Origin of the sequence: Microbispora sp. H13382 (assembly GCF_014161445.1) — a bacterium.
Lineage (GTDB): Bacteria > Actinomycetota > Actinomycetes > Streptosporangiales > Streptosporangiaceae > Microbispora.
Genome location: NZ_JABBXA010000020.1, coordinates 1 through 55,620, shown reverse-complemented (window position 1 = coordinate 55,620; position 55,620 = coordinate 1). Strand labels below are relative to the sequence as shown.

Genomic DNA, 55,620 nt, shown 5'->3' with positions numbered 1-55,620 from the left:
TGGTAGATCCTCCGCCCCCGAGGGTCGCGAGGGTCACGTCGTAGCGCGGACCACCAGGCGCGTGGGGAGGACGACGGGGCTGGTGTGACGACCGTCGAGGCGGGACAGGAGCAGCCGCGCCAGGGCCAGGGCCTGGTCCGCGGCGGGCACCCGGACGGTGGTGAGCGGCGGGGTCGTGCAGGAGGCGGCGTGGATGTCGCCGAAGCCGACGACCGCCAGATCCTCCGGCACCCGCAGTCCCCTCTCGCGCGCCGCCTCCATGGCGCCGATCGCCAGCTCGTCCGAGGTGGCGAACACCGCGTCGAGGTCCTGGTCACCGGACAGGAGCTCGCGGGCCGCGGCGGCGCCCGACGCGCCGTCCAGGCCGGCGAGCGCGATCGCCGGCCGCAGTCCGTCTTCGTGGAGCGTGGCCAGGTGCCCGTTGAGGCGGTCCTGTACGGCGACGAGGTCCATGGGGCCGCAGATCACGCCGATGCGGCGGCGGCCCCGGTCGAGGAGGTGCCGGGTGGCCGCCTTCGCGCCGCCGGCGTTGTCCACGTCCACGTGCGGCACGAGGGAGGCGATCACGGGCTTGCCGAGCAGCACGACCGGCACCCCGGTGCGGGCGAGCCGCTCGGTGAGCGTGTCCGGGCCGTCCGGAGGGACGAGCACGACCCCGTCGACCTGCCGCGCCTCGACGTGCCGGATGATGCGCCGATGGCTTTCGGCCGTGTCGGCGAGCATGAGGGTGATCTGCTTGCCGGCTCCTTCGAGGACGCTGGTGACGTACTGGACGACGGCGGAGGTGAGCGCCTCGCCGCCGTGCCGGGGGACCGACAGGACGAGCGCGACGGAGTCGGTCCGCCGGGTGACGAGGCTCCTGGCGGCGGCGTTGGGCACGTAGCCCAGCTCCTGCACGGCGCGCAGCACCGCGGCGCGCACCTCGGGGCTGACCCGCGCGTCCCCGTTCACGACCCGCGAGACCGTGGCCCTGGAGACGCCCGCGCGAGCGGCGACGGTCTCGAGCGTGGGCCGCTTCGGCCGCTCCGCGCCGAGCCCGTTGCGCTTGATGACGTCGCGATACCACAGCGCGCTGTCCTTGAGCAGCCGCCGCTGCGTGGTGAAGTCGACGTGGACGATGCCGAACTTGCGCCGGTAGCCGTCCGCCCATTCGACGCAGTCGAGCAGCGACCACAGCAGATAGCCGCGGACCCGGGCGCCCTCGTCGATCGAGGTCCGCAGGGCCCGCAGGTGCTCCTCGACGAAGCTGATCCGGTCGACGTCGTGGATGCCGTCGCCGGTCACGACGTCCTCGAAGTCGGCGCCGTTCTCCGTGATCATCAGCTCGGTCTCGGGGTAGTCCTCGGACAGGCGCCGCAGGACCAGGGACAGGCCGTTCGGCATGATGGGCCAGCCCATCGCGGTGACGGCCGTGGGCACACTGCTGAACAGAACGCCCTCGCTGCCCGGGAAGGCCGGGTCGGCCGCGGCGCTGGGCTGGGCCTGCACCGTGATGGGCGTGTAGTAGTTGACCCCCAGCAGGTCGACGGGCCGTCCGATGAGGTCGAGGTCCCCGTCGCGGATGTGGCCGAGCCCGGCGGTCCTCTCGACCAAAGGGAGCAGCTCGGCGGGGTAGCGGCCTCGCAGCACCGGCTCCAGGAACTGCCGGTTGTGCAGGGTGTCGATCCTCGCCGCCGCCTCGGCGTCCTCCGCGGGGACGTCGGTGGACATGTCCCCGAGCTGAGCGGGAGTGAGGACGGGGGAGAGGTTCAGCACGATGCCGGCTCTGGCGGCGCCCCCCGCGCGCAGCGCCTCCAGGCTCAGCCCGTGCGCGAGAAGCATGTGGTGGGCGCCCACGAAGGCGTCGGCCGCCGACCGCAGGCCCGGGGCGTGCACCCCTGAGGCGTGGCCGAGGAAGGCGGCCACCCACGGCTCGTTGAAGGTGAACCAGGTGTCCACCCGGTCGCCGATCCTGTCGTACACGACACGGGCGTAGTCGGCGAAGTGGCCGGCGGTGTCGCGTGAGGTCCACCCCCCGGCGTCCTGCAGCGCCCGCGGCAGGTCCCAGTGGTACAACGTGGCGTACGGCGCGATGCCCGCCTCCAGCAGCTCGTCCACGAGCCTGTCGTAGAAGTCGAGCCCCGGGCCGTTGACGCGGCCGTGCCCCTCGGGCAGCACGCGTGGCCAGCTGACGGAGAACCGGTAGGCGGCGATGCCCAGGTCCTGCATCAGCCGGACGTCCTCGGCGTGGCGCAGGTAGTGGTCGCAGGCCGGGTCGCCGTATCCCCCGCCCGCGAAGGCGTCCCAGATCGAGGGGCCCCGGCCGTCGCGGTCGGTGGCGCCCTCGATCTGGAACGCGGACGTGGACACTCCCCAGACGAAACCCTCTGGGAACAACGCGGTGCGCATCTACGCGAAACCCCCGGTGACTCGGTGAGCGCTCAGTCTGCCGCCTCGCGTGCCGGAATCGCCACTCAGAGGGCCGCCGCGGGCCCCGGCCGCGTGAGGCGCGAGTCTGGACCGCCGACGAGGCGGCCGCCCGGTCGCGGGAGCCGTACGCGGAGGACGCCGGCGTGACGCGGACCGGATGCGATGTGACGCGCCCGGCGCGGCGCAGGCGGGGTTCGCGCGGGTCGTCGGCACATAATGAAGCGCGATGGATACGGGGAGTGGCCAACGCGCCGATCGGGGGATCGACGTCAGCGTCGTCGTCCCGGCGTACAACCGCCGGGCGTCACTCGACCGTTGCCTCACCTCGCTGCTCGTGCAGCGGGTCGCCAAAGAGATCATCGTGGTCGACGGCGGCTCACGGGACGGGACCCCGGCACTCCTCGACCTCTACGCCGCGCACCATCCCCGCCTGATCACCGTGATGCGGGACGCCCAGCCCGGCACGCCCGGAGGCGCCCGCAACCGCGGACTCGAACGGGCGGCCGGGCGGTACGTCTTCTTCTGCGACGCCGGGGACCACCTCGCCTCCGACGCGCTGGCCCGCCTGGTCGCCACGGCCGACCGGACCGGCGCCGACGTCGTCGTGGGGAGGATCGCCGGTGCGCGTCAGGGGCTGCGGGACAGCGCCGACAAGGCCTCCTTAATCGCCGTCTACGATGATTTGTCCTGCTTCAAGCTCTTCCGCCGGGACTTTCTCGATCGGCACGCCATCCGCTTCGACGAGACGCACCGGCGTGGCGAGGACATGACCTTCGCCGTCCACGCGTACTGCCATGCCCGGGTGATCTCCGTGGTCGCGGACCGGGACTGCTACCACGCCGAGGGCGGGAACGAGGCGTCCGCGCGCGATCCGCTCGGCTGGCTGCGCGTGGTCCGCACGCCCATCGAGGTCATGGCGCGGCACGTGCCGCCCGGCGCGCTGCGCGACCGCCTGCTCCTGCGGCACCTGCGCCGTGACGTGCTCGCCCAGCTCGGGGCGCCGTTCCTGGCCGCGTGCGAGGCCCATCGCGAGAAGATCGCCGTCGAGGTCGCCGACATCTGCGGGCAGTGGCTGACGCCGGGGGTACGCGCCCATCTCGACGGCGTGGACGCCGCCCGCGTCGCCGCGCTCGACGATCCCGACCGGCTCGTACGGCTCGCGCGCGTCGAGGCCGCGCCGCTGCGGCACCGGCTGACCGGCGTCGAGTGGCGGGGCGACCACCTGGTGATCGAAGGGTGGGCCGCCCTCGCCGGTCTGGATATATCCCCGCCGGACACCACCGTGGGCCTGGTGCTGCGCGAACGCCTGACGCGTGCGGAGCGCGTGCCCCGCGTGACCCGCGGCGGAGCCGGATCCTTCACGGCCGTGGTCGACGCGGCCGCACTGCCGACGGGAGTGTGGGACGTCCACGTCGCCGTCGAGTGCGAGGGCGCGCGCAGGCTGGCCCGGCTCGGCTCACGCCGGGACGACAAAGCCGGCGTTCCCGCCGCCCACCTGGTCGGCGGGGTCGTCGCGGTGCCCTTCCTGACCCGGTCCCAAGGCCACCTCGGTCTCGACGTCGGGGGGCACGTCGTACGGGTCCCCGCGGCCGTACGGCTGACGCGGGCGTGGTGGCGGGGCAGGCGGCTGCGGGTCGAGGGCCGGGCGAGGGTGGGCGACGAGGCCGCCGCCGGGGCCGTACGTCACCTGATCTGGCGCGAGCGGACGACGGGGCGGGAGCACCGCGAGAGGGCCGTGGCGTCCGGGCCGGGGGAGTTCACGGCCGAGACGGCCGGCCTGCCGCCCGGCACGTGGGACGCCTACCTCGAACTCGACCTCGGCGGCCCTTCGGTGCGTTTTCCGGTCAAGGTCGCCGACGCGGACACGCTCGACCGGCCGCTGCGGTGGTGGCGCGGCCCGCTGCCATGGGACACGGCGTCCCGGGACCCGCGGGGTCCGTTGCGGTGGGTCCCCGCGCAATGGACGGTCCGGCCGTACGCCACGGCGGTCAACCGGCGGCTCAGCGTGTCGGTGCGCGTGGCCACCCCGCTTACGGTGGCCAGACGGATGGTCAGGGCCCTGCGGCATGGCTAATTGCGAATCATTTGCAACTACAACTCGGTGCCCTAAAGTGGGAGGGGATTCGCCCGTTTCGAAGGGGTTATAGCCGTGCACGTGCCCGATGGGTTCTTTGACGTCCCCGTGTCCGTCGGCGCCGGGGTCTTCGCGGCCGCCGGGGTGGCCGTGTGCCTGCGGGGCGCCAAACGGGAGCTCGACGACCGCACCGCCCCCATGGCGGGTCTGGTGGCCGCGTTCGTCTTCGCGGCGCAGATGCTCAACTTCCCCGTCGCGGCGGGCACCAGCGGCCACCTGCTCGGCGGGGCGCTGGCGGCGATACTCGTCGGGCCGTACACCGCCGTGTTGTGCGTCGCGGTCGTGCTGCTCGTGCAGGCGTTCTTCTTCGCCGACGGCGGGCTGACCGCGCTGGGCGTCAACATCACGCTGATGGCGATCGTGACCGCGGTCGTCGGCTGGGTGGTGTTCCGGCTGATCACCCGGGGCGCGCCGCGCGGGCGGGCGACGCTGGTGGCCGCGTCGTTCGTGGCGGCGCTGGTCTCCGTCCCGGCGGCGGCGCTCGTGTTCACGGTCCTGTTCTGGCTCGGCGGCACCGCGCCGATCGAGCTGGGCTCGGTGGCCGCCGCGATGGGCGGCGTGCACCTGCTCATCGGGCTCGGCGAGGGCTTCATCACCGCGCTCACCGTGAGCAGCGTGCTGGCCGTCCGCCCCGACCTCGTGTACGGCGCGCGCGGAATGGCCAGGGCGCTGACGCTGCGGACCGCCGAGGGGGAGGTCCAGGTGGGCCAGGCGGCCCCGGAGGCTCCCCCGGCCGGGATCGGCCTGCGTCCTGTGCTGGTGGGCGGTGCGCTCGTGGCCGTGCTGCTGGCCGGTGTCTTCTCGTTCTACGCCTCCGGCGACCCTGACGGGCTGGAGAAGGTGGCGGCCGACAAGGGCCTGAGCGCGCAGGAGAAGCCGCACGCTGTGGAGAACGGTCCGCTGGCCGACTACGCCGTCAAGGGCGTGGAGGACCAGCGGCTGTCCGGCGGCCTGGCCGGGGTGGCGGGCGTCGCACTGACGGTCGCGGCCGGGGGCGGCGTGTTCTACGTCATCCGCCGGCGTCGGCGTCTGACCGACGGGATGACTCCCGCGAACGCGCAGTGAGCGCCCGGCGCCCGGGTGAGGACGCCGCGTGAGCGCCGAGCTCGGCACCCCCGGCGAGCCCGATGAGCCGCCCGTGAGCGCCCGTGCCCGCCCTGGGCGGGCACGGGCGGCGTGGGTCGGCGATGATGGCTCTGTGAGTGCGAAGTGAGCGCCGGGCACCATCACCCGATCTACCGGCCCGCCGACACGCCCGTCCACCGGCTGCCGCCCCAGTGCAAGCTGGCGGCGGTCGTCGCGTTCGCGGTATTCGTGGTCGCCACCCCCCGTGAGCGCTTCTGGGCGTTCGCCGTCGACGCGCTGCTGCTGGCCGCCGTCGCGGCAGCCGCCCGGGTGCCGGCCGGCGTGATCGCCCGGCGCATGGTCATCGAGGTGCCGTTCGTGCTGTTCGCGCTGGCGATTCCGGTGATCGGCACGGGCGAGCGGGTCCAGGTGCTCGGTCTGTCGCTGAGCGCCCCGGGACTGTGGGCCGCCTGGAACATCCTGGCCAAGGCAACGCTGGGCGTGGTCGCCTCGATCCTGCTTGCGGCCACGACCGAGCCCCGGATGATGCTGCTCGGCGCCGAACGGCTGCGGCTGCCCCGGCTGCTCGTGCAGATCGCGACGTTCATGCTGCGCTACCTCGACGTGATCCTCGACCAGATGCGGCGCATGCGGATCGCCAGGGAGTCGCGGGGGTTCGTCGCGCGGGACCTCAGGCAGGCCCCCGTGCTGGCGAAGTCGGCGGGCGCCCTGTTCATCCGCTCGTACGAGCGAGGGGAGCGGGTCCATCTCGCCATGCTGAGCCGGGGATACACGGGCGAGATGCCGACGATTAGGGATATATCGGCAACTGGGCGAGACTGGGCGATGGCGGGCATGCTTCCGTGTCTCGCCGCGGCGACGGCCCTACTGGCGTGGAGCACGACGTGACCTCCGGCAGCCCTTCTCTCACGGTGAGCAGGCTCGCGTACGCCTATCCCGACGGGACACAGGCGTTGTACGGCGTGGACCTGACGATCGAGCGGGGAGAGCGGGTCGCCCTGCTCGGCCCGAACGGCGCGGGCAAGACGACGCTCGTCATGCACCTCAACGGCATCCTCACGCCGGGGCACGGGACAGTGGAGGTGGCCGGGCTTCCGGTGCGTGCGGACACCCTGCGGGAGATCCGCCGCCGGGTCGGGCTGGTGTTCCAGGATCCGGACGACCAGCTCTTCATGCCGACCGTGCGGGAGGACGTCGCGTTCGGCCCTGCCAACCTCGGGCTGCGCGGCGCGGCACTCGACCGCCGCGTGCGGGACGCGCTGGAGCGGGTCGGCATGCTGGACGCGATCGACAGGCCGCCCCACCACCTGTCCTTCGGCCAGCGCCGCCGGGTGGCCGTGGCCACCGTGCTGGCGATGGAACCGGAGATCCTCGTTCTCGACGAGCCGTCGTCCAACCTCGACCCCGCGTCCCGCCGCGAGCTGGCCGAGATCCTCAAGAGCCTGGACGTGACCGTGCTGATGGTCACCCACGACCTGCCGTACGCGCTGGAACTATGTGAGCGTTCGCTCGTCATGTCCGAGGGGGTGATCGCCGCCGATGGAGCGACGAATGTCCTGCTCTCCGACGAGCGGTTGCTCACGGCGCACCGGCTCGAACTCCCTTACGGGTTCGCCGTCCCTGCTCAGCCGGGGTGATGGATAAGTAAAGTGGGCCGGAGCTGAGGAGGTCCCGACGATGAAGCTGCGGCTCGCGCGCCAATCGCTCTCCAATGCCGTCGTGGTGGCTGTGGAGGGGGAGCTCGACCTGTTCACGGCTCCGTTCCTGCGTGACGAGATCCGCGACGCCATACGCGACGACGGCCCGACACTCGTGCTCGATCTCGGCGAGCTGTCGTTCATGGATTCCAGCGGGCTGAGCGTGCTCATCGAGGCATGGCGGCTGGCCACCAGCGAGGGCGGCACGGTGTCTCTCGCCTCGCCGCAGCCGCCGGTGGCCCGCATCCTGCGCACGACCGGCCTGGACCGGCGGATCAAGGTCTACCCCGACGTCGATACCGCGATTTTGCAGCACCCCGAGTAGAACTTCATTCGGTTCGCGCGTTAAGGTCCGGCTATGGATCTGAACGGAGCAGCAGCAATCATCTCGGGCGGTGCGAGCGGCCTCGGCGAGGCCTCGGCCCGCGAGTTGGCCCGCGTCGGCGCGACCGTGGTCGTGGCCGACCTCAACGCGGAGCGCGGCAAGGCGCTGGCCGACGAGCTCGGCGGTGTGTTCGCCCACACCGACGTGTCCGACGAGGCGTCGGTGCAGGCCGCGGTCGAGGCGGCGGTCGCCACCGGCAAGCCGTTGCGCGCCGTGATCAGCAGCGCCGGCATCGGCTGGGCGCAGCGCACCGTCGGCCGGGACGGCTCCCCGCACGACCTGGCGTCCTACCGCAAGGTGATCGACGTCAACCTGATCGGCACCTTCAACCTCATGCGCATCGGCGCCGCGGCCATGGCCCAGACCGAGCCGGTTGACGAGGACGGCGCCCGCGGCGTCGTCATCAACACCGCGTCGGTCGCCGGCATCGAGGGCCAGACGGGCCAGGTGGCGTACTCGGCGTCGAAGGGCGGCATCATCGGCATGACCCTGCCCGCGGCCCGCGACCTCGCGGCCGTCGGCGTCCGCGTGCTGACCATCGCGCCGGGCATCATCGACACCCCGATCTACGGGAAGATCGGGGACAAGAACGCCGAGGAGTTCAAGGCCAAGCTCATCGGGCCGGTGGCGTTCCCGAAGCGGCTCGGCAAGGCCTCCGAGTTCGGCCACCTGGTCCGCGCGCTGATCGAGAACGACTACATGAACGGCGAGGTCATCCGTTTCGACGGCGGCATCCGCTTCCAGCCCAAGTAAGCCGAGTGAGGTCAGGTGTCCGAGGTCAACTCCGGGCCGGCCGCTGAGCCGGACGAGGTACTCGTAGAGATCGTCGACGGCGGCGTGGCCGTCGTCACCATCAACCGGCCCAGGGCCAGGAACGCCGTGAACGGCGCTGTGGCGCGCGGAATCGCGGCCGCCCTGGACGAACTGGACGAAAGCCCCGACGTGTCCGCGATCGTCCTCACCGGGGCCGGCGGCACGTTCTCGGCCGGTATGGACCTGAAGGGCTTCCTCACCGGCGACATGCCGGTGGTCGAGGGCCGGGGCTTCGGCGGCATCACCGAGGCGCCGCCGAGGAAGCCGATCCTCGCCGCGGTCGAGGGGTACGCGCTGGCCGGCGGCTTCGAGCTGGCGCTGTCCTGCGACATCATCGTCGCGTCCGAGGAGGCGAAGTTCGGCCTGCCGGAGCCCAAGCGAGGGCTGGTGGCCGGGGCGGGCGGGATCATGCGGCTGCCGCGCCGCATCCCGTACCACATCGCCATGGAGATCGCCCTCACCGGCGACCACTACCCGGCGGCCCGGCTGTACGAGCTGGGGCTGGTCAACCGCATCACGTATCCGGGCGAGGCGCTCAACGGCGCGCTCGAACTGGCCCGCACGATCGCCGCGAACGCGCCGCTGGCGCTCGCCGCGACCAAGCGGGTCATCGTCGAGTCGGCCGACTGGTCGCTCGACGAGATGTTCCGCAAGCAGGGCGAGATCGTGAGCCCGGTCTTCGTCTCGAAGGACGCGATGGAGGGCGCCGCGGCCTTCGCCGAGAAGCGCGCTCCCGTCTGGAAGGGCGAGTAGCCCCCGGCCCGCCAAGTCACCACTCGGGGCGCTCCGCGCAGTGCCTACTTGGGGCGCTCCGCGCAGGGGCGCCCCAAGTCGTGTCCGGGCGTCGTAAGCGTCGCCGTGCCGACTCGGAACAATGTCTCTGTCCGGCTGGGACGCGTCCTAACCCGGATGGCGGACGGCTTATCCGCCGTGATGATGACGTGCCCTCCCGTCCCGCTCATCTATGTTCCCCCGGGAAGATCACAAACTTGAGGGAACGGTGATGAGGGTGCGAACTGGCCGTAGTGCCTGGCTGGCGGTGGGGGCGGCGGCGGGGCTGCTCGTGGGCGGCGGGGGAATCGCCGTGGCTACGACGGCGACGACATCGTCCATCGTGGCCTGCGTGGGCCCCGACGGCGTCATGCGGATGCCCCAGGCGCTGGAGGAGTCGGTCCAGGGCCGTACTGCGGACGCGCAGGTCGCCGCGCCGGTCTCCGCCGGCACGTGTCCCGTCGAGTACCGGACCGTCTCCTGGAACACCGCCGGACCTCAGGGCCCCGTCGGACCGGCCGGACCTCAGGGCCCCATCGGGCGGACCGGACCCCAGGGGGCCAAGGGAGAGACCGGTCCGCAAGGGCCCCAGGGCCAGACCGGACCCCAGGGCCCCAAGGGGGACAAGGGCGAGCCGGGCGCCGCGTACGGGCAGACCTACATCGCCTCCGGCAATCACCTCTACGGCGACGGGACGCTGCAAGAACTCGTACGAATCCCGCAGGTGCCCGCGGGAAACTACGCCATCCAGATCGGCGTCAGCGCATACGACCTCCAGACGACTCCCACGGGCTTCGTCGTCGAGTGTGACGTCAGTACGCCCACGGGCGTCACGTCCGCGAGGCCGCAGCAGGCCGGTAACGGTGGGCCGGGATCGACCCTCACGATCGCCTACTTCGTCACCGCGAAGCTGAACGCGCCCGGTCCGGTGGTTCTCACGTGCCACGCCCTCACTGACGGCGGCATCATCCGGGTCAGCGCCGAGGGCAGGCTGATGGCGACCAGCGTGCCCGAGGTCGTCGCCTGGCCGTCCACCAATCCGTCCACCAATCCGACCGCCACACCGAGCGTTACGCCGTCCACGAATCCGACCGCCACGCCGAGCGTTACGCCGTCCACGAATCCGACCGCCACGCCGAGCGTTACGCCGTCCGCCAATCCGACCGCCACGCCGAGCGTTACGCCGTCCGCCAATCCGACCGCCACGCCGAGGCTCTGACAAGGCCGGCGGACGGCTGCGCCCGTCACGAGGTGCTCGGCGGCCTCGCTCTCGCCTCCCGCGGGCGCGAGCGAGGCGTCAGAGCGGGTCGCCGAGGGGGCCGTACTCCTCCTCCAGGACGTTCGCCCAGTGCGCGGCGAAGTCCGGTTGGGTGCCGTCCGCGTCGGTGAAGCCGTACTCCTCGTACAGCCCCCAGGTGGCCAGGGCGCGTCCGGTCTTGGCCATCACGCCGGGGTCGGCGGCCAGGGCGGCCACCGCCCGGCCCAGGTAGGCCGGCGTCTCCGAGTGGGCGAAGTGCGGGTCCTTCGCCACCGCGTCCCGCCAGTTGTCCTCGGTCACGCCGAAGTGCTCCAGCATCGCCTCCGACCGCAGGAAACCCGGGGTGACGGCGACGGCCGCCACGCCGTACGGCTTCAGCTCCGCCGCCTGGGCGACGGCGAGACGGATCACGGTGGACTTGGCGACGTCGTAGAAGAACGAGCCGCGATACCTGGCGGTGTTGCCGTCGGTGACCTCCACGACCAGTCCGCTCCGGCGGGCGACCATCAGCGGAAGCGCGAACCGGCTGGTGACGATGTGCGTCTCCACCGCCCGGCGCAGCAGCCGCAGGCCGGAGTCGAGGTCCTGCTCCCACAGGGGATGCGCCCAGTCGGTCAGCGCGTCGCCGCCCCACACGGAGTTGACCAGGACGTCGAGCCGCCCGTCCTGCTCGGTGGCGATCCGCTCGACCAGGGCGCGGACCTCCCCGGGGTCGCTGTGGTCGGTGCGTACGGCGATGCCGGTGCCGCCGGCCGCGGTGACGCGGGCGGCGCTCTCCTCGATGGTCTCGGGACGGTCCAGGTCGGAACGGCCGGCCGCGCTGCTGCGGCCGGTGACGTAGACCGTCGCGCCTGCGGCCCCGAGTTCGACGGCGATGCCGCGCCCGCCGCCCCTCGTGCCTCCCGCGACGAGGGCGACCTTCCCGGCGAGCGGCCGGCTGTCGTTCATGACGTCTCCTTGGAAGGGATGTGGGGCGAAAGGAGCGCGGTCACCGCCCGCCGGAGCCGCTCCGGCAGCGTGCCCCGCCGGTCGAGGGCCCACGTCAGACCGGTGCCGGCGATCAGCGATTGGACGGACTCGGCCAACGCGGCGGTGTCGGCGCCGGCGCGGAGCTCTCCCTCGGCCACCGCCTCGTCCAGCAGGGCCAGGATCGCCCTTCGCTGCGCCTCGTGCATGGCCAGGGCATGCTCGTGCAGTTGCGGATCGGTGAGGTCCATGCAGAGGAACGCCAGGTGGTTGGCGAAACGCTCCGGCGTGTCCATGAGAGCCATCGACTCCTCGGCCAGCGCCAGCAGCGCCTCCAACGGGGAGGGACGCCCCTGCCGCAGCCGCTCGTGGTGCGCCTCGGCCTCATGCGCCGACTGCCTCGCCAGCGCCACCAGCAGACCGCGCTTGGACCCGAACCGCTGCACGAGAGTGCCGGGGACGAGCCCCACCTCGTCGGCGACGGCGGCGAGGGTCAGCCCCGCGGGACCCACCCGGCCGATCACCTCGGCGGCCGCGCGCAGAATCACCGAATCCTCCACTCCTCGCGGGCGTCCCGCCACCGGCCCCTCCTCTTTTATAAATGCCTGTTCATTTATTAATACAGTCCGTTCGCCCCTCTCGGCAACCCGTCGGCATGATCCCCGCGTATCCGGGCAGTCCGCTCGTTCGTGAGCGGGACTGCGTACGGTGAAGCCATGAGTGATTCCGGGCCCGGGCTGCCCCCGGTGGGCAGGTCGATGCGGGAGCGGACGTCCGCGCTGCTCACCGGCGCCCTCGGCAGCGCGATTCTGATGATCGTGCTCGTCTCGGTGATGTGGGCCATCGAGATCGTGGACTACGTGGAGAACGGACGGCTCGACAGGTACGGCATCGTCGCCCATGAGCCGGACGGCCTGCCCGGGATCCTGTTCGCACCGTTCCTGCACGCCGGGTTCGGGCACCTGATGGCGAACTCGCTGCCGCTGCTCATCCTGGGGTTCCTGGCCGCCATCCGGGGGATCGGCAGGTTCCTCGCGGCGAGCCTGGTCATCATCCTGGTCAGCGGGCTGGGCGTGTGGTTCACCAGCCCGCCGGACACGCTGACGATCGGCGCGAGCGGCCTCGTCTTCGGATATTTCGGCTACGTCGTGGCCCGGGGGCTGTTCGACCGCCGGGCCCTCGACATCGTCCTCGGCGTCGTGGTCGCCGTGCTCTACTACTCGATCCTGTGGGGCGCCCTGCCCACCCAGCCGGGCGTCTCCTGGCAGGGCCACCTGTTCGGCCTCATCGGCGGCGTGATCGCCGCCTGGCTGCTGCGCCGCCGCAAGACCGTGACGACCTGACCCGCGAACGGCTCAGGAGCCCGGAGGCGGGGTGGCGGTCCCGACCTCGAACGCCGTGGGGTCGTCGACGACCCGGCAGGGCTTCACGGGCCCGTCGGTCAGCCGGCCGGAGAACTGCCAGGCGACTCCGGGACGCCTGGCGTTCCGTTGCAGCGGGTTCTCGTTGATCTCGATCATTACGATCCGCCCCGGCCCGATGAAATCGGGGTGGATGGTGATGCCGTTTTCCGGCCGGATCGCCTTGCTCGACGCCAGGTTCTCCATCACCCGGCGGACGCGCGCCCGTACCGCCGGATCGTCGCTCTCCATCTCCTCCTTCGTGAAAGAGGCGTCGTCGCCCGCCACGAACGGGGCCCGCCCGTCGGCGCATTTCTTGCCCAGCGGCAGATAGGTGATGTCGGCGGGAACGCCCATCTTCGCCAGGTCCCGCTCGACCTGGTCCGGGTCCCTGAACTCGTTGATCTTGAGGTTGATCGATCCGTCCGGGTTCTTCGTCAGCGCGTACGCCGGGGTCTGCTGGCCAACCACGAGCGGCACGGCGACGGCCGCGGCGGCGGCGGCGATCGCGGCGCCGGCCAGGAACCGGGGCCGGGCGAACCGGGGCCGGGCGAACCGGCGCACGGCCGGCGCGTGCGTCCGTGCCTCCCGGGCCACGATCTCCGCCTTGAGTTCGGCGAGGAGCCTGTCCTCGAAAGTGTGGTTCACTTCGTTCCTCCGATCAGTTCCATGACTCCGGGGAAGCGCTGGACCTGCCGCCGGGCGCGGTGCAGCCTGACCCGGGCGGTGCCCTGCCTGATGCCGAGCGCGGCGGCGGCCTCGGCGGGACTGAGCCCGTCCACGGCCACGAGTTCCAGCAGCGCGCGGTCGCCGTCCGGCAGATCGGCCATCGCCTCCAGCGCCAGGCGGGCCGGCGATTCGGCGTCGACGCGTTCCTCCAGGCGGGCGATGTCGTCGGCGTCGAGCAGACGGCGGCCGGCGATCCTGCTGGTGGCGCGTAACTCCCGCGCCGCACGGCGGCGCTGTGCCAGCACCGTGTTGCGCGCCACGCCGTACAGCCAGGCGATCTCGCTGCCCCTGTCCGGACGGTAGGTGTGCGCGGAGTCCAGCACGGCGAGGAACACCTCCGCCGTCAGATCGGCGACGGCGTGCGGATCGTCCACCCGCCTGGACAGGAACCGCGTCACGGCGTCGACATGCCGCCGGTAGAAGGCTTCGAATGCGTCGGGATCACGGGCGAAGCCCGCCGGACCCGTCTTTTCACGGCGCACCGGCGCCCCCCTCGGTCGTGTGACAGAACACATCCCTGCTTGGACGGAGCGCCGCACACCGTTACAGGACCGGAAAAACGAAAAGCCGACGGCCCGGGGACCGTCGGCGAGAACGTGCGGCCGCCGGAGAGGCGGCCGCCTGTGAAACGTCAGAGACGCTCGACCACGTAGTCGACGCAGGAGGTCAGCGCCTCGACGTCGGAGGGGTCGATCGACGGGAACATCGCGATCCGCAGCTGGTTGCGGCCGAGCTTGCGGTAGGGCTCGGTGTCCACGATGCCGTTGGCCCGCAGCACCTTCGCGACCGCCGCCGCGTCCACCGCGTCGTCGAAGTCGATGGTCCCGACGACGTTGGAGCGCTGCGCCGGGTCGGCCACGAACGGGGTGGTGTACGACGTCTTGTCGGCCCAGGTGTACAGGCGCGAGGCGGAGTCGGCCGTACGGGCGGTGGTCCAGGCGAGGCCGCCCTGGGCGTTCATCCAGTCGATCTGGTCGGCCAGCAGGAACAGCGTGGCGACCGCCGGGGTGTTGTACGTCTGGTCCTTGACGGAGTTGTCGATGGCGGTCGGCAGGCTGAAGAACTCGGGGACGAACCGGCCGCTCTCGGTGATCTCCGTCACCCGGGCCAGCGCCTTTGGCGAGAACAGCGCGATCCACAGGCCGCCGTCGGAGGCGAAGCTCTTCTGCGGGGCGAAGTAGTAGACGTCGAACTCGTCGGCCGAGACCGGCAGGCCGCCCGCGCCGCTGGTGGCGTCCACCAGGACGAGCGACTCGTCGTCGCCGACGCGCTTGATCGGCATGGCGACGCCGGTGGAGGTCTCGTTGTGGGTGAGCGCGTAGACGTCCACGCCCTCCTCGGCGACCGGCAGCGGGTGGCTGCCCGGCTCCGACTTGATCACCGAGGGATCGGCGAGCCAGGGGGCCTTCTTCGCGACCGTCGCGAACTTCGAGGAGAACTCTCCGAAGTGCAGGTGCTGCGACTTCTCCCGGATCAGCCCGAAGGACGCGATGTCCCAGAACGCCGTGGTGCCGCCGTTGCCCAGCACGACCTCGTACCCCTCGGGGAGGGAGAACAGGTCGGTGAGCCCGGCGCGGACGCGGGCGACGAGGTTCTTCACCGGCTTCTGCCGGTGGGAGGTGCCCATGACCTTCGCCCCGGCGTCGACGAGAGCGGCGAGCTGCTCGGGGCGTACCTTCGAGGGCCCGCAGCCGAAGCGGCCGTCGGCGGGCTTGATGTCAGCGGGAATCACGATGTCAGCCACGGCTTCCAGCCTAGTGAGACCTGCGGATGCTCTAGACCATGGTCCGGATGGTGAGACACCATGATCCGGTTTTGGGACCACGCGGCGCGTCGAGGACGGACGACCCCGCGCTCGGTGACACGGAAACGGCCCGCCCCGGGCAGGGGCGGACCGTCGACGGTGCGCGGGCCGGGCCCGGCGGCCTCTCGGAGCTTTTTGGGCACACCGCCGGGCCGGACCCGCGCGAGGGCTCAGACCTTGCCGACGACCTCGGCGGCGCCGGGCACCTCGTTGATCGAGCGCTGCTTCGGGCCCACGTAGTTCGCGCTGGGGCGGACCAGCCTGCCCGTGCGCTTCTGCTCCAGGATGTGGGCGGCCCAGCCGGCGGTCCGGGCGCAGGTGAACATCGAGGTGAACATGTTCGACGGCACCTCGGCGAAGTCGAGCACGACCGCGGCCCAGTACTCCACGTTGGTCGCGAGGACCCGGTCCGGCTTGCGGGCGTGCAGCTCCTCCAGCGCCGCGGTCTCCAGTGCGGCGGCGACCTCGTAGCGCGGCGCGCCCAGCTCCTTGGCCGTACGCCGCAGCACGCGGGCGCGCGGGTCCTCGGCCCGGTAGACCCGGTGGCCGAAGCCCATGAGCCGCTGGCCCTTGTCCAACTCGCTCTGGACGTACTTGCGGGCGTCGCCCATCTTCTCGACGCCCTCGATCATGTGCAGCACGCGCGCCGGAGCGCCGCCGTGCAGCGGACCCGACATCGCGCCGACCGCGCCCGACAGGGCGGCCGCCACGTCGGCGCCGGTGGAGGCGATCACGCGGGCGGTGAACGTCGAGGCGTTCATGCCGTGCTCCGCGGCCGACGTCCAGTACGCGTCGATGGCCTTCACGTGCTTCGGATCGGGCTCACCGCGCCAGCGGACCATGAAACGTTCGACGATGCTCTCGGCCTCGTCCACGCGCTTCTGCGGGACCATGGGCAGTCCCAGGCCGCGGGCCGACTGCGCGACGAACGACAGAGCGGTCACCGAGGCACGTGCGAGATCGTCGCGGGCCCGGTCGTCGTCGATGTCGAGCAGCGGCTTGAAGCCGTAGGTGGGCGCCAGCATGGCCAGCGCACTCTGTACGTCTACTCGGATGTCGCCGGAATGGACGGGAACGGGGTACGGCTCCGCCGGGGGAAGCCCCGGCTGGAACGAGTTGTCGACGAGCAGGCCCCAGACGTGTCCATAGGAGACGTTGCCTACGAGCTCTTCGATGTCGACGCCCCGGTATCGCAGGGCGCCCCCTTCTTTGTCCGGTTCCGCGATCTCGGTCTCGAACGCCACCACGCCTTCGAGCCCGGGTTTGAAGTCGGACATTCTCGGCCGCCTCCCTCTCTTGTGAAGTCCAGAGCCTTGATGTCGAGATACCGGCGGGTCAATTTAACCCTCAGCGCCCGACTGTCGCGCCCCCGGCCCTACCGAACGGGGTTCTCCCTGGTGGGGGCCACCGCTCGAGACGTATGCCGAACACGCGAGAATACCTTTCCGTGGACAGCGCATCGCACCTCCCCGGGCTCCGGCACAGTTACGAAGGTGAGCCCCTGATCGAGTCCGGCATGGCCGCCGACCCGGTGACGCAGTTCGCGCTGTGGTTCGCGGACGCCGTCGCCGCGGGCCTGCCGGAACCGAACGCCATGGTCGTCGCCACCAGCTCCGCCGGTGGCCGTCCCTCTGCCCGCACCGTCCTCCTCAAGGGGTTCGACGAGCGCGGTTTCGTCTTCTTCACCAACTACGAGTCTCGCAAGGGCCGCGACCTCGGTGAGAACCCGCGTGCCTGCCTGCTGTTCCCGTGGCATCCCATCAGGCGGCAGGTCCGCGTGGAGGGCCCCGTCGTACGGCTCCCGCGCGAGGACAGCGCCGCCTACTTCCACTCTCGCCCGTACGGCTCCCGCATCGGCGCGTGGGCCTCCCGCCAGTCGGCGGTCGTGGAGTCGAGGGAGCAACTCGACGCCAGGTTCCGGGAGCTGGCCGCCCGCTGGCCGCAGGACCCGCCGCTGCCGGACTTCTGGGGCGGCTTCCGGGTGGCGCCCGCGGAGGTCGAGTTCTGGCAGGGCCAGACCGACCGCATGCACGACCGGCTCCGCTACCGGCGGACCGGCGCGGCCTGGACGCTGGAGCGCCTCGCCCCCTGAGGTCCCGCCCCGGCCGATCAGAGCAGCCCGGCCGCGACCTTGAGATCGGTGAGGAAGCCGGAGTAGGCCTCGTCCCGGTCGGGCGAGCGCAGGATCGCCGAGGGGTGGATCGTCGCCACGTAGTAGGCCCCCTCGCGCCGGGGGACCGGCTCTCCCCGATGCCTGGTGACGCGGAAGTCCGGGCCCAGCAGGGCACGGGCGGCGGTGGCTCCCAGCACCACGGTCACCTCCGGGTCCACCAGGCTCATCTCGGCCTCCAGCCAGGGCCGGCAGGCGTTGATCTCTCCCACCGTGGGCTTCTGGTGGATCCGGCGTTTGCCGCGCGGCTCGTACTTGAAGTGCTTGACCGCGTTGGTCACGTACACCGCCTCGCGCTCGATGCCGGCCTCCTCGAGCGCCTTGTCGAGCAGGCGCCCCGCGGGCCCGACGAACGGCACGCCCTCACGGTCCTCCTGGTCGCCCGGCTGCTCGCCGACCAGCATGAAACGCGCAGCGGGAACGCCCTCGCCGAAAACCGTCTGGGTGGCGGCACGGTAGAGATCACAGCCCTCGCAGTGGCGCGCGGCCTCCCTGAGAGCGGGCAGGCTGATCTCGCCCGGAAGGAATCGCTGCGCCCCGATGTTTCCCATCCTGGGTCGCTTCCCCAATAGGGTCGGCTGCGAACGCGGGGGAGGTCGTAGCATCGATTAACAAGGACTGGAGGAGCCTTGACCGCACACGGCCTGATCGACACGACGGAGATGTATCTCCGGACGATCTTCGAGCTCGAAGAGGAAGGCATCGTGCCGCTCCGCGCGCGCATCGCCGAGCGCCTGCAGCAGAGTGGCCCGACTGTCAGCCAGACGGTGGCGCGCATGGAGCGCGACGGGCTGGTGAAGGTTGAGGGGGACAGGCACCTCAGCATGACCGAACTGGGGCGCACGCTGGCCATCCGCGTCATGCGCAAGCACCGCCTCGCCGAGTGCCTGCTGACCCAGGTGATCGGCATGCCGTGGGAAGAGGTCCACATCGAGGCGTGCCGGTGGGAGCACGTCATGTCGGAGTCGGTGGAGACCCGGCTCGTGAACCTTCTGAAGAACCCTCGGGTATGCCCGCACGGCAACCCGATTCCGGGTCTCGACGAGCTGGGGGTGCCGCAGCCCGGTTCGACCGGAGATGAGATGGTGTCACCCATGGTGACCCTCGCGGGACCGGCCCCCGTGCCCGTTGTAGTGCGCCGAATCAGCGAACAAGTGCAAAGCGACCCGGCCCTGATGCTTAAACTCAAGCAAGTTGGGATACAACCCGGACGCGAGGTGACGCTCGCGGCGAGCGACAACGGTGTAACGGTGACAGCTGATGGTGAGGTGGGGACCACGACCGCGGATCTTCCGAGGGACGTCGCCTCACACGTTTTTGTCACCAGACGATGACGGAATGAGTTGTGCCTGGTTGAATCCCCTAGGGAGTCCTTTCATTTCTCGCGACCCAGCCTTCGCAGGAGCGCCCGTGCCCGGCATAGCGAACCCACCTCGTCAAGGGACGGTCGTGGCATGAGGCGATGGGGAGATCTGTCACAGGACGCCGACGACCACCTTTCCGCCGGATCCGTTCTCGACCACGCGGAGATGGCCGTGGTCGTGACCGACCGCTTCAGCAACGTCCTGTACTGGAATCCCTTCGCCGAGCAGCTGTTCGGCCGCGTGGGCGCGTCTCCGGGCAAGGAGTCGCTGCTCACCCTCGGGATCACGGAGAAGGACCATCCGCTCGCGGCCGAACTGGCCAAGCACGTGCTGCGCGGCAACGTGTGGGAGGGCACGTTCGACGTGGCCCGCGGCGACGGCACGATGATCTACGTGCGCGCGCAGGCGGTGCCGCTGCGGCACCCCTCCGGCTCGGTGAGCGGCATCGTGATCACCGCGCGCGAGGCGATGCGCAGCAACGAGCGTGAGAAGGACCGCTTCGGCCTGCTGGAGCGGATCGGCGAGCGGCTCGCCGGCTCCCTGTACGTCGAGGAGACGCTCGACCGGGTCGCCGAGATGCTCGTCCCGCAGTTCGCCGACCACTGCTTCATCGAACTGGTCGAGGGCGACCGCCTGGTGCGCAAGGTCTCCACCCACGTGAACGGCTGGACGCCGCCGCCGGACACCTGGCGGCCGGTGGGCGCGGAGATCAGGTACCCGCTGGGGCACTACGCCGAGAGCGCGCTGCGCCGCCAGGAGACGATCCTGATCGAGGACTTCTCCCAGGTCAGCTACCCGGCGACGAGCGAGGGCGCGGCCCGGCTGTGCGGTGAGATCGGGATGACCTCGGCCATCGTCGCCCCGCTGTGCGTGCGCGGCGAGACGCTCGGCCTGATGTACCTCGGCATGTCGAACCTCACGAACCGGCGCTCGCCCCACTACGACACCTTCGACCGCGACTTCGTCGGCGCCATCGCCACCCGCGTCGCGCTCGCCGTCGACAACGCGCTGCTGTTCGAAGAGGAGCGGCACACCGCGGAGTCGTTCCAGAAGCACCTGCTCCCGCGCCAGTTGCCCACGCTGGACGGCCTGGAGATCGCCGTCCGCTACTACCCGGCCGCCCCGCTCGCCTCGCATGGCCAGGGCATCCAGACCCAGGTGGGCGGCGACTGGTACGACGTGATCCCGCTGTCGGCCGGTCGCGTCGGCATCGTGATCGGCGACGTCGAGGGCCGGGGGGCCAAGGCGGCGGCGGTCATGGGCCAGCTCAGGGCCGCGTTGCGGGCCTTCGCACAGGACGACAAGCCGCCGGCCGACATCCTCGCCCGACTGGACGAGTGGACCCGGGTGGTGGCCGCGCCGGAGCACGACGACTTCGGCGCCGACATCACCAACCCGCCGATCGTCACCTGCCAATACATGGTGTACGACGCGTGGTCGAGGCAGCTGTCGTTCGCCAACGCCGGGCACGCGCCGCCGCTGCTGATGGTGGACGGCGAGGTCGAGGACCTGGAGATCAACGAGGTCGGCCAGCCCCTTGGGGTGCGGGCCAAGGGCGTGCACGCCGACCTGGTCTACAAGGAGGAGACGAAGGTCCTGCCCCCCGGCGCGACCCTGCTCCTCTACACCGACGGCCTGGTCGACCGCAGGCCGCCGCGCGACTCCGCCTCGAGTGCGCCCGACGACGACGAGGCGCTGGGCATCCTGTGCGAGAAGCTGGCCAAGGCGTCGGGGGAGTCCGTCGAGCGTATCGCCGACCTGGCCACGGTGGCCGTCCCCGGCGAGATCGACGACGACATGGCCATCCTCGTCGTCCGCGCGGCCGGCACGGAGCTGCAGTCCCAGGAGCGGACGTTCCCGGCCCAGCCGATCATGGTGAGCGAGGCGCGGCGCATGGCGTCCGAGGCCTTCGCCGTATGGCAGGTGCCCGAGGAACGCGCGGAGCTGGCCTGCCTGCTCGTCTCCGAGGTCGTGACCAACGTGGTCCTGCACGCCGCAAGCGCCAGCGTGCCGCGCCGCGAGCTGGTGCTCGACGGGCCGCCGCTGCCGTTCGACGAGTCGTGGGACGTGCCGGGCTTCGAAGAGGAGATCGCGGGCGACAAGGAGTTCACCCTGCGGCTGCGCAGGGGCGCGGAGTCGGTCTGGGTCGAGGTCTTCGACCAGGACCTTCGCCTGCCCCGCATCCGCAGCGCGGGGGAGAACGACGAGGGCGGCCGCGGCCTCTACCTCGTCGACCAGCTGGCACGACGCTGGGGCTCCCGCCCGACCCGCGAGGGCAAGGCCGTCTGGTTCGAGATCCCCATCGGCGGTCGTTAGGTCGTGACGCGCCCCCGGCGCGGGGGGCGCGTCACGGTCAGTTCTTCTGCTTCATGCAGCTGTATCCGGCCGGGCGTTCGGGTTCGAGCGTCACCTGCCGCAGCACGGTCGCCTCCATGGAGATGCGGAAGGTCTCCTGGTGCGCGCAGTCGTACAACGCGTACGCGCCCTCGCGTTCGCCGAGCAGCAGCACCTGCACACCGCCGCGCAGCACCTTGCCGCTTTCGCGGTCGTTGAGCACCACCCACTGGTCCTGGAAGCCCACCATGGACAGGAGCAGGCTGGCGGGCCTGCCCTTCTCGGCGACGGCGAGCGCGTCGCTCTCCATCTGTCCCATCAGCGCGAAGCCCAGCCCGATGCCGGTGAACGCCGCCACCACGATCTTCATGCCCGCGCGGCCGGTCGGCCGCCGCCGCAGCAGCCGGAACGGCACGAGGAAGGCCAGGGCGCCGATCACCACCGAGGTGATCACGATGCCGGCCAGCGACGCGCCCTCGCCCAGCCCGAGGTAGCCGAGGAAGCCCCAGTAGCTCGCCCCACACCACAGCGCGCCGGCGGTCGCGGCGGCCCACGGGCGCACGCGTACGGCCTGGGCCAGGCGGAACAGACGGCCGAGGGTGGCCTTGTCGAGCAGCCAGAGGGCCGCCACGACGACACCCGCGAGCAGTGCGCCGCCGATGATGAGCAGGACCAGCGTCCCCACCAGGCGGCCGAACATCGTGGCCTGGTCGATGCCCGCCTGCTCCGGGCTGATGTCGAAGATGCCGTAGACCTGCTGGATGCCGAGATAGAGCAGCGCGTAGAGGGCGATGGCGATCGGCACCACGACCGATCCGCTGCGTTCCAGCAGATCGACGACGCCGGCTTTCCCATCCGGCTCCGGCAGGTCGGCGTGGCCGGTGTCTTCCTCCGGCTTGGTGATGGTCATCGTGTCTGTGCGTCCCGCCTGTGATCGTTGTGCCGGAACATGATTGCAGTCCGAGACGACGACCACGCACCGGGTCCGCCCGGACGGGACAGCGGATGCGCGTCGTGGGCTCCGGCGCTTCTTTCCGGCCGTGCGTGGTGCTTGACTCGTCGGTATGGAGCTCGCCCACGACCGCCGCGGCAGCGGGCCGCCGCTGGTCCTCCTCCACGGCATCGGCCACCACAGGCACGGCTGGCTGCCGGTCCTCGACCTGCTCGCCGAGCAGCACGACGTCATCACGGTGGACCTGCCCGGCTTCGGCGACTCCCCGCCGCTGCCGTACGGCACGCCGTACAACGTGGAGACGCTGGGGCGGGCGGTGCGCGAGTTCTGGACCCGGCTCGGCCTGAGCCGGCCGCACGTCGCGGGCAACTCGCTGGGCGGCTACATCGCGCTCGACCTGGCGTCCAGCGCCGACGTCCGCACGGCCGTCGCGCTGTCTCCCGCCGGGTTCTGGTCCCGGCCCGAGTACGCGTACGCGCGGGCGGTGCTGCGCCTGCTGCGGCTGGCGGTCCGGGCGGACGGGCTGCCCGCGCTCGTGGCCGGCACGGACGAGGGCAAGGCGCTGGCCATGGGCCTGCTCGTGGCCCGTCCCGGGCGGCTGTCGGGTGCGGCCGTGCGTGCGGCGGCCGAGGCACTGCGCGACTGCGCGGGATTCGAGGAGACGCTGGACTCGCTGGCGTGGGTCGCGCCACCCGCGCCGCCCAAGGTGCCGGTCACGATCGCCTGGGGCGAGCGCGACCGGCTGCTGCCGCGCCGCCAGGCCGTGCGGGCGGCGCGGTGGGCGGGGCAGCGGGCGCTGCTGCTGCGGGGCTGCGGCCACCTGCCGATGAGCGACGACCCGGAACTGGTCGCCCGGGTGATCCTCGAACGCTGCGGCGATCCCCGCTGAGTCGTCTTCCGGTGCCGCTTGTGCTGACCGGCACGCGGCCGCGGGGAAACCCACGCATACTGATCAGTGTGGACACCGGACTCATCCTTCTGGTCTTCCTGGCGCTCCTGTTCGCGTGGCTGCTGAACAAGGTGCGCCGGTTCTTCCGGCTGAGCCCGGTGGCCTACGGGGGCGTGATGGTCGTGTTCGTGGTGGCCATGCTGCTGATCTGGGGGCAGCAGCGCGGCTGAGGCGGGGTCAGAAGCCGAAGGACCGCCCGATGATCTCCTTCATGATCTCGGTGGTGCCGCCGTAGATCGTCTGCACGCGGCTGTCGAGCCAGGCCTTGGCGACCGGATACTCCAGCATGTAGCCGTAACCGCCGTGGAGCTGGACGCACCGGTCGACGACCTTGTTCTGCAGCTCCGTCGTCCACCACTTGGCCTTGGCCGCGTCCACCGCCGTCAGCTCCCTGGCGTTGAGCGCGCGCACGCACTTGTCCACGTAGTGGCGGGCGATCTCCACCTCGGTGGCCAGTTCGGCCAGCAGGAACCGGGTGTTCTGGAACTTGCCGATGCTCCGGCCGAAGGCCGTGCGGTTGCGGCAGTACTCGATCGTCTGCTCCAGCACCGTCTCCGCGGCGGCCACGGCCGCCACCGCGATCGACAGCCGCTCCTGCGGCAGGTTGTTCATGAGCTGGAAGAAGCCCTGGCCCTCCTCGCCGCCCAGGAGGTTGGCCACCGGCACCCGGACGTTCTCGAAGAACAGCTCGGCGGTGTCCTGCGCGTGCATGCCGACCTTCTCCAGGTTCCGGCCGCGGGTGAAGCCCTCCATACCGCGCTCCACCACCAGCAGCGAGGTGCCGCGCGCCCCCGCCGAGGGGTCGGTCTTGGTCACGACCACGACGAGGTCGGAGTTGATGCCGTTGGTGATGAAGGTCTTCTGCCCGTTCACCACGTAGTGGTCGCCCTCGCGGACGGCGGTGGTGCGGATGCCCTGCAGGTCGCTGCCGGCTCCCGGCTCGGTCATGCCGATGGCCGTGATCAGCTCGCCGGACGCGAAGCCGGGCAGCCAGCGCTGCTTCTGCTCGTCGTCGGTCAGGTCGACCATGTACGGCGCCATGATGTCGTTGTGCAGGCCGAATCCGAGGCCGCTGGCGCCGACACGGATGACCTCCTCGACGATCACGACGTTGTAGCGGAAGTCGGTGATCCCCGAGCCGCCGTACTCCTCGGGGACGGAGAAGCCGAACATGCCCAGCTCGCCCGCCTTCTTCCACACCTCGCGGGGGACGATGCCGTCCTTCTCCCACTGCGCGTGGTGGGGGACGACCTCGCGGGCCATGAACTCACGGACGGTCTCGCGGAAGAGGTCGTGCTCCTCGTCGAAGAGGTCTCGCCGCATCGGGTACGCCTTCCGGCTCAGGGTCTGTTGGCGGCACCAGAATACGATTCTGGTGCTCCTCGGGTCATCGGCGCCTTCTTGTACGGCTGGTCACAACTCCGAAACCATCGCGATAACGACCCCTTTGACCACTTCCGTACCCCCTAAGATCTACCTTCGGTTTGCTATAGGCCCGCACGGACGGACCTGTGATCGGAGTATGCGGTGAAACGGTGGAGAGTTGGTCTCCCTAGGACCATGGCTGCCCTGGCCCTCGGCCTGGCCGGTACGGCGGCGATCGTCGTGCCATCGGTAACGGCACAGGCCAATACCGCCGACCTCGTCGTCGACTACGCCTGCACTCAGGGGATCGCCTCGTCGGGCTCCGGGACCGTCTACCTCCGGACGAACCTCACCGTTCCCACGACGCTGAAAGTCGGTGATCCCCTCAACGTCGCCTGGAATCTGGCCTACAGGGACGCGACGCGTTTCGGGGCGCCCACCCTGCTGCCCAACGGCGGCCGGATCTATGTGACCGGTGAGGTCAACCTCAGCGACGGCTGGCAGGGACAGCTCCAGCCGGTGGGGAACGTCGACCAGGCCGGGCCGATGAAGAAGGGGACTCCCCTCAATCTGCCGTCCACCATCTCGGACTTCGCGTACACCACGAGGGCCGGCACGGTCACGGTCAAGCCGGGCAAGCTCTACGTGGACTTCCGGCCGCCCGCCTCCGAGGTCATGGTCAATGACGACCAGGTCGAGCCGAAGATCAACTACAGCGCCGGCGACTGGGTGGACGTCAACGACCGGCCGAGCGGGGACAACGACTACCACCTGGACTTCCACCAGACGAACAAGGCCGGCGCGTGGGCGGAGCTCACCTTCACCGGCACCGGCATCGAGTACGTCGCGCAGAAGGACCGGCGCGGCGGACCGGTGGAGATCTGGGTCGACAACCAGCTCTCGACCCCGCCGCGGGTGGATCCCTCCAAGAACGACGACGGCACGCTGGTGAACGACTCGAACGTCGGCGGCCAGACGCTGTGGAGCTTCACCGGACTCGAGTACAAGCAGCACACGATCACCATCAAGAATGTCGAGGACAAGCGGACGCTGCTCGACGCGTTCCGCGTGATCACCGGTGAGCTGCCCGGTCCGCCGCCGCAGTACCGCGCCGAGTGCACGCTCATCAGCGCACCGGTCGCCGTCCAGGTGACGATCGGTGGCGGGGCGGGCAGCAGCCCGTCGCCGGACAGTTCGCCCGACACGTCTCCGGACACCTCGGCCAGCCCTTCGGGAAGCGCGTCGCCGAGTGGCTCGCCGAGCGCCTCGGGCAGCCCGTCGGCTTCGGCGACGCCGGGCGGTCAGTCGCCGTCTCCGTCTCCGTCGCCCTCGGCGAGCAGGAGCCCGAACCTGTCGGCGACGCAGAACTATGTCGTGGCGGTACTCCCGCAGGGCAGTCCGTCGCCGACGGCGACGAGGACGGTGACGCTGACCGCGACGCCGACCGTGGCCCAGGTGGCGGTCACGCCGCAGGGCGGCGCGCAGACCGGTGAGGCGCCGGAGCGGATGGCCGCCTCGGGAGTGCTGCTGATCGGCTCGGGCGGTGCGCTGCTGGTGATCGGCATGCTCAGCGGCGTGGCGATGCTCCGGCGCAGGGCGGCACACGCGGGCGAGCGGAGCTGAGGAGGATGACGATGAACGGGACACCCGACGGCGGTTCCGCTCCCGTCCCGGACGGGACGGCGGGCGACGCCAAGAAGACGCGTAAGCCGCTGCCCCAGCCGGTCCTCGCGACCCTGCTCGTGGCCGGGTCGTTCGGCGGCATCGCGGCCGTGATGGCCGGCGTGCTCGTCGCGCTCAGCCCCTCGGATCCGCAGGAGAGCGGGCCAATCCCGGGGCAGGTGCACGTCCAGGACGCGGGCAGTGTGGCCTTGCTGCCGCCGACCGTGGGCCCGGGCGGGCCGGGCGTGCCGCTGACGGCGGCGGACCCGGCCGCGCCGCCGCCGCTTCCCGCGATCAAGCCGATCGCCCCGCTGACCTTCACGAGCGCGGCGTCGTCGTCCTCGACGCCGCTGTCGTCCTCGTCGTCGACCGCCACGAAGACGACGACGACCAAGAAGGTCACCGGCAGGCCGCTCAAGATCAGCATCCCGGCGATCGGCGTGAAGGCCACCGTCGGCTCGGTGGGTGTGGACAAGTCCGGCGTCATCCAGACGCCTCCGCTGAGCAAGCCGAACCTCACCGGCTGGTACCGCCTCGGGCCGGCCCCCGGCGACCAGGGCCCGGCGATCATCCTCGGGCACGTGAACACCCGCAAGGGCGCCGCCGTCTTCAGCCGCCTGCGCGAGCTCAAGCGCGGCAACAAGATCGCCGTCATGCGTGCGGACGGCAAGATGGCGATCTTCACGGTGGACGGGATCGAGCAGGTCAGCAAGTCGACGTTCCCGACCAAGCGGGTCTACGGCAACACGATCTCGTCATCGCTGCGGCTGATCACCTGCGGCGGGGTCTACAACGCCAAGCAGCACCACTACACGGACAACATCATCGTCTACGCGACGCTGACGGAGACCAAGGGCAAGTGATCCGCGAGGTGGTCGGCTCACGCCGGCCACCTCTTCGCCCTCCCGCGCCTCGCGTGCGGGCGGACCGTGCGGCCTGCGCCGTACGATCGCCCCGGGCCGGGTTCACGGCCCGGGGCGACCGTGGGAGGGCGATGAACATTCCCTGAGAATTTCCTGACATAAAGCAGCTGCCGGTTATGTCGATGGTCAACCACTGGGACACTGTTGGCCACGTGTACGCGACTGTGGTGGCAGGAGAGACGTCGTGCCCGACCCCAGTGCCCGGCGCAGGAGTGGCCGGCGTCGCATCGCGGCCCGGTCGGCGGCGGGAGTGACGGCCGCGCTGGCCCTGATGACGTGGCCAGCGCTAGCGGCGAGCGAACCCACGACCGTGCTGTATTCCTGCACTCCCGTGGGCGGCGCCCCCGCGACCTACCCCGTGAGCGTGGCCCTGGTCGCGCCGGCCGACCCGGTGGTGAACAGCACGGCGGTCGTGACCTGGCGGATCGCCCCCGCCTCGCCGTCGGACGGACAGAGCGCGCTGGTGGCGCCCGCGACGGGCATCGCGGCCAATGACGTCGTGGTCGCCGAAGGTCTGATGGAGGCGACCGGCGCTCCCGTGGTGAGCGAGTCCGGCGCTTCCGGCGAATCACCGACCCCCAGCCCCTCCCCTTCGGCCACGCCGTCGCCCTCCATCTCGCCCTCCGCCTCGCCTACTCCTTCTCCCTCGCCTTCTCCCGGGGGCGCGGAGTCCGGCGGCGACGCGCAGTTCCAGGCGGCGGCCGACACCTCCGTGACGCCGTCTCCGAGTGCGACGCCGTCTCCGAGTGCGACGCCGTCTCCGAGTGCGACGCCGTCTCCGAGTGCGACGCCGTTGCCCTCGGCCATCACGCTGAGCCCGTCTGCGTCCACGGCCGTGCAGACGTCCCTCGCGCCGTCGGCCACGCTGTCGCCGATCCCCGAACTGCTCGTCACGCTGACCCCGACGGCGGAGGGCACGGTGGGAGTCGCGGCCGGGGACTTCACGCTGAGGTTGCTGCCGGCGGGGAGCACCACCGGCGCCGGTGAGGCGCTCTACACGTGCACGCTGCCGGCCCCCGCGACCCGCGCGTCGCTCGCGTTCGTGGTCTCCGCCTCTTCATCCGATCAGCCGGGCACGACGCCCTCCGACGACGGCGGCACGAACGCCTCGCCCACTCCCGACCGGACGACGACGTCCCCGGCCGCCGCCACGGCGACCACCACGGCGACCACCACTGCGACGGCCACCACCACGGCGACGGCCAGGACGACCACCACTGCGACGGCCACCGTCACCGCGACGGTCTCCCGTACGACGACGAAGCAGGTCAGGACGACGCCGCTGGGCGGCGCGCAGACCGGCGCGGGCGGCGACGCGGGCCCCGACGCCCGGCTCGTGGTGCTCACCGGTGTGGCGCTGATGGCCGCCGCCGCGGCCGGAGGGCTGCTGCTGCGACGCTTCGGCCCGAACCCCGGTTCGTACGGCAGGCATTAGCGTCCGCCTGACGCGGACATGGTCCGAACGGGAGAATGGAGAGGCAATTGGAGGCGTCTTGGGGTTTTTGTCCGTAAGATCTCTACCTGACCGTGACCGTATGATGGCATGCTGGTACGCCTGTTGACTGCGAGCATCGAAGTGGAGAGAAGTCAGTGCTGAAGTCAAAGGCGCGCGGCCGTGTCGCCGGGAGGGCCGCCGCGGCCGGAGTGGTCAGCGCGGGCCTTCTCCTGGGCCTGACCGCGCTCGGCGCGCGAGCCGACACGAAGACCGTGACGTACACCTGCACTCCGTCGACCACCGGCGGCACGCCCGTCACACACGACTTCACCGTGTCGCTCACCTCGACGGGAACCGGCACCCAGTACACCGCGACCCTGAACATCCAGCCGCTCACCGGTTCGGCGTTCCCCGTGCCGGTGGAGATCGCGAGCGGCGCGTCGATCCAGTTGCACCCGAGCGTGTCGGCGTCGGCGCTGCCGGCCGGCATGAACGCGGGCGTGTCCACGCCCTCGCCCACGGGCGCGGCCCTGACCTCGGCCGTCGAGGCCGCGGGGACCATGCCGCCGCTTCCGACGGCCACGCTGACCGTCACGCCGTCGGCCGGGGCCACCTCCGTCGTGCTGACCGCGAAGGACTTCAAGATCAATATGATCGCGCCCGCCGGCACGGGCACGACCACCACGACGCCCACCACGCTCTACAACTGCGTCATCGCGACGACGGGCGCCAACACGATGCCCGCGGCGGCGACCATCGCGGTGGCGAGCCCCTCGGCGTCCCCCAGCGCGAGCCCGAGTGCGAGCCCCAGCGCCAGCCCGTCCGCGAGCGCCTCGCCCTCGCCGCGCGGCACCCGGACGGTGTACGAGACGGTCTTCGCGTCGCCCACGCCGTCCAAGACGAAGACGAAGTCCGTCCAGATCGAGAACACGCCCGGGGGTGGCGCGGCCACCGGCGGCGGCGGCGACGCGGGCCCCGACGCCCGTCTCTTCGTCCTCACCGGCACCGCGCTGATGCTGGCGGCGGCGGGCGGCGGCCTCGTGCTCAGGACCCGGCGCCGACCGGTGCGGCACTAGGACGAGCCCATGACCACCCCGCCTCCTGGACAGTACCCGCCGGGCCAGCCGTACGGCATGCCTCCCGGGCCGGACGGGCAGGGCTACCCGCAGCCGGTTTACGGCCAGCCGGTCTTCCAGCCGGTCATGCTGCCCCAGGTGCAGCCCGCGCAGCCGGCGCCCCCGCCGCCGGAGGACAAGCCTCCCGGCGACGGCGCGCAGGCCATCCGGCGGTTGCTGATCACGGCGGCCGTCGTGGGCCTGGTCGTCGTGATCGTGGGTGTCGTGATCATGGTGAACAACCCCGACGAGTACGCCGCGCCGACCCGTCAGACGCTGAAGCTCGCGGCTCCGCAGAACGGGCTCGCCCCCTCTGTGGGGCCGGGCGGCGGGCAACCGCTGACGCAGGCGGTCGCCGACGCGCCGCCGCCGGTGCCGGGCATCCCGGCGGCTCCGGCGATGCAGCCGTCCACGCCCAAGCGCCTGGTCATTCCCAAGATCGGTGTCAACGCGCCGATCAAGTCGCTCGGTCTCGACCGCAGCGGGGCGATCCAGACGCCCCCGATCAGCGACCCGAACCTGGTCGGCTGGTATCGCGGCGGCCCGACAGCGGGGGAGGCGGGCCCGGCCGTCATGCTCGGCCACAAGGACACGACCACGCGCAGCGCCGTCTTCGGCCGCGTGCCCGAACTGGCGTACGGCGACAAGATCGAGGTGTACCGCCTCGACGGAACCGTGGCCATCTTCACCGTGGGCGGCATCGAGCAGGCGAACAAGCAGACGTTCCCCACCAACCGGGTGTACGGCCACGCCGACAACGCCGAGCTGCGACTGATCACCTGCGGTGGCAAGTACAACCATTCGACCGGCCACTACTTCGACAACGTCATCGTCTACGCCACGATGACCGGCACGCGTCTCGCGAAGTCGAGGTCCTGAATCGGGCACCTCGCCGGAAGGGCTCGTGATCGGCGGCCGTCGGGGCTATGGTCTCTTCGACCGATCATGAGGAGGGCCTGTGGGCTGGTTCTCGAAAGTCCTGCTCCCCGGCCGGCTGCGTACGGGACCAACTGCGCTGCTGCCCGCTCGGCCGGACCAGAAGACACTGCTGGCCGTCGCGCAACTCGCCGATCCCGAGGCGACGACCGACGGCGACGACATCATCGCGGGCGGATCGCGCGTCCAGCCGCCCATCGAGCTGACCGGAGACATCCTCGCCAAGCTCGGCGTGCCCGACGAGGACAGGCTCTGGGCCTGCCGGGTCGCCGCCGAGGGCCCGTTGCCCGTCGACTTCTTCGACAAGAGCCTGGCCGAGGGAATCGCGTACCGCCTGGGCGGCTGGTCGCTCTGCCAGGGCGAACCGCTCGATCCCGCGGAGGACGGCGGAGACCCGCTGGTCTTCCTGCCGGCCGTGCCGGAGCCCGAGGAGATCCTGCCGGTTCTGGGCGGGCTGCTGGGCCTCGTCGAGGCCGTGGACGCCGAGCGGTGGCCCGAGGGGGAACTCGTCGACGGCGTCGTCCACGTCCCCGTCCGCGGCGGCAGGGTGGCCGACGTCTACGCGGGCGACGCGCTCGTCCTCACCGTCGAGCAGGGGCACCGCATCCCGCCCGTCGCCCGCACTCGCTGGCCGTACCTGACGGAGATCGCCGTCGCGCGGGTCTCGCCGGTCGACCGTACGGGGGAGACGAAGGCCGAGGACTCCGGAAGCGTGGAGATCGCGGCGGAGACGGCGGGCGATGCGGACGCCCACGTTGAGGACGCCCACGTTGAGGACGCCCACGCCGAGGACACCCACGCCGAGGGCGCCGTGGACGGAGGAACGACGCGTGAGGACGAGGCGCGGGCGGATCTGGTCGGGCGGGCGGCCGTCGCGGTGACGCTCGCGAACGGGCTCCGGGGGATCGCGGCCGACAGCCGGGGATTCCAGCTCAGCGAGCCCGCCGACGTGCTACCCGGACGATACGCCTGAGCCCTGCCTATCAGCCCTGCCCATAAGCCGCGCCCGTACCGACGCCCGCCCCGACGAAAGTTCTGATGTAACCTCTCACTAACCGAACAATGCTCGGTTTCTTATGGAGGCACTGTGGCAGAGGCGTACATCGTCGGGGCGGTCCGCTCGCCGGTCGGCAAGAAGAAGGGCGGGCTCTCCACGGTCCACCCGGTCGACCTGGCCGCCCACACTCTCTCCGCGCTCGTGGAGCGCACCGGCGTCGACCCCGCCGCCGTGGACGACGTGATCATGGGCTGCGTGATGCAGTTCGGCCCGCAGTCCATGGACATCGCGCGCAACGCGTGGCTCAGTGCGGGCCTTCCGGAGACCGTGGCCGGAGTCACCATCGACCGGCAGTGCGGCTCGTCGCAGCAGGCGATCCACTTCGCCGCGCAGGGAGTGCTGTCGGGCACGCAGGACCTCGTCGTGGCGGCCGGTGTCGAGTCGATGTCCATCGTCCCGATGGGATCGAGCATCACGGCGGCGCTGGAGAAGGGCATGCCGTTCCCGTTCGGCGACAAGTGGGTCGAGCGGTACGGCAAGCAGGAGATCTCCCAGTTCCGCGGCGCGGAGCTGATGTGTGAGAAGTGGGGCTTCACTCGGCAGGACCTGGAGGTCTTCGCCTACGAGAGCCACCAGCGGGCCGCGAAGGCGATCGCCAACGGCCACTTCAAGGAGCAGATCGCCCCCGTCAACGGCGTGAGCGACGACGAGGGCCCGCGGCCCGACACCACGCTCGAGAAGATGGCCGAGCTCAAGACCCTGCGTGAGGGCGGCCGGATCACCGCGGCCACCTCCTCGCAGATCTCCGACGGCTCCGGCGCGCTGCTCATCGCCTCGGAGCAGGCGGTGCGTGACCACGGCCTGACCCCGCGCGCCCGGATCGTCACGCTGACGCTGGTCGGCGACGACCCCGTCTACATGCTGACGGCGCCGATCCCGGCCACCCGCAAGGCGCTGGCCAAGGCCGGGCTCACGATCGAGGACATCGACGTCATCGAGATCAACGAGGCGTTCGCCCCGGTCCCCCTGGCCTGGCTCAAGGAGATCGGGGCCGACCCGGCCCGCACCAACCCCAACGGCGGCGCGATCGCGCTGGGGCACCCGCTGGGCGGCACCGGCGCGATCCTCATGACCAAGCTGCTGCACGAGCTCGAGCGCACCGGTGGGCGGTACGGCCTGCAGACGATGTGCGAGGGCGGCGGCCAGGCCAACGTCACGATCATCGAGCGCCTCTGACGCTCACGACGAAGGGCACCCCGGTCGAGCGCCGGGGTGCCCTTTCTCTGTCCTGACGGGGCTACTTGGCCCGCGGCAGCCGCCGCGGCTGCCGTACCGGCCGCATGGGCGGGGCCGGGATCTGACGCGGCGGCGGCGGGAAGGAACGCTGGGGCTGCGGCGTGCGCGGGTTCTGCTGCTTGCCGCCCTTGCTGGACGCGCGGGTACGCATACGGGATCTCCTTGTACGTCGGGAACGCGGCACCAGGTGCCGTCACTCAGCTGCCGCGTCGGATGGACAGGGCCGGAAAGCTGAGCGGATCAGCGGCTCAGAGGCTGATCAGCGGTCGCCGTAGAGAATCCACATGCGGGTGACAGTAACAAGCCCCCGCATCGCGGGACAAAGGGTTTTCCCGCCTCTGAACCGCGCAAGTAGCCTCCAAGTCGCCCACCAGATCCCGCCAAGTGGGTTCCTGTGTACTCGAACACGTCAAAGAAACGTTCCCCGCACAGGAGATCCCAGTGAAGTCGCTCAAGCGCGCCGCGGCCGTCCTCGCCACCACCGCCGTCGCCGTCACCACCTTCGGTGTTCTGTCCGCCCCGGCCCACGCGAAGGCTCCCGAGGGCTGGTACCGCTGCTACATCTCGGGCTACGGCTGGATGTACTGCTACGACGTCTGATCCCACCTCGCACCACGGCCCCGCCCCCGCATGCCGGGGGCGGGGCCGTGCCGTTTCCGTCAGCCGATGCGCCGGTGGACGTCCTCGAACATCGACGGTCCGGTGCGCTGCGCGGCGATCCACGGGCCCTCCATCGACGGGTCGACGATGCCCTCCTCCAGGAACTCGTACCGCCCGTCGAGCACCCGGCGGGCCAGCCGTACGTCGCGGGCGTCGGTGTTGTCCCACAGCCGGTCGAACAGCGCCTCGGCCCGCTGCCTGGCCTGGTGGCAGAAGGTGTCCGCGAGTTCGTACGGCTTGCGCCCGAACTCGGCCGACTCCTCCTGGGCGCGCACGCAGACCGCGGTGATGGCGAACAGTTCGGCGCCGATGTCGACGATCCGCGACAGGAACCCCTGCTTGTGCTCCAGCCGCGCCTGCCAGCGGGACATGCCGTAGAACGTCGACCTGGCGAGCTTGCGGCTGGTCCGCTCGACGTACCGCAGGTGCTGGGCCAGCGGGCCGAACTCGGCGTACGACGTGGGCACCTGGCCGGGCCCGGTCACCAGGCTCGGCAGCCACCTGGCGTAGAAGGCGCCGGCCCGGGTGGCCGCCCGCCCCTTGGCCCGCAGGCCGGCCTTCGGATCGACGAGCTCGCCCGCGACCGACAGGTGCGCGTCCACCGCCTCGCGGGCGATGAGCAGGTGCATGATCTCGGTCGAGCCCTCGAAGATGCGGTTGATCCGCATGTCCCGCAGCATCTGCTCGACCGGCACGCCGCGCTCCCCGCGGGCGTGCAGCGACTCGGCGGTCTCGTAACCGCGCCCGCCTCTCATCTGCACGAGCTCGTCCATCAGCCGCCAGGCCATCTCCGAGCCGTACAGCTTGGCCAGCGCGGCCTCGATGCGGATGTCGTTGCGCTCGTCGTCGGCCATCCGGCCGGCGAGGTCCACCACCGACTCCAGCGCGTACGTGGTGGCGGCGATGAAGGCGACCTTGCGGGCCACCGCCTCGTGCTGACCGACCGGCCGGCCCCACTGGACCCGCTCGCGCCCCCACTCGCGGGCGATCTTCGTCGCCCACTTCGCCGCGCCGACGCAGGTGGCGGGCAGTGAGAGACGTCCGGTGTTGAGCGTGGTCAAGGCGATCTTCAAGCCCTGGCCCTCGCGGCCGATCAGGTTCTCCACCGGCACGCGCACCTGGTGGAAGCGGGTGACGCCGTTCTCGATCCCGCGCAGTCCCATGAACTGGTTGCGCTGCTCGACGGTGATGCCGGGAGAGTCGGCCTCGACCACGAAGGCCGAGATCTTGGCTCCGGTCCTGGCCATCACGACCAGCAGATCGGCCACCACGCCGTTGGTCGTCCACAGCTTGACGCCGTTGATGACGTACGCGTCGCCGTCGCGCACGGCGATCGTCGACAGCCGGGCGGGGTCGGACCCGACGTCCGGCTCGGTGAGCAGGAACGCCGAGATCTCGCCGCGGGCGCAGCGGGGCAGGAACCGGCGCTTCTGCTCGGGGGTGCCGAACAGCCGCAGCGGCTGCGGAACCCCGATGGACTGGTGGGCCGACAGCAGCGCGCTGAGCGCGGGGGAGCAGGACGTCACGAGTTCCAGCGCACGGCAGTAGTACAGGTGGCTCAGACCCAGCCCGCCGTACTCCTCCTCGATGGTCATGCCGAACGCGCCGATCGCCGCCAGGCCCTTGATCACTTCGTCGGGAATCACGGCGGTGCGCTCGATGAGCGCGGGGTCGACCTTCTCCTGCAGGAACGCCCGCAGGGCGCGCAGGAAGTCGTCCCCCTTCTTGATCTCCTCTTCGGTCAGGCGGGGTGCGGGATGCACGAGGTCCAGCCGGAAGTTCCCGAGGAAGAGCTGCCTGCCGAAGCTCGGGCGGGTCCATTCCGTCTCGCGCGCCTGCTCGGCCACCTCCCTGGCCTTGGCGTAATCGGTCGTCATCCTCGACCTCCTCGGCGGTGAAACGAGCTGTACTCGTTACCTACCCGCCAGTAGCCTCTTGCACCGCCGGAAGCCCGATGTGTACGGAGGTGCCCCCGCCGGGAGAGGAGTCGATCCGGCACCGCCCGCCGTGCGCCTCCACGATGGCCTTCACGATCGACAGGCCGAGCCCCGCACCGCCGGACAGGTGATCCTCCCCCCGCTGGAACCGGTCGAAGGCGCGTTCCGCCTGCTCCGGGCTCATACCCGGGCCGGTGTCGCGCACCTCGATCGTCACCGAGTCCCGGACGCGCGTCAGCCGTACGGTGGCCTTCGTGCCCTCGGGGGTGTGCGCCCGCACGTTGCCGAGCAGGTTGACGAGCACCTGGCGGACCCTGGCCTCGTCCACGATCGCGACCAGGGAGATCGGGGCCTCCACCGTCACGGGATACGCGGGATCGAGGGCGGCCGAGTCGGCGGCCACCTCGCGGGCCATCTCGGCGAGGTCGGTCTCGCTCAACGCGAGGGCGGCGCCGCGGTCGAGCCGCGCGAGCTCCAGCATCTCGCCCACCAGACGGCCCATGCGGTCGGCCTCGGCCTCGATCCGTCCCATGATCTTGGGCAGGTCCTCGGGCGGGATCGCCCCGGCCCGGTTGAGCTCCGCGTAGCCCGAGATGGTCGACAGCGGAGTGCGCAGCTCGTGGGAGGCGTCGGCGGCGAACCGGCGCACGCGGTCCTCCGACGCCTGGCGGTCGCGGAAGGCGCCGGCGATCCGGTCGAGCATGAGGTTGATCGCCGCGCCGAGCCTGCCGACCTCGGAAGGACCCTCCGGCATCCGGGCCGACAGGTCGCCTCGCTCGGCCACGAGATGCGCGGTCCGCGCCATCTTGCCGAGGGGCGCCAGGCCGCCGGCGATCAGCAGCCGGCCGCCTGCAGCCAGCAGCAGGATCAGCGCCCCGCCGGTCGCCAGTTCGCTGATCAGAAGGTGGCGCACCGGATCGTCGACCGCGTCCAGAGGCACCGCGACGACCACCAGCCGCAGACCGCTCGGCGACATCGCCACGGCCGCGATCAGGTCGTGGCCGCCACTCGGGTCGAGGTCGAAGGTGCGGCCCTGCGCCGCGTACGCCAGCAGGTTGTCCTCGCCGAGCCTCTCGGCCAGGTCGGGCACGGCCGCGGCGTCGGCGGCGTCGCCGCTCACCAGATGGGCCCGGCCGTCGGTGAGGTCGTAGGCGGCGACGGCGTAGGTGGAGCCGGTCAGCGCCTGCGCGAGCGGGTCCCCCACGACCACCCGGCGTGCGGCGGTGACGGTCGCCGCCACCACCTGCCCCTCCAGGCGCGTACGCAGGTGCCCGCGCAGGACGACGACGCTGACGACGGAGAGCACGACGAGCAGGACCGCGCTCACCCCGAGCAGCCCGGCGAGCAGGCGCGTCCTGAGCGACATCACGGGTCCGTCACATGTCCTGCGGCGGGCGCAGCGCGTATCCGATGCCGCGCTGGGTGTGGATCAGCGGCGGACCGAGCGGGTCGAGCTTGCGGCGCAGGTAGGAGATATAGGTCTCCAGCACCTGGGAACTGCCGCCGTAGCCCCAGACCTCCTCGAGCAGGCGCCGCTTGGTGAGCACCAGGCCGGCGTTCGCCATCAGGAAGGCCAGCAGGCGGAACTCGGTCGGCGACAGATCCACCGGAACGCCGCCGCGCCGCACCTCCCAGCGCGCCTCGTCGAGCTCCAGGTCCGCGACCCGGAGGATCGGCCCGTGCGCCCGCTCGGCCGCCTCCGGCACGCTCGTACGGCGCAGCACGGCGCGGATCCGCGCGACCAGCGCCTCGACCGAGAAGGGCTTGGTGACGTAGTCGTCGCCACCGAGGGTCAGCCCGCGTACGGTGTCGGCGACCGCGTCGCGGGCGGTGAGGAAGATCACAGGAGGATGCACGCCGCCGGCCCGGATCCGCCGGCACACCTCGAAGCCGTCGATGTCGGGGAGCATGACGTCGAGGACGACGAGGTCGGGCTGGTCCTTCATGACCTCGCCGAGCGCCGCGGCCCCCGTGCCCACGGCCGTCACCCGGAAGCCGTGGAATCGGAGGGCGACTTCCACGATGTCCCGGATGTTCGGCTCGTCCTCGACGACGAGGATCCTGGTTTCACTCATGCGGGACCCATTGTGCAGGCAGGAGGCATTTGTCGCACAATTCGGATCCGCGGCGCCGTGGTCCGTGAGGACGGTTACCTGGGCGCCCTGCTACCTGCGCGCTGCTACTTGGGGACCCTGCTACTTGGGGACCCTGGCGACGCAGAAGACGGTCTGGCCGAACGGCGGGCGGACGAACCGCTCGATGAGCCGGGTCATCGGCACGACGGTCCGGTCGTAGATCTTCACGAGCCGGGGGTCGGGGTAGCCCACGCCGCCCCGCCGCACGGCCGCCCACCAGGCGATTCCGCCCAGGAAGTTGATCGGCTTGAGCACCTGGACGTCGAGACCGGCGGCGGTGACCGTCCTGCGCAGCGTGGCGGGGGTGTAGCGGGTGACGTGCCCCACCTTGCGGTCGAAGTCCCCGTAAAGCTGCATGTAGCCGGGCACCCAGATGACGATCCGGCCGCCGGGGGCGGTCACCCTGGCCAGCGACCGCAGCGCCTCGGCGTCCTCCTCGATGTGCTCCAGGACGTTCATCATCACGACGGTGTCGACCGGCTCGGCCAGGGGGATGTCGGTCGGCAGGCCGAACTGGAGCACCGACACATCGTCGCGGTCCGCGAACCTCTTGCGCAGTTGCTCGACGCAGTAGGGATCGAAGTCGCTCACCACGAGCCTGTCCAGGCGCGGCAGGAACTGCTCGGCGAAGTGCCCGAGACCCGAGCCGATCTCCAGCAGCGACCGCCCCACGTGCGGCGCGACCATGTCGAACTCGTACTGCCGGTAGTTCTTGGCCTCGTCGCCGCCGAGGTGGTTCTCCAGAGCCTCGTCTCCGGCCGCCGGCTGGACTACTCGGTCATACCCAGACATAAGATCCTCGATCTACACGCTGACGGACTTGGAAAGTGTAGTGCCCACCCCATCGGCGGGTGCCCGCTTCGCCGGAGGGGCCGCTCGCGGGCCACCGACGGCGTTGTGGACGGAATGCCCGGCTGCTCGTAGGCTTCACCTCCGTCCGCCGATACGCCCCCGATTCCCCCTCAGATGGACGACGACGAGGCAGTGACCCGTGCCCTGGCCGGTGACCTTGACGCCTACGAGGTGCTGGTCGCCCGGTACAGCGCGGTCGCCCACCGTACGGCGAGCCTGCTGGGCGCGGCCGACGAGGCGGAGGACGTCGTCCAGGAGGCGTTCGTCAAGGCCTTCCGCCACCTGAAGGGCTTCCGCCGGGGCTCGTCCTTCCGCCCCTGGCTGCTGCGCATCGTGGCCAACGAGACCCACGACCTCACCCGGTCGCGTGGCCGCCGCTCCGACCTCGCCGTACGGCTGGGCCGCGAGCGGGAGCCGTACGGACCGGAGGACCCGCAGAGCGCGGCCGTGGACGCCGACGGCAGGTCCCGCCTGCTGGAGGCCGTACGCGCGCTGCCCCACGGGGAACGCGAAGCCGTGGTCTGCCGGTATTTCCTGCAGTTGTCCGAGGCGGAGACGGCCGAGGTCCTCGGCGTACGGCTCGGCACGGTGAAGTCGCGGACGTTCCGGGCCCTGCGGCGCCTGCGGGAGGAGGTGGGCCGTGAGCGATGACGACCGGCCCGAGTCGCTCGAGGCGCGCCTGCGGGCTCTCGGCGCCGACCTGGCCGCGCCCGCGCCGCCCCCCGCCGACGTGGCCCGTGCCGTGCGTGCCCGGCTGGAGGACGAGGGCGCCGAGGACGAGCGGGCGCGGCGCCCGGATCGGCGGCGGGCCGGTTGGCGGCCGTCGCCGCGCGTGGCGGCGGCGTCGGTGGCGGTCCTGATGGCCGTGCTGCTCGGGGCCACCCCGCAGGGCCGGGCCGCGGTGGTGTCGGTGCTGCGCTTCGCGGGCGTGGAGGTCCACGTCGGCGGCGCCGGGCCGCTGCCCACGGGAGTGCCGAGCCCGCTGCCCGGCGAGCGCCGGGTGACGCTGGAGGAGGCGCGGAGGACCGCGCGATTCCCCCTCGCCGTGCCGTCCGCGCTCGGCGATCCTGCCGACGTGCGGCTCGCCGACGGCGGCCGGGTGGTGACGCTGCTGTGGCCGGGTGTCCGGCTCGACGAGTTCGACGGGACGCTGAGCGTCGTCTGGCGCAAGGAACTCGGCGAGCCGTTTCCCGAGCAGGTGGACGCCGTCCGCGGATGGTGGATCCAGCAGCCCCACGGCGTGTCGTACGTGCCGTCCGGCGGCGGCGGCCCGCATGAGGAGCGGGTGGCCGGGCCGACGCTCATCTGGCAGCACAGGCTGGTCGGCATGCGGCTGGAGGGACCGGACCGCGCCGAGGCCGTACGGATCGCCTCCTCGGCCCGATGATCCGGAGAATCACTCGGGGGAGGCGAGCCAGCCGTCGATCCCGCTCAGCAACTCCTTCTTGACCGCGTCGGGCGCCCTGGACGACCGGATCGACTGCCGGGCGAGCTCGGCGACCTCGGCGTCGGTGAAGCCGTACACCTCCCTGGCGAGCTCGTACTGCGGCAGCAGCCGGGCGCCGAACAGCAGCGGGTCGTCGGCGCCGAGGGCGATCGGCACCCCGGCCTCGAACAGCCGCCGCAGCGGCACGTCCTCGGGCCGCTCCGCCACCCCGAGACCGACGTTGGACAGCGGGCACACCTCGCAGGTGATCTGCCGGTCGGCCAGCCGCTCCATCAGGCGGGGCGACTCGGCCGCGCGCACCCCGTGCCCGATCCGGTCGGCGCCCAGGTCGTCGAGGCACTCGGCGACGCTCGCCGCGCCCAGCAGCTCGCCGCCGTGCGGCACCGCGAGCAGCCCGGCGCGCCTGGCGATCCGGAAGGCGTGCTCGAAGTCCCTGGCCCGGCCGCGCCGCTCGTCGTTGGACAGGCCGAAACCGACCACGCCCCTGCCCTCGTACCGCGCCGCCAGGCGGGCCAGCGTCCTGGCGTCGAGCATGTGGCGGGTGCGGTTGGCGGCCACGATCACCGCCATGCCGATCCCGGCCTGCCTGGCGGCCTTCTCGGCCGCGTCGAGGACGAGTTCGAGGGTCTCGGTCAGCCCGCCGAAACGCTGGGCGTACCCGGACGGGTCGACCTGGATCTCCAGCCAGCGCGACCCCTCCCGGGCCTCGTCCTCGGCGGCCTCACGCAGCAGCCGGTAGACGTCCTCAGGCCGGCGCAGCACCGACCGCGCGATGTCGTACAACCGCTGGAACCGGAACCAGCCGCGTTCGTCGGTCGCCCGCAGTTTCGGCGGCCAGTCCTCCACCAGCGCGTCGGGGAGATGGACGCCCTGCTCCCGGGCGAGCTCGATCAGTGTCGAATGCCGCATCGAGCCGGTGAAGTGCAGGTGCAGATGTGCTTTGGGGAGCGTGTCGAGTGGACGTGCCATCTCCATATGTTGCCGCATCCCGTTGACAACCCGTCGGCGGGTTGGCGCGTTGGGGAGGGGCGAAAGGGGAGCTCATGACCGAAGAAGACGAGGCGGCCTTCGACGAGTTCCTGGCCGCGCGCAGCACCGCTCTTCTGCGCACCGCGATCCTGGTCTGCGGCGCCTCGGCGACCGACGCCGAGGACATGGTCCAGAGCGCGCTGGAGAAGGTCTATCGGCACTGGCCGCGCATCCGGCACGACAACCCCGAGGCGTACGCGCGCCGGGTCGTGGTGAACGGCGCGATCAGCAGGGCCAGGCGGCGCAGGGTGCTCCAGGAGATCACCTTCGCCCAGCCGCCGGAGACGCCCGTGGAGTCGCCCGACCTCGGGCTGCGGGACGTGCTCGTGACCGAGCTCAGGAAGCTGCCGGCCCGGATGCGGGCCGTACTGGTCCTCCGCTACTGGGAGGACCTCTCGGAGGCCGAGACCGCGGCGCTGCTCGGCTGCTCGGTCGGCACCGTCAAGAGCCAGGCCGCCCGCGGCCTGGCACGTGTGCGCGCACGCATGGAAAACCTGGAAGGAGCGTCCGCATGAACGTCGAAGAGGCGCTGAGAGACGCCATGGCCGCTCAGGTCGCCGGCGTGCAGGCGCCGCCGTCGCTGGGCCAGGCCGTCCGGCGGCGCAACCGGCGGCACGTGGTGAGGTTTCGTACGACGGGAGCGGCCCTGCTCACCGCGGCGGTCGCGGTGACCGTGCCCGTGGTGCTGACCGGCGGGCCGGGCACCGCCCCGGCCGTGGGCGGCGGCCAGGGGACCGGCGCCGCCGGCCAGGGGGCGCCGGTCGCGTCCGCGTCCGCGACAGGCTCGGGTGACACGGTCGCCGTGCCGGCGAACCTCGTCCCTGACATGGTCGGCAAGAGCGTCGAGGAGGGCGGCGCCGTCCTGAAGGAGGCCGGCTACACGGTGCGGGTCACGAAGGTCGTCAGCGACAGGGATCCTGCGGGGACGGTCGTCGGCCAGACGCCGGCTCCCGGAACGAGCGCTCCCCCCGGGGCGGCGGTCACGCTGATCGTCGCCGCGACGGCCGCGCCGACCCCCGACACCACGGCGGGTACGGAGAGCCCGGGGATGCCCCAGGACCTCGGCGACCTCGGCGACGGCCGGACGCTCGGCGGTGTGCACGTCGGCTACCTGCCCGAGGGGCTCGAATGGGGCAAGTGGTCCGGGAAAGACGGGTTCGGCACGCGGAGCTACACCACCAGCTGGGTGGAGCCGGGGCTGGAACCCGGCATGTACAGCGTCCAGATGGTCGTCTACCGGAAGGATGCCGCCAAACAGTTCGCGAAGCGGCTCCAGGGCTTCGCCGCCCAGGGCGCGAAGCCGGTCGAGGCCGGCGGGAGGAAGGCGTACCTGGTCAGCCTGTCGGAGGGCGGCGACCAGGTCAACGACGGGGGCACCCGGACGATCGCGTGGACCCTCGCGCCCGGAGTCGGGGTCGAGGTCATGATGAGCCCCGACTACGTGGCCAAGCTCGGCGGCGCCGCGGCCGACAGGGAGCTCAAGAAGATCGCCGCAGAGGTCGCCCTCGCCAAGTGACCCCGCCGGTCCCACCGCCTCCACGCCCTGGCCGGGGCCGGTAGGCGGTGGGTCATCTTTGTAGTGCCAGCTGGGTCATCTTTGTACTCGCGGCTGGGTGAGATTGGTAGTGTGCCCGGATGGGCCGTGATTCCTACATCCCGCGACTCGTGGATCCGATCATCGACGGTGTCTTCGGGACCCTGCCGGCGATCATGTTGGTCGGTCCGCGGGCCACCGGGAAGACCACCACGGCGCAACGACACGCCGAAACGGTGGTGCGGCTCGATCGGGACAGTGAGAACGCCGCCTTCCTCGCAGATCCGGACGTGGCCCTGCGCGGGCTCAAGGAGCCCGTCCTGCTGGATGAGTGGCAGGTCGTTCCCGAGGTGCTCGGAGCGGTCAAACGAGCGGTGGACGACGATCACCGGCCAGGTCGCTTCATCCTCACCGGCTCCGTCTGGTCGGACTTCGGTGGCCGGACCTGGCCCGGGACTGGGCGGGTCGTCCGCATCGACATGATGGGGCTGGCGGTCAAGGAGCTCGCGGGCAGCACCGAGAGGCCTCCGTTCGCCGACCTGCTCGCTCAGGGCCGGATCGGGGAACTCGCCGCGCCGGCGCAGCCGCCCGACCTGGCCGGCTACGTCGACCTGGCGTTGCGCAGCGGCTTTCCCGAGGCTCAGCGGATGCCCGCTCCGGTCCGGCTGCGATGGCTGGACAGCTACATCGAGCAGACCCTCACGCGGGACATCGAGACCCTGGACGGACGGCGCGACCCCGTCCGCCTTCGGGCCTATCTGGAGGCGCTGGCCCTCAACACCGCGGGTGTGGTCACGGACAAGACGCTTTACGACGCGGCGGCCGTCAACGCCCGCACGGGAGAGGCGTACGAGCGTCTCCTGCGTGATCTCCTCATCGCCGACAAGGTTCCCGCCTGGTTCAGCAACCGGCTGAAGCGGCTGATTCGCGGGCCCAAGCGGTATCTCGTCGACCCGGCCCTGGTCGCGGCCCTGCTGCGGGTGGACGGGCATGCGCTCATCCGCGACGGCGATCTGCTCGGCCGGTTGCTGGACACCTTCGTGGTCCAGCAGCTACGCGTGGAGGTGCCGGTGTGCGACAGCCGGCCCCGCATCTACCACCTGCGTCAGGACCAGGGACGGCACGAGGTCGACATCGTCCTGGAGCTCGGTATGGGGAGAGTGATCGGCATCGAGGTCAAGGCGGCGGCCACCCCACGCCACGACGACGCGAAGCACCTGCGGTGGCTGCGGGACGAGCTGGGCGACCGATTCGTGGCCGGTGTCGTCCTGCACACCGGCCCGCGCGTCCACGAGATGGACGAGAGGATCGTCGCCGCCCCCATCTGCGTCCTGTGGTCCTGAGACCCGCACAGCGCGGGAGAGCCGGGCGTTGGCCGTGTTTCGGCTGGTCACAGGCGTGGCGGAGGCCCGGCCCCGCGTGGTGGGGGACCGGGCCTCCGTGCCTGGTTCGTGACGCCGGCGCGCCTGTTCGCCGCGATGCGCTTCGGTCGCTCAGCGCTTCGGTTTCAGTGCGCCTCGGCCAGGAGCTTGGTCACCCGGCTGACGCCCTCGACCAGGTCGTCGTCGCCCAGCGCGTACGACAGGCGGAAGTAGCCCGGAGTGCCGAACGCCTCGCCGGGCACCAGCGCGACCTCGGCCTCCTCCAGGATCAGCTCGGCCAGCTCGGCCGAGGTCTGCGGGCGCCTGCCGCGAAGCTCCTTGCCCAGCAGCGCCTTCACCGACGGGTACGCGTAGAACGCGCCGAACGGCTCGGGGCAGACCACGCCGGGGATCTCGTTGAGCATCCGGACCATGGTCTGGCGGCGCCGGTCGAAGGCCGCCCGCATCTCGGCGACGGCGGACAGGTCGCCGGAGACGGCGGCGAGCGCGGCGGCCTGGGCGACGTTGGAGACGTTCGAGGTGGCGTGGGACTGCAGGTTCGTCGCCGCCTTGACCACGTCGGCGGGGCCGATCAGCCAGCCCACCCGCCAGCCGGTCATCGCGTACGTCTTGGCCACGCCGTTCAGCACGACGACCCGGTCGCGCAGCTCGGGCACGGCGGTGGCGATGCTGGAGAACTTCGCCTCGCCGTAGACCAGGTGCTCGTAGATCTCGTCGGTGACGACCCACAGGCCCTTGTCGAGCGCCCAGCGGCCGATCTCCTCGACCTGGGCGGGGGTGTAGACGGCCCCCGTGGGGTTCGACGGCGAGACGAACAGCAGCACCTTGGTGCGGTCGGTCAGCTTCTCCTCCAGCTGCTCGACCGAGGCCAGATAACCGGTCGTCTCGTCGGTGACCACGTCGACCTGGACGCCGCCGGCGAGCTTGATCGCCTCCGGGTACGTCGTCCAGTACGGCGCCACGACCAGGACCTCGTCACCCGGGTCGAGCAGCGTGGCGAAGGCCTCGTAGACCGCCTGCTTGCCGCCGTTCGTCACCAGGACCTGGGCGGCCTCGACCTGGAACCCGCTGTCGCGCAGCGTCTTTTCCGCGATCGCCTGCTTGAGCTCGGGCAGGCCCCCGGCCGGGGTGTACTTGTGGAACCTGGGGTTCCGGCACGCCTCGACGGCCGCCTCGACGATGTAGCCGGGCGTGGGGAAGTCGGGCTCGCCGGCGCCGAAGCCGATGACCGGGCGACCGGCCGCCTTCATCGCCTTGGCCTTGGCGTCCACGGCCAGAGTCGCGGACTCGGAGATCGCGGAAATACGCGCGGAGATGCGAGGTCGGGTCATGGCTCCATCGTTCCAGACGCGCCACGCGGTTTCGTCTCCATATCCAGGATGCGGACGGGTTCTCGCGGTAGGTTTGAACCGCACGAACGGCACTCGGGCCGCCTCTCCGGGCGGCGCGGCGACCACGTGGTTCGACGGACTGGTGAATCCCGCGTACACTTCACCGACTAGTGGGCCACGTGAACGACGGGACGGACGCTTCTCCGCGTTTCTCGGGTATCGTGGTGCACGGCTTAGGGCACTAGCGCAATTGGTAGCGCACCGGTCTCCAAAACCGGCGGTTGGGGGTTCGAGTCCCTCGTGCCCTGCGGAGTGCGGTCCGCGCAACAATGGCGTGAAAGCGCGCCGCAACTGCGACGGACACGACGGATCAGGTGAGGACTGTGGCGATCGATACCCGCGGCGAGACCGCTGGCAAGCCAGGCAAGCCGACCAGTGAGAAGAAGGCAAAGCGCACCTCGCCCGCTCTTTTCTATCGGCAGGTCGTCGCCGAGCTGCGCAAGGTCATCTGGCCCAGGCGCACTGAGCTGATCTCTTACACGGTAGTTGTCCTGGTCTTCGTCGTGATCATGGTTGGGCTCGTGTTCGGGATCGATACGCTGCTGGGTAAGGGTGTGCTCTGGCTCTTCGGCGGATCCTGATCCCGCCCGAGACGTCGCAGCGCGTCAAGACACCAAGCGAAGAAGGAAGAGTCCCGTGTCCGAGTCCCCGATGCCGGCCGACCGCTCCCATGACGAGGATGACGAGTGGGGCACCGAGCAGGACGAGGCCGTAGCAGAGGCCGAGGAGACCACGGTCGCCGACTCAGACGGTGGTGACGGCGGCGAAGACGCGGCTGAGGCCGCCCCGCAGGTCGACGAGGACGGTGACGTCCTCCCGGATGTCGACCCGGTCGAGGAGTTCAAGCGCCAGCTTCGCGGTCAGTTCGGCGAGTGGTACGTCATCCACTCGTACGCCGGTTACGAGAACCGGGTGAAGCAGAACATCGAGAGCCGCATCGGGTCCCTCAACATGGAGGACTTCATCTTCCAGGTCGAGGTGCCGACCCACACGATCACGGAGTTCAAGGGCGGCAAGAAGACTCCGATCAAGGAGCGCGTGCTTCCTGGTTACGTCCTGGTCCGGATGGACCTGACCGACGAGTCCTGGGCCGCGGTGCGCAACACGCCCGGTGTGACCGGCTTCGTCGGCTTGTCCAACAAGCCGAGCCCGCTGAACCTCGACGAGGTCGCCAAGCTGCTCGCGCCGGAGCCTTCCGAGGAAGTCAAGAAGGCCACGACCAAGACGACCACCGCGACCGTCGACTTCGAGGTCGGCGAGTCCGTCACGGTCATGGACGGGCCGTTCGCCACGCTGCCGGCCACGGTCAGCGAGATCAGCGCCGAGTCGCAGAAGCTCAAGGTCCTCGTCTCGATCTTCGGTCGAGAGACCCCGGTTGAGCTGTCGTTCAACCAGGTCTCGAAGATCTGACCGTCTCGCGTAGACTCGATAGCCGTCCTCACGCACGCCCTGCTTCGGCGTGCCTGTGAGGCTTTTGTAGGACAAAGGACCCGGAGAAGGACAAATGCCTCCAAAGAAGAAAGTCGCGGCCCTGGTGAAGGTCCAGCTTCCCGCTGGACAGGCCACCCCCGCGCCGCCGGTCGGTACCGCGCTCGGTCCGCACGGCGTCAACATCATGGACTTCGTCAAGCAGTACAACGCGGCGACGGAGGCCCAGCGGGGCAACATCATCCCCGTCGAGATCACCATCTTCGAAGACCGCAGCTTCACCTTCATCACGAAGACGCCGCCGGCGCCCGAGCTGATCAAGAAGGCCGCCGGTCTGCAGAAGGGCAGCGCGAACCCGCACAAGGACAAGGTGGGCAAGCTGACCCGCGAGCAGCTTCGCCAGATCGCCGAGACCAAGCTGCAGGACCTCAACGCCAACGACGTCGAGGCCGCCGAGAAGATCATCGCCGGCACCGCCCGTTCCATGGGCATCACGATCGCCGACTGACGATCTCCGCGAGGGCTCGTAAGCGCCCGAGGCGCCGCGCCGGAGGCGCGGCAATCCAACGCTGTGGGAGGGCCGAAGCGCAGGCCCGGACCACGATCTCCATGAGGAGCATGAAGTGAAGCGCAGCAAGAACTGGAAGAACGCGGCGGCCGAGGTCGACCGCGCGGCCCTGTACAACCCGCTCGACGGCGTACGGCTGGCCAAGAAGACCGCGACCACGAAGTTCGACGCGACCGTCGAGGTCGCCCTGCGGCTGGGTGTCGACCCCCGCAAGGCCGACCAGATGGTCCGCGGCACCGTCAACCTCCCGCACGGCACCGGCAAGACCGCCCGGGTCCTGGTCTTCGCGACCGGTGACCGTGCCGAGGAGGCCCGCGCGGCGGGCGCCGACATCGTCGGCTCCGACGAGCTGATCGACGAGGTGTCCAAGGGCCGTCTCGACTTCGACGCGGTCGTCGCCACTCCGGACCTGATGGGCAAGGTCGGTCGCCTGGGCCGCGTGCTCGGCCCCCGCGGCCTCATGCCGAACCCGAAGACCGGCACCGTCACGCCCGACGTGGCCAAGGCCGTCACCGACATCAAGGGCGGAAAGATCGAGTTCCGGGTCGACCGGCACGCGAACCTGCACTTCATCATCGGCAAGGCGTCCTTCGACGACCGTCAGCTCGTGGAGAACTACGCCGCGGCGCTGGACGAGGTCCTGCGTCTCAAGCCGTCGGCGGCCAAGGGCCGTTACCTCAAGAAGGTCACCTTCACCACGTCCATGGGCCCGGGCATCCCGGTCGACCCCAACGTGACGCGGGCGATGACCGCCGAGATCGACGCCTGAGCCGTCGCTCCGGACCGCACGACGACGGAAGCCCCCGCCCTCACCGGGCGGGGGCTTCCGCGCGTCTTGGGCAGATCACGAGCTTTCGTGCGTCTTCCGATAATCAGACGGCGAATAAACTCGGCGCGTGACCGTAGAGCGCAGGGATTCCGTCGATCACATCCTCGACCAGTGGCGGCGCGAGCGGCCCGACCTGGATCTGTCGGCCATGGGGATCTTCGGTCGTCTCGCCCAGGTGACCCGGGTGATCGAGGGAAGGGTCGAGGAGGTTCTCGACCGGCACGGCCTGCGCCCGGGGGACTTCGACGTGCTGGCCGCGCTGCGCCGTTCCGGCCCGCCGTACACGCTGATTCCGTCCGAGTTGTCGGACACGGTGATGATGTCGCGCGCCGGCATGACGAGCCGGCTCGACCGGCTGGAGGCCGCCGGGCTGGTCGAGCGCAGTCTCGACCCGGCCGACCGGCGCAGCTTCAAGATCACGTTGTCGGAGAAGGGGCGCGAGGTGATCGACGCGACCCTCACCGACCACGCGGCGAACCTCGCCCGGCTCGCGTCGGGGCTGCCGCCGCGGGACGCCGCCACGCTCGACCGGTTGCTGCGCGACCTGCTCACGTCGCTGGCCTGACATGCTCGCCGGCTCATCGGCGTACGCCGCGGCGCCAGACACCCGCGATGGCACGGGTGGCGGTGATGTCGCGGGTCGGGTCGCCGTCCACCAGCAGCAGGTCCGCGCGCATGCCCGGCGCGATCCGCCCCCGGTCGTGGAGCCCGAAGTGCCGGGCGGGGACGCTGGTGGCCGCCGCGAGCGCCTCCTCGGGGGTGAGGCCGGCCTCGGTGAGGAGCGGCAGTTCGCGATGCATGCTCGCGCCGTGCAGCGGGGCGAAGAAGTTCGCGTCCGTGCCTGCCAGCAGGGGCACGCCCGCGCGGTGCAGGGCCAAGGCCGCGTGCGCGGCGTTCACCATGCCCTGGGGGTGCACGGGTACGGCGCCGGCGTCGTCGCGGACGGCCGCCCGCGCGTGGTCGGGCAGCCGCGACGCGACCCGCTCGTCCCGGACGAGTTCCGCCCCGCCCGTCCCGCCGGTGATCGCCTCGATGTAGCTCAGCGTGCTGACCACGAACACTCCGCGGGCGGCGGCCCGCGCCGCCAGCATCTCGACGGCGGGATCACCGGGCGGGGCATCGTGGACGACGTGCGCCAGGCCGTCGACTCCCGCCTCGATCGCGACAGTGGCGTCTCGCACGGTCGCCACGTGGGCGATGGTCGCCAGGCCCGCAGCGTGCCCGGCCTCGACGAGCGCGGCGACGACATCCGGGCCGAGGACCGGCAGGTCGAGCCCCGCCGCTGAGCCGTCGTCCACGACGATTTTCAGATAGTCGATGCCCTCCGCCAGCCGGGCCTCGACGAACGCCTTCGCCTGCCCGGCGTCGGCGATCGTGTCGAAGGCGCCCACGGCGTCGCCGAGGTGAGCGACGGCCGCGGCCTCCGCGGCCATGATCTGGCTGGGGTGGCCGTTCGGTGCGGTGGCCAGGACGCCGGCACTGCGCAGGTCGGCCACGTCGTCCCGCTCGGCGGCGAGCCTCCGCTGCCTGGCGAGGTTGGACGGCAGGCAGAACATGTCGAGCTCTGTCGTCACCCCGAAGGCCAGCGCCTGGGCGAGCATGCCGTCGGAGACGTGGGTGTGCGCGTCGATCAGGCCGGGGAGGACCGTCCTGCCCGTTCCGTCGATCTCGGCGTCCACCCGTCGTCCGTCGTACTCGGCGATGAGGTCGTCCTCGACGAGCACGTTCGCCCGGGGGATCGTCCGTTCGCCGTCGAAGACGCGCACGTCCCGAATCAGGGTACGCATGCCTGTTCTCCTCGTTCGATGTCAGATAGTACGGATGCTAACTATCTAGCCGCAAACTACCGTGTTTGTGCAGGGATTGTGTAGGGCTCATGGTGGTTCGTCCGGAGCGACGCGCCCGGCGCGTTAGGCGCATAGGGTCAAGGGCAGGTAAAGGGGGAAACCGAAGGGATGGACACAATGCGACGACTACTGGTGGCCGCCGGGGCGGTGGCCGCGATCACGGTCGCGGGATGCGGGACGACCGCGACTCCGTCTCTCCAGAACGCGCAGCTCTCGGCGGCCGAGGTCATCCAGCAGACCGCGCAGAAGGCCGACGAGGTCAACACCTATGCCGCGGACCTCGTAGTCAACGTGACCGACGCCAAGGGCGGTCAGGGTGGGGTCGTCCAGGGGACGATGCTCTACCAGAAGACCCCGCAGATCGCCTCCGACATCAACCTCAGCCAGGTGTCGTTCAACGGGCAGAACGTGCCCGGCGGCGTGCGGGTGATCCTCCAGGGCGACGTGGCGTACGTGAAGCTCGACATGCTCAAGACCCTGGTGGGCGCCACCAAGCCGTGGATCAGGCTCGACCTGAAGCAGCTCGGCTCGCAGGCCGGTGTGAACGTCGACCAGTTCCTCGGCCAGGCCCAGCAGTTCGACCTGAAGACGAGCGCCGCCCTGCTGACGGCGTCCAAGGACGTGAAGTCCGTCGGCAGCGAGCAGGTCGGCGGGGTGGACACGACCCACTACTCGGGCACGTTCCCGGTCGACGAGGCGGTCAAGCAGCTTCCCGAGGAGCAGCGCGGGCGCCTGCAGGGCGAGCTCGCGAGCGCCAAGGACGTCAGGTTCGACGCGTGGATCGACGCCCAGGGCCTGCCTCGCAAGGTCGAGCTGAGCGGCGGCAAGCCGGACGCCGGCACGTTCAAGGCCACCGCGATGTTCAAGTCGTTCAACGAGCCGGTCTCGATCGAGGCGCCGGCCGCCGACCAGGTGGGCGAACTGCCGCAGACGCTGCAGCAGCCGTCCGGCCTCGGCGGCTGATTTGGCGTCCAGACGGTTGACAACGTAGTCTGTCTCCTGCCGAAGACCGCCGGTCGTCGCCGGGCGTACAGCCCGGTACCGAAGGATCCACGTTGAGTGGACGGCCCGCGTAGGTGTGGAGACGCTTGAGGACGTTCGACGTCCGTCCAAGCCCCGTGCGCCTGCGCCGGGGCTTGTCTGTTTTCCGAGGGCCTTCGCCGGCGGCACATCTGGAAGGAGGCCCATGGCGAAGGCGGAGAAGAGCGTCGCGATCGCCGAGCTCAAGAGTGAGTTCGAGGGATCCAGCGCCGCCGTTCTGACCGAATACCGCGGTCTCACCGTCGCTCAGCTCAAGCAGCTGCGCGTTTCTCTCGGTGGGAATGCGAAGTTCGCCGTGGCGAAGAACACGCTCACCAAGATCGCGGCCAACAACGCCGGGATCACCGCCCTGGACGACCTGTTCCAGGGCCCGACCGCCATCGCGTTCGTCAAGGGCGACGTCGTGGAGGCGGCCAAGGGTCTGCGTGACTTCGCCAAGGCCAATCCCCTCCTGGTGATCAAGGGCGGCGTCGTCGACGGCAAGTCGATGACCCCCGACGAGATCACGAAGCTTGCCGACCTTGAGTCCCGTGAGGTGCTCCTCGCGAAGCTGGCCGGTGCGCTGAAGGCCAAGCAGTCCCAGGCTGCCGCCACCTTCGCCGCGCTGCCCACCACCATGGCTCGACTGGCCGAGGCTCTGCGCGCCAAGCGCGAAGAGGCCGGCGAGTAGGTCCGCGTAGCGGACGGGGGGAAGCGCGCACCGCGGTCCCTTTTCACTTTTAGCTAGACCCACTGGAGGAACACATCATGGCGAAGCTCAGCACCGACGAGCTGCTCGAGTCCTTCAAGGAGATGACCCTCCTTGAGCTGTCCGAGTTCGTGAAGGTCTTCGAGGAGACCTTCGACGTCAAGGCCGCCGCTCCGGTCGCCGTGGCCGCCGCCCCGGCCGCCGGTGGCGCCGGTGGCGCTGCCGAGGAGGCCGAGGAGCAGGACGAGTTCGACGTCATCCTCGAGGCCGCCGGCGACAAGAAGATCCAGGTCATCAAGGAGATCCGCGCCCTGACGAGCCTGGGCCTCAAGGAGGCCAAGGACCTCGTGGACGGCGCTCCGAAGCCGGTCTTCGACGGCAAGGTCAACAAGGAGCAGGCCGAGAAGGCGAAGGCTGCCCTCGAGGGCGCCGGCGCGACCGTCACCGTCAAGTAAGACGGTCTCGCAACACGCTTCACCGAAGGGGCGGGTCCATCCAGGTGCCGGATGGGACCGCCCCTTTCGCGTGTCCGGAAGTCGCGTGCGATCCAGACCCTTATGAGCAGGTCGGACCCGTTGATCTATCGTGCGGACGTAGGCTCCGCGCGACATGATCGGGCCGAGACCACCGGTGCTCAGGAGGTGCGGGGATGCGGCGCGCGCTGACCGTCGGGCTCGTTCTCCTGGTGGCCGTGTCGGCCCTGGCGGTTCTGCGCCTGGTCCGGGCCCGTACGGAGGCCCTGGCGGCGGAACAGGACCGCGAGATGGCCGTGAGGGCCGCCGCGGCGCACGCCGTGAGTCTCATGTCCATCGACCACCGCCGCATCGACGACGACATCAAGCGCGCGCTGGCCACCTCCACGGGCCCCGAGCGGGCACGGTACGCCGCCGGGCAGGCGGCGCTGAGGGATGCCACGCTGAAGAACAAGGCCGTCCAGACGGGGGTCCTGCGGGCCTCCGCGCTCGCCTCCCTCGACGACGGCCGGCGTACGGCGCAGGTGCTGATCGTCGGCGACGCGGTGATCCACTGGGAGGACGGCAGGAAGGCCCCGCCCGAGGAGCGCTTCTTCCGCTGGCGCATGGACGTCACGAACGCCTCGGGCCTGTGGCTGGTCTCCCGCGCGGAGCTGGTGCAGTGAGGCGCATCCTGGTGTCGCTGACGGCCCTCCTCGCGGCCGGGCTGGCCGTCGCCGCCGTGTGGCTGCTGCTCGACCTGCGCCGCCTCCAGACCGCCGAGACGGCCTCTCGGGAGGCCCTGGCGGCCGCCCGATCCTACGCGCCCGACATGCTGTCGTACGACTACCGTACGATCGACCGGGACATGCTGAGGGCGGGCGCGCACGCCACCGGGCAGCTGGCGGAGCACTACCGGACGCTCGCGGAGACACTCGGCCCGCGGGCGCGCGAGCGGCGGACGGTCCAGCACGCCGTCGTGGCGGCCGCCGGCGTGGAGTCGGCGACGCCGGAAGAGGTCCGGGTGCTGCTGTTCGTGAACATGGTCACGACGCGCTCAGGACCGGGCCAAGAGGAGCCGAAGCAGCAGGTCAGCCAGGGGAGAGCGCGCCTGGTCATGGTGACACAGGGCGACGGCTGGCGGGCCTCCCGGCTGTCCACGCTCCTGGGTGACACGCCCGTCCCCTGAGCCCGTGGCTAAATTGTTAGCAAAGAAGACGTTTAGGCCAGGGCTATGGCTGGGTATCCAGGGGCATGGCGGCGTCGACCCATGGTCAGCGTTGGCCCGTTCGTGTGACTGAGCGTTACCCGTCTCCGGTCCCGGGTAGGGACTGGGTCCCGGCGCTCGCTCGGTCCCAAGGGCGGGAAAAACCCAGCGTGACGCCCGTCGGTTAGGCGAATTGTCGGCTCTCGGGCTTGACGTTTCGGCGCTGACGGGTGATGCTGCCACCAACGTGGAGCGCAGAGCGATAGCGGAGTGGACAGGTGTATGCCGATCGGCTACACTGCCCCTTTGCGCTGCCCTTTGACGACCGTCTCTCTGAGTAACTCTTAGTCCTGGTCGTCTGGCGTGCGTGTAGTCAGTCCGCGAGCCCTCGGAAGGACATCTGTTGGCAGCCTCGCGCAACGCCTCCGCCGTACCCGCCGGTCCCCGTACCGTGTCGTTCGCACGTATCGAGGAGCCGCTCGAAGTACCCGACCTTCTCGCCCTGCAGACCGAGTCCTTTGATTGGCTGCTCGGAAACGAGAGATGGAAGGGCCGGGTTGAGGCGGCTCGCCAGGCCGGGCGCAAGGACGTCCCGGCCCAGTCGGGTCTCGAAGAGATCTTCGAGGAGATCAGTCCCATCGAGGACTTCTCCGGAACCATGTCCCTGTCGTTCCGGGACCACAGGTTCGAGCCGCCCAAGTACTCAGTCGATGAGTGCAAAGACAAGGACATGACCTACTCCGCCCCGATGTTCGTCACGGCGGAGTTCATCAATAACACCACAGGTGAGATCAAGAGCCAGACGGTGTTCATGGGCGACTTCCCGCTCATGACGTCGAAGGGCACGTTCATCATCAACGGCACCGAGCGTGTCGTGGTCTCCCAGCTCGTCCGGTCGCCCGGTGTCTACTTCGACCGCTCGGTCGACAAGACCTCCGACAAGGACCTGTTCGGCTGCCGGGTGATCCCGTCGCGTGGCGCGTGGCTCGAGTTCGAGATCGACAAGCGGGACAGCGTCGGCGTGCGCATCGACCGCAAGCGCAAGCAGCCGGTCACCGTGCTGCTCAAGGCGCTCGGCTGGACCAGCGACCAGATTCTGGAGCGTTTCGGCCAGTACGAGTCGATGCGGGCGACCCTGGAGAAGGACCACACCTCCGGTCAGGACGACGCGCTGCTGGACATCTACCGCAAGCTGCGTCCGGGTGAGCCGCCGACCAAGGAGTCGGCGCAGGCGTTGCTGGAGAACCTGTACTTCAACCCGAAGCGTTACGACCTGGCCAAGGTCGGCCGCTACAAGATCAACAAGAAGCTGGGCGTCCAGGCCGACATCACCCAGGGCACGCTGACCGACGAGGACATCGTGTCCACCATCGAGTACATCGTCCGGCTGCACGCCGGCGAGGAGACGATGGGCCCGGACAACTCGGTGGTCGTCGAGACCGACGACATCGACCACTTCGGCAACCGCCGTCTGCGCAGCGTCGGCGAGCTGATCCAGAACCAGGTCCGCCTGGGCCTGGCCCGCATGGAGCGCGTCGTGCGCGAGCGCATGACCACGCAGGACGTCGAGGCGATCACGCCGCAGACCCTGATCAACATCCGCCCGGTCGTGGCGTCGATCAAGGAGTTCTTCGGCACCTCGCAGCTGTCGCAGTTCATGGACCAGACCAACCCGCTGGCCGGCCTGACGCACAAGCGGCGTCTGTCGGCCCTCGGCCCGGGTGGTCTGTCGCGTGAGCGCGCGGGCTTCGAGGTCCGCGACGTGCACCCGTCCCACTACGGCCGCATGTGCCCGATCGAGACGCCGGAAGGCCCGAACATCGGCCTCATCGGCTCGCTGTCCTCCTACGGGCGGGTCAACTCGTTCGGCTTCGTCGAGACCCCGTACCGCCGCGTCGTCGACGGCCGGGTCACCGAGGAGATCGACTACCTGACCGCGGACGAGGAGGACCGGCACGTCGTCGCGCAGGCCAACACGGCCCTGAACGCCGACGGCACCTTCGCCGAGACCCGCGTGCTCGCCCGCCGCAAGGGCGGCGAGTTCGAGGCGGTCCACCCGTCCGAGGTCGACTACATGGACGTCTCGCCGCGTCAGATGGTGTCGGTGGCGACCGCCATGATCCCGTTCCTGGAGCACGACGACGCCAACCGCGCGCTGATGGGTTCGAACATGCAGCGTCAGTCGGTGCCGCTGCTGAAGAGCGAGGCGCCGCTGGTCGGGACCGGTATGGAGTACCGTGCCG

General features: G+C 70.7%; 57 protein-coding genes, 1 tRNA gene and 1 pseudogene (1 of these 59 only partly in view). 40 read left to right on the top strand and 19 right to left on the bottom strand.

The features are described from left to right. Window positions 1-6 carry the 3' end of an SDR family NAD(P)-dependent oxidoreductase gene (locus tag HHX41_RS31065; protein ID WP_182908792.1) on the top strand. The gene continues 684 nt to the left of window position 1, outside the view, so the window shows 6 of its 690 coding nt (coding positions 685-690); its start codon lies off the left edge, out of view; the stop codon is at window positions 4-6. A 27-nt stretch (window positions 7-33) separates the two neighbouring features. Here the strand turns inward: HHX41_RS31065 and HHX41_RS42055 are convergent, their stop codons facing one another. Continuing rightward, complete coding sequence (locus HHX41_RS42055) at window positions 34-2,388, bottom strand: GH1 family beta-glucosidase (RefSeq protein WP_182908791.1); 2,355 nt, start codon at window positions 2,386-2,388, stop codon at window positions 34-36. A gap of 247 nt (window positions 2,389-2,635) precedes the next feature. Here HHX41_RS42055 and HHX41_RS31055 point away from each other — a divergent pair, with 247 nt between their 5' ends. The 8 genes from HHX41_RS31055 to HHX41_RS42045 all read left to right on the top strand — a co-directional run bounded on the left by HHX41_RS31055 (window position 2,636) and on the right by HHX41_RS42045 (window position 10,514). Continuing rightward, entirely contained in the window at window positions 2,636-4,483 is a 1,848-nt protein-coding gene (locus HHX41_RS31055) for a glycosyltransferase family 2 protein (RefSeq protein WP_182908790.1), read from the top strand. Window positions 4,484-4,558: 75 nt separating this feature from the next. Continuing rightward, complete coding sequence (locus HHX41_RS42050; protein ID WP_182908789.1) at window positions 4,559-5,608, top strand: energy-coupling factor ABC transporter permease; 1,050 nt, start codon at window positions 4,559-4,561, stop codon at window positions 5,606-5,608. Window positions 5,609-5,752: 144 nt separating this feature from the next. Beyond that, window positions 5,753-6,517 (top strand): cobalt ECF transporter T component CbiQ, encoded by a 765-nt coding sequence (gene cbiQ / locus HHX41_RS31045; RefSeq protein ID WP_169988836.1) that lies wholly within the window; start codon window positions 5,753-5,755, stop codon window positions 6,515-6,517. Further along, the gene (locus HHX41_RS31040; protein ID WP_169988835.1) at window positions 6,502-7,266 is read left to right on the top strand and encodes an energy-coupling factor ABC transporter ATP-binding protein; all 765 of its coding nucleotides are present in this window, start codon (window positions 6,502-6,504) and stop codon (window positions 7,264-7,266) included. Before cbiQ ends, HHX41_RS31040 begins: the two co-directional genes overlap by 16 nt. 40 nt (window positions 7,267-7,306) lie before the next feature. Beyond that, entirely contained in the window at window positions 7,307-7,651 is a 345-nt protein-coding gene (locus tag HHX41_RS31035) for an STAS domain-containing protein (RefSeq protein WP_169988834.1), read from the top strand. Window positions 7,652-7,684: 33 nt separating this feature from the next. Continuing rightward, window positions 7,685-8,464, top strand: coding sequence for an SDR family NAD(P)-dependent oxidoreductase (locus HHX41_RS31030; protein WP_169988833.1), 780 nt, complete (start codon window positions 7,685-7,687; stop codon window positions 8,462-8,464). A 15-nt stretch (window positions 8,465-8,479) separates the two neighbouring features. Then, on the top strand, window positions 8,480-9,277 hold the full coding sequence (locus HHX41_RS31025) for a crotonase/enoyl-CoA hydratase family protein (RefSeq protein WP_169988832.1): 798 nt from the start codon (window positions 8,480-8,482) through the stop codon (window positions 9,275-9,277). A 250-nt stretch (window positions 9,278-9,527) separates the two neighbouring features. Continuing rightward, entirely contained in the window at window positions 9,528-10,514 is a 987-nt protein-coding gene (locus tag HHX41_RS42045) for a hypothetical protein (protein WP_220504584.1), read from the top strand. A 78-nt stretch (window positions 10,515-10,592) separates the two neighbouring features. Here the strand turns inward: HHX41_RS42045 and HHX41_RS31015 are convergent, their stop codons facing one another. Both HHX41_RS31015 and HHX41_RS31010 read right to left on the bottom strand, forming a co-directional pair. Then, entirely contained in the window at window positions 10,593-11,501 is a 909-nt protein-coding gene (locus HHX41_RS31015; RefSeq protein WP_182908788.1) for an SDR family oxidoreductase, read from the bottom strand. Further along, window positions 11,498-12,067 carry a TetR/AcrR family transcriptional regulator gene (locus tag HHX41_RS31010; protein WP_220504583.1) on the bottom strand — a complete coding sequence of 190 codons (570 nt, stop codon included), beginning with the start codon at window positions 12,065-12,067 and terminating at the stop codon, window positions 11,498-11,500. Before HHX41_RS31010 ends, HHX41_RS31015 begins: the two co-directional genes overlap by 4 nt. A gap of 168 nt (window positions 12,068-12,235) precedes the next feature. Here HHX41_RS31010 and HHX41_RS31005 point away from each other — a divergent pair, with 168 nt between their 5' ends. Beyond that, window positions 12,236-12,862: a rhomboid family intramembrane serine protease gene (locus tag HHX41_RS31005; protein ID WP_169988829.1), complete on the top strand. Its 627-nt coding sequence runs from the start codon at window positions 12,236-12,238 to the stop codon at window positions 12,860-12,862. Window positions 12,863-12,874: 12 nt separating this feature from the next. Here HHX41_RS31005 and HHX41_RS31000 read toward each other — a convergent pair whose 3' ends face one another. The 4 genes from HHX41_RS31000 to HHX41_RS30985 all read right to left on the bottom strand — a co-directional run bounded on the left by HHX41_RS31000 (window position 12,875) and on the right by HHX41_RS30985 (window position 16,729). After that, complete coding sequence (locus tag HHX41_RS31000; protein WP_182908786.1) at window positions 12,875-13,567, bottom strand: hypothetical protein; 693 nt, start codon at window positions 13,565-13,567, stop codon at window positions 12,875-12,877. Further along, a complete protein-coding gene (locus HHX41_RS30995; protein ID WP_310742270.1) occupies window positions 13,564-14,130 on the bottom strand; it encodes a sigma-70 family RNA polymerase sigma factor in 567 nt (188 codons plus the stop codon). Before HHX41_RS30995 ends, HHX41_RS31000 begins: the two co-directional genes overlap by 4 nt. Window positions 14,131-14,279: 149 nt before the next feature. Further along, window positions 14,280-15,392 carry a phosphoserine transaminase gene (gene serC / locus HHX41_RS30990; RefSeq protein ID WP_182908784.1) on the bottom strand — a complete coding sequence of 371 codons (1,113 nt, stop codon included), beginning with the start codon at window positions 15,390-15,392 and terminating at the stop codon, window positions 14,280-14,282. Between the two features lie 230 nt (window positions 15,393-15,622). Continuing rightward, window positions 15,623-16,729, bottom strand: coding sequence for a citrate synthase 2 (locus tag HHX41_RS30985; protein WP_169988827.1), 1,107 nt, complete (start codon window positions 16,727-16,729; stop codon window positions 15,623-15,625). Between the two features lie 170 nt (window positions 16,730-16,899). Between HHX41_RS30985 and pdxH the strand changes: the two genes are divergently transcribed. Beyond that, window positions 16,900-17,544 carry a pyridoxamine 5'-phosphate oxidase gene (gene pdxH / locus HHX41_RS30980; protein WP_310742269.1) on the top strand — a complete coding sequence of 215 codons (645 nt, stop codon included), beginning with the start codon at window positions 16,900-16,902 and terminating at the stop codon, window positions 17,542-17,544. A gap of 17 nt (window positions 17,545-17,561) precedes the next feature. Here the strand turns inward: pdxH and HHX41_RS30975 are convergent, their stop codons facing one another. After that, window positions 17,562-18,173: a UdgX family uracil-DNA binding protein gene (locus tag HHX41_RS30975; protein WP_182908783.1), complete on the bottom strand. Its 612-nt coding sequence runs from the start codon at window positions 18,171-18,173 to the stop codon at window positions 17,562-17,564. Between the two features lie 78 nt (window positions 18,174-18,251). Between HHX41_RS30975 and HHX41_RS30970 the strand changes: the two genes are divergently transcribed. Then, on the top strand, window positions 18,252-18,956 hold the full coding sequence (locus tag HHX41_RS30970; RefSeq protein ID WP_182908782.1) for a metal-dependent transcriptional regulator: 705 nt from the start codon (window positions 18,252-18,254) through the stop codon (window positions 18,954-18,956). Between the two features lie 120 nt (window positions 18,957-19,076). Next, window positions 19,077-21,302: a SpoIIE family protein phosphatase gene (locus tag HHX41_RS30965; RefSeq protein ID WP_182908781.1), complete on the top strand. Its 2,226-nt coding sequence runs from the start codon at window positions 19,077-19,079 to the stop codon at window positions 21,300-21,302. 37 nt (window positions 21,303-21,339) lie between these two features. Here HHX41_RS30965 and HHX41_RS30960 read toward each other — a convergent pair whose 3' ends face one another. Beyond that, window positions 21,340-22,230, bottom strand: coding sequence for a hypothetical protein (locus HHX41_RS30960; RefSeq protein WP_182908780.1), 891 nt, complete (start codon window positions 22,228-22,230; stop codon window positions 21,340-21,342). A 154-nt stretch (window positions 22,231-22,384) separates the two neighbouring features. Between HHX41_RS30960 and HHX41_RS30955 the strand changes: the two genes are divergently transcribed. Next, window positions 22,385-23,161: an alpha/beta fold hydrolase gene (locus HHX41_RS30955; RefSeq protein WP_182908779.1), complete on the top strand. Its 777-nt coding sequence runs from the start codon at window positions 22,385-22,387 to the stop codon at window positions 23,159-23,161. A gap of 68 nt (window positions 23,162-23,229) precedes the next feature. Then, the gene (locus HHX41_RS30950; protein WP_169988820.1) at window positions 23,230-23,391 is read left to right on the top strand and encodes a hypothetical protein; all 162 of its coding nucleotides are present in this window, start codon (window positions 23,230-23,232) and stop codon (window positions 23,389-23,391) included. Between the two features lie 7 nt (window positions 23,392-23,398). Here HHX41_RS30950 and HHX41_RS30945 read toward each other — a convergent pair whose 3' ends face one another. Next, entirely contained in the window at window positions 23,399-24,544 is a 1,146-nt protein-coding gene (locus HHX41_RS30945) for an acyl-CoA dehydrogenase family protein (RefSeq protein WP_169988819.1), read from the bottom strand. A 237-nt stretch (window positions 24,545-24,781) separates the two neighbouring features. On the opposite strand from HHX41_RS30945, the gene HHX41_RS30940 reads away from it, so the two are divergent. After that, entirely contained in the window at window positions 24,782-26,209 is a 1,428-nt protein-coding gene (locus HHX41_RS30940; RefSeq protein WP_182908778.1) for a hypothetical protein, read from the top strand. Window positions 26,210-26,220: 11 nt separating this feature from the next. Beyond that, window positions 26,221-27,111 carry a class F sortase gene (locus tag HHX41_RS30935; RefSeq protein ID WP_169988817.1) on the top strand — a complete coding sequence of 297 codons (891 nt, stop codon included), beginning with the start codon at window positions 26,221-26,223 and terminating at the stop codon, window positions 27,109-27,111. A 411-nt stretch (window positions 27,112-27,522) separates the two neighbouring features. Here HHX41_RS30935 and HHX41_RS30930 read toward each other — a convergent pair whose 3' ends face one another. Beyond that, on the bottom strand, window positions 27,523-28,002 hold the full coding sequence (locus HHX41_RS30930; protein WP_182908886.1) for a hypothetical protein: 480 nt from the start codon (window positions 28,000-28,002) through the stop codon (window positions 27,523-27,525). Between the two features lie 4 nt (window positions 28,003-28,006). Here HHX41_RS30930 and HHX41_RS30925 point away from each other — a divergent pair, with 4 nt between their 5' ends. The 5 genes from HHX41_RS30925 to HHX41_RS30905 all read left to right on the top strand — a co-directional run bounded on the left by HHX41_RS30925 (window position 28,007) and on the right by HHX41_RS30905 (window position 32,890). Continuing rightward, window positions 28,007-28,606, top strand: a complete 600-nt coding sequence (locus tag HHX41_RS30925) for a hypothetical protein (RefSeq protein ID WP_182908777.1) — start codon at window positions 28,007-28,009, stop codon at window positions 28,604-28,606. A gap of 155 nt (window positions 28,607-28,761) precedes the next feature. Next, window positions 28,762-29,682, top strand: coding sequence for a hypothetical protein (locus HHX41_RS30920; protein WP_182908776.1), 921 nt, complete (start codon window positions 28,762-28,764; stop codon window positions 29,680-29,682). A gap of 9 nt (window positions 29,683-29,691) precedes the next feature. Beyond that, the gene (locus tag HHX41_RS30915) at window positions 29,692-30,600 is read left to right on the top strand and encodes a class F sortase (RefSeq protein WP_182908775.1); all 909 of its coding nucleotides are present in this window, start codon (window positions 29,692-29,694) and stop codon (window positions 30,598-30,600) included. A 79-nt stretch (window positions 30,601-30,679) separates the two neighbouring features. After that, window positions 30,680-31,630 (top strand): hypothetical protein, encoded by a 951-nt coding sequence (locus tag HHX41_RS30910; RefSeq protein WP_182908774.1) that lies wholly within the window; start codon window positions 30,680-30,682, stop codon window positions 31,628-31,630. A 114-nt stretch (window positions 31,631-31,744) separates the two neighbouring features. Continuing rightward, the gene (locus HHX41_RS30905) at window positions 31,745-32,890 is read left to right on the top strand and encodes an acetyl-CoA C-acetyltransferase (RefSeq protein WP_182908773.1); all 1,146 of its coding nucleotides are present in this window, start codon (window positions 31,745-31,747) and stop codon (window positions 32,888-32,890) included. 61 nt (window positions 32,891-32,951) lie between these two features. Here the strand turns inward: HHX41_RS30905 and HHX41_RS30900 are convergent, their stop codons facing one another. Then, a complete protein-coding gene (locus tag HHX41_RS30900; protein WP_169988811.1) occupies window positions 32,952-33,101 on the bottom strand; it encodes a hypothetical protein in 150 nt (49 codons plus the stop codon). A 290-nt stretch (window positions 33,102-33,391) separates the two neighbouring features. Here HHX41_RS30900 and HHX41_RS30895 point away from each other — a divergent pair, with 290 nt between their 5' ends. Beyond that, entirely contained in the window at window positions 33,392-33,550 is a 159-nt protein-coding gene (locus tag HHX41_RS30895) for a hypothetical protein (RefSeq protein ID WP_182908772.1), read from the top strand. Between the two features lie 59 nt (window positions 33,551-33,609). Here HHX41_RS30895 and HHX41_RS30890 read toward each other — a convergent pair whose 3' ends face one another. The 4 genes from HHX41_RS30890 to HHX41_RS30875 form a co-directional block, all read right to left on the bottom strand. Continuing rightward, window positions 33,610-35,487 (bottom strand): acyl-CoA dehydrogenase family protein, encoded by a 1,878-nt coding sequence (locus HHX41_RS30890; protein ID WP_182908771.1) that lies wholly within the window; start codon window positions 35,485-35,487, stop codon window positions 33,610-33,612. A 40-nt stretch (window positions 35,488-35,527) separates the two neighbouring features. Continuing rightward, window positions 35,528-36,913: a cell wall metabolism sensor histidine kinase WalK gene (locus HHX41_RS30885; protein ID WP_182908770.1), complete on the bottom strand. Its 1,386-nt coding sequence runs from the start codon at window positions 36,911-36,913 to the stop codon at window positions 35,528-35,530. 10 nt (window positions 36,914-36,923) lie between these two features. Beyond that, window positions 36,924-37,622: a response regulator transcription factor gene (locus HHX41_RS30880; RefSeq protein WP_169988807.1), complete on the bottom strand. Its 699-nt coding sequence runs from the start codon at window positions 37,620-37,622 to the stop codon at window positions 36,924-36,926. 120 nt (window positions 37,623-37,742) lie between these two features. Further along, window positions 37,743-38,474: a methyltransferase gene (locus tag HHX41_RS30875; protein WP_182908769.1), complete on the bottom strand. Its 732-nt coding sequence runs from the start codon at window positions 38,472-38,474 to the stop codon at window positions 37,743-37,745. 174 nt (window positions 38,475-38,648) lie between these two features. On the opposite strand from HHX41_RS30875, the gene HHX41_RS30870 reads away from it, so the two are divergent. Together HHX41_RS30870 and HHX41_RS30865 are read left to right on the top strand one after the other, a co-directional pair. Further along, complete coding sequence (locus HHX41_RS30870; RefSeq protein WP_169988805.1) at window positions 38,649-39,185, top strand: RNA polymerase sigma factor; 537 nt, start codon at window positions 38,649-38,651, stop codon at window positions 39,183-39,185. Continuing rightward, entirely contained in the window at window positions 39,175-39,921 is a 747-nt protein-coding gene (locus HHX41_RS30865; protein ID WP_182908768.1) for a hypothetical protein, read from the top strand. The genes HHX41_RS30870 and HHX41_RS30865 overlap by 11 nt, the downstream gene beginning before the upstream one ends. A 9-nt stretch (window positions 39,922-39,930) precedes the next feature. Here HHX41_RS30865 and HHX41_RS30860 read toward each other — a convergent pair whose 3' ends face one another. Further along, the gene (locus tag HHX41_RS30860) at window positions 39,931-40,950 is read right to left on the bottom strand and encodes an adenosine deaminase (RefSeq protein WP_182908767.1); all 1,020 of its coding nucleotides are present in this window, start codon (window positions 40,948-40,950) and stop codon (window positions 39,931-39,933) included. Window positions 40,951-41,024: 74 nt separating this feature from the next. Here HHX41_RS30860 and HHX41_RS30855 point away from each other — a divergent pair, with 74 nt between their 5' ends. The 3 genes from HHX41_RS30855 (at window position 41,025) to HHX41_RS30845 (ending at window position 43,887) form a co-directional block, all read left to right on the top strand. Then, complete coding sequence (locus tag HHX41_RS30855; protein ID WP_182908766.1) at window positions 41,025-41,525, top strand: SigE family RNA polymerase sigma factor; 501 nt, start codon at window positions 41,025-41,027, stop codon at window positions 41,523-41,525. Next, complete coding sequence (locus HHX41_RS30850; RefSeq protein ID WP_182908765.1) at window positions 41,522-42,526, top strand: PASTA domain-containing protein; 1,005 nt, start codon at window positions 41,522-41,524, stop codon at window positions 42,524-42,526. The genes HHX41_RS30855 and HHX41_RS30850 overlap by 4 nt, the downstream gene beginning before the upstream one ends. 119 nt (window positions 42,527-42,645) lie before the next feature. Beyond that, on the top strand, window positions 42,646-43,887 hold the full coding sequence (locus HHX41_RS30845) for an ATP-binding protein (RefSeq protein ID WP_182908764.1): 1,242 nt from the start codon (window positions 42,646-42,648) through the stop codon (window positions 43,885-43,887). 164 nt (window positions 43,888-44,051) lie between these two features. Here the strand turns inward: HHX41_RS30845 and HHX41_RS30840 are convergent, their stop codons facing one another. Further along, window positions 44,052-45,257: a pyridoxal phosphate-dependent aminotransferase gene (locus HHX41_RS30840; RefSeq protein WP_182908763.1), complete on the bottom strand. Its 1,206-nt coding sequence runs from the start codon at window positions 45,255-45,257 to the stop codon at window positions 44,052-44,054. Window positions 45,258-45,492: 235 nt separating this feature from the next. Here HHX41_RS30840 and HHX41_RS30835 point away from each other — a divergent pair. From HHX41_RS30835 to HHX41_RS30810, 6 genes are all read left to right on the top strand, one after another. Beyond that, window positions 45,493-45,565: transfer RNA gene (locus HHX41_RS30835), tRNA-Trp, on the top strand. 75 nt (window positions 45,566-45,640) lie between these two features. Further along, a complete protein-coding gene (gene secE / locus HHX41_RS41160; RefSeq protein WP_169988798.1) occupies window positions 45,641-45,898 on the top strand; it encodes a preprotein translocase subunit SecE in 258 nt (85 codons plus the stop codon). A gap of 55 nt (window positions 45,899-45,953) precedes the next feature. Beyond that, window positions 45,954-46,727 (top strand): transcription termination/antitermination protein NusG, encoded by a 774-nt coding sequence (gene nusG, locus HHX41_RS30825; RefSeq protein ID WP_310742268.1) that lies wholly within the window; start codon window positions 45,954-45,956, stop codon window positions 46,725-46,727. Between the two features lie 94 nt (window positions 46,728-46,821). Next, entirely contained in the window at window positions 46,822-47,253 is a 432-nt protein-coding gene (gene rplK, locus HHX41_RS30820; protein ID WP_169988797.1) for a 50S ribosomal protein L11, read from the top strand. 115 nt (window positions 47,254-47,368) lie between these two features. Next, window positions 47,369-48,082, top strand: coding sequence for a 50S ribosomal protein L1 (rplA, locus tag HHX41_RS30815; RefSeq protein WP_169988796.1), 714 nt, complete (start codon window positions 47,369-47,371; stop codon window positions 48,080-48,082). Between the two features lie 127 nt (window positions 48,083-48,209). Beyond that, window positions 48,210-48,707, top strand: a complete 498-nt coding sequence (locus HHX41_RS30810; RefSeq protein ID WP_310742267.1) for a MarR family transcriptional regulator — start codon at window positions 48,210-48,212, stop codon at window positions 48,705-48,707. 13 nt (window positions 48,708-48,720) lie between these two features. On the opposite strand, the gene HHX41_RS30805 is transcribed toward HHX41_RS30810, so the two are convergent. After that, entirely contained in the window at window positions 48,721-49,929 is a 1,209-nt protein-coding gene (locus tag HHX41_RS30805; RefSeq protein ID WP_182908762.1) for an amidohydrolase family protein, read from the bottom strand. 177 nt (window positions 49,930-50,106) lie between these two features. On the opposite strand from HHX41_RS30805, the gene HHX41_RS30800 reads away from it, so the two are divergent. The 6 genes and pseudogenes from HHX41_RS30800 to HHX41_RS30775 all read left to right on the top strand — a co-directional run. Further along, window positions 50,107-50,952: an LppX_LprAFG lipoprotein gene (locus tag HHX41_RS30800; protein ID WP_182908761.1), complete on the top strand. Its 846-nt coding sequence runs from the start codon at window positions 50,107-50,109 to the stop codon at window positions 50,950-50,952. Between the two features lie 223 nt (window positions 50,953-51,175). Further along, window positions 51,176-51,700 carry a 50S ribosomal protein L10 gene (gene rplJ, locus HHX41_RS30795; protein WP_079319155.1) on the top strand — a complete coding sequence of 175 codons (525 nt, stop codon included), beginning with the start codon at window positions 51,176-51,178 and terminating at the stop codon, window positions 51,698-51,700. A 77-nt stretch (window positions 51,701-51,777) separates the two neighbouring features. Beyond that, the gene (gene rplL, locus HHX41_RS30790; RefSeq protein ID WP_169988793.1) at window positions 51,778-52,173 is read left to right on the top strand and encodes a 50S ribosomal protein L7/L12; all 396 of its coding nucleotides are present in this window, start codon (window positions 51,778-51,780) and stop codon (window positions 52,171-52,173) included. A 194-nt stretch (window positions 52,174-52,367) separates the two neighbouring features. After that, the gene (locus HHX41_RS30785; protein WP_169988792.1) at window positions 52,368-52,856 is read left to right on the top strand and encodes a hypothetical protein; all 489 of its coding nucleotides are present in this window, start codon (window positions 52,368-52,370) and stop codon (window positions 52,854-52,856) included. After that, window positions 52,853-53,359 carry a hypothetical protein gene (locus tag HHX41_RS30780; RefSeq protein WP_182908760.1) on the top strand — a complete coding sequence of 169 codons (507 nt, stop codon included), beginning with the start codon at window positions 52,853-52,855 and terminating at the stop codon, window positions 53,357-53,359. Before HHX41_RS30785 ends, HHX41_RS30780 begins: the two co-directional genes overlap by 4 nt. Window positions 53,360-53,780: 421 nt before the next feature. Continuing rightward, a pseudogene (locus HHX41_RS30775) lies at window positions 53,781-55,620 on the top strand (DNA-directed RNA polymerase subunit beta); the annotation flags it as partial.

Bases quoted from the DNA above. Each gene is read 5' to 3' on its own strand.
- HHX41_RS42055 (WP_182908791.1), bottom strand. From the start codon at position 2,388: ATGCGCACCGCGTTGTTCCCAGAGGGTTTCGTCTGGGGAGTGTCCACG.
- HHX41_RS31055 (WP_182908790.1), top strand. From the start codon at position 2,636: ATGGATACGGGGAGTGGCCAACGCGCCGATCGGGGGATCGACGTCAGC.
- HHX41_RS31035 (WP_169988834.1), top strand. From the start codon at position 7,307: ATGAAGCTGCGGCTCGCGCGCCAATCGCTCTCCAATGCCGTCGTGGTG.
- HHX41_RS31030 (WP_169988833.1), top strand. From the start codon at position 7,685: ATGGATCTGAACGGAGCAGCAGCAATCATCTCGGGCGGTGCGAGCGGC.
- HHX41_RS42045 (WP_220504584.1), top strand. From the start codon at position 9,528: ATGAGGGTGCGAACTGGCCGTAGTGCCTGGCTGGCGGTGGGGGCGGCG.
- HHX41_RS31015 (WP_182908788.1), bottom strand. From the start codon at position 11,501: ATGAACGACAGCCGGCCGCTCGCCGGGAAGGTCGCCCTCGTCGCGGGA.
- HHX41_RS31005 (WP_169988829.1), top strand. From the start codon at position 12,236: ATGAGTGATTCCGGGCCCGGGCTGCCCCCGGTGGGCAGGTCGATGCGG.
- HHX41_RS30985 (WP_169988827.1), bottom strand. From the start codon at position 16,729: ATGTCCGACTTCAAACCCGGGCTCGAAGGCGTGGTGGCGTTCGAGACC.
- HHX41_RS30975 (WP_182908783.1), bottom strand. From the start codon at position 18,173: ATGGGAAACATCGGGGCGCAGCGATTCCTTCCGGGCGAGATCAGCCTG.
- HHX41_RS30965 (WP_182908781.1), top strand. From the start codon at position 19,077: ATGAGGCGATGGGGAGATCTGTCACAGGACGCCGACGACCACCTTTCC.
- HHX41_RS30960 (WP_182908780.1), bottom strand. From the start codon at position 22,230: ATGACCATCACCAAGCCGGAGGAAGACACCGGCCACGCCGACCTGCCG.
- HHX41_RS30955 (WP_182908779.1), top strand. From the start codon at position 22,385: ATGGAGCTCGCCCACGACCGCCGCGGCAGCGGGCCGCCGCTGGTCCTC.
- HHX41_RS30945 (WP_169988819.1), bottom strand. From the start codon at position 24,544: ATGCGGCGAGACCTCTTCGACGAGGAGCACGACCTCTTCCGCGAGACC.
- HHX41_RS30940 (WP_182908778.1), top strand. From the start codon at position 24,782: ATGGCTGCCCTGGCCCTCGGCCTGGCCGGTACGGCGGCGATCGTCGTG.
- HHX41_RS30935 (WP_169988817.1), top strand. From the start codon at position 26,221: ATGAACGGGACACCCGACGGCGGTTCCGCTCCCGTCCCGGACGGGACG.
- HHX41_RS30915 (WP_182908775.1), top strand. From the start codon at position 29,692: ATGACCACCCCGCCTCCTGGACAGTACCCGCCGGGCCAGCCGTACGGC.
- HHX41_RS30900 (WP_169988811.1), bottom strand. From the start codon at position 33,101: ATGCGTACCCGCGCGTCCAGCAAGGGCGGCAAGCAGCAGAACCCGCGC.
- HHX41_RS30890 (WP_182908771.1), bottom strand. From the start codon at position 35,487: ATGACGACCGATTACGCCAAGGCCAGGGAGGTGGCCGAGCAGGCGCGC.
- HHX41_RS30885 (WP_182908770.1), bottom strand. From the start codon at position 36,913: ATGTCGCTCAGGACGCGCCTGCTCGCCGGGCTGCTCGGGGTGAGCGCG.
- HHX41_RS30880 (WP_169988807.1), bottom strand. From the start codon at position 37,622: ATGAGTGAAACCAGGATCCTCGTCGTCGAGGACGAGCCGAACATCCGG.
- HHX41_RS30875 (WP_182908769.1), bottom strand. From the start codon at position 38,474: ATGTCTGGGTATGACCGAGTAGTCCAGCCGGCGGCCGGAGACGAGGCT.
- HHX41_RS30870 (WP_169988805.1), top strand. From the start codon at position 38,649: ATGGACGACGACGAGGCAGTGACCCGTGCCCTGGCCGGTGACCTTGAC.
- HHX41_RS30860 (WP_182908767.1), bottom strand. From the start codon at position 40,950: ATGGCACGTCCACTCGACACGCTCCCCAAAGCACATCTGCACCTGCAC.
- HHX41_RS30855 (WP_182908766.1), top strand. From the start codon at position 41,025: ATGACCGAAGAAGACGAGGCGGCCTTCGACGAGTTCCTGGCCGCGCGC.
- HHX41_RS30850 (WP_182908765.1), top strand. From the start codon at position 41,522: ATGAACGTCGAAGAGGCGCTGAGAGACGCCATGGCCGCTCAGGTCGCC.
- HHX41_RS30845 (WP_182908764.1), top strand. From the start codon at position 42,646: ATGGGCCGTGATTCCTACATCCCGCGACTCGTGGATCCGATCATCGAC.
- HHX41_RS30840 (WP_182908763.1), bottom strand. From the start codon at position 45,257: ATGACCCGACCTCGCATCTCCGCGCGTATTTCCGCGATCTCCGAGTCC.
- rplK (WP_169988797.1), top strand. From the start codon at position 46,822: ATGCCTCCAAAGAAGAAAGTCGCGGCCCTGGTGAAGGTCCAGCTTCCC.
- HHX41_RS30805 (WP_182908762.1), bottom strand. From the start codon at position 49,929: ATGCGTACCCTGATTCGGGACGTGCGCGTCTTCGACGGCGAACGGACG.
- HHX41_RS30800 (WP_182908761.1), top strand. From the start codon at position 50,107: ATGCGACGACTACTGGTGGCCGCCGGGGCGGTGGCCGCGATCACGGTC.
- rplJ (WP_079319155.1), top strand. From the start codon at position 51,176: ATGGCGAAGGCGGAGAAGAGCGTCGCGATCGCCGAGCTCAAGAGTGAG.
- rplL (WP_169988793.1), top strand. From the start codon at position 51,778: ATGGCGAAGCTCAGCACCGACGAGCTGCTCGAGTCCTTCAAGGAGATG.
- HHX41_RS30785 (WP_169988792.1), top strand. From the start codon at position 52,368: ATGCGGCGCGCGCTGACCGTCGGGCTCGTTCTCCTGGTGGCCGTGTCG.